The sequence below is a fragment of the Streptomyces sp. NPDC029044 genome, from assembly GCF_040637495.1.
Classification (GTDB): Bacteria; Actinomycetota; Actinomycetes; order Streptomycetales; family Streptomycetaceae; genus Streptomyces.
Map to the genome: position 1 here is coordinate 1 of NZ_JBEZWN010000029.1, position 54,001 is coordinate 54,001.

Consider the following 54,001-nt stretch of genomic DNA (forward strand, 5'->3'; position numbering starts at 1 on the left):
CTACCTGGGCCACTGCAGGACGCTGGCCGCCCAGCTCTTCCCCGACGAGGCCGAGGGCCCGCACGCCGCCGGAGACAACCCGGTGTCCTTCGAGGCTCCCACACCCCACGACCCCACAAGCCCCCACCCCGCCACACACCCGCGCAACCAACCCCGCAGCCCCCAGCCACCCCACCACCTCGCACACGACCAACGCCAACCCGGGAACCCTCCCACTCCCACACCCCACGACCCCACAAGCCCCCGCCCCGCCACACACCCGCGCAACCAGCCCGGCAGCCGCCCCCGGCCCCGGCGCCCTCCGCGGCACGACCGATACCGACGCGACCGCCGTGACCGGCGCGCAGCCACGGTCCGGCCGCGCGGGCGGCGTGACGCACCCTCGGTCCGACGGTCCCGCCCGCTCGGCCGCCCGGGCAGCAGCGCCGGGATTCCGCACCGGCGCAGGGAAACCGGCCCCCGAAGCCCGCCCATCGGCCGCGCAGGCCGCTTCCCACCCCGGGACCGGATGGGTCGCCGGCCCTGCCTCCGCCGTGACCGGCCTGCGGCCCGCTCCCCCGGACCCGCGCCTTCCCGCCGGGCGTCTCGGTGTCGGACCCGCCGTTCCGGTGCTGGAGTTGCCCCGGTCCTGGGCCGAGGCCCGGACCGCGCTGCGGTTCACCGCCGAGGGCACGCCGCAGGACCCCGGACCCCGGGTCGTGCACGCCGACGAGCTGGGCGGGATCGCCCTCCTCGCCGAACTCGTCGCGCCGGGATCCGAGCCGCCGCCCGACGTCCGTGCCCTGGAGGCCGCCGCGGCCGGCACCCCGTGGTTGCCGGCCACCCTGCACGCGGTCGCGTCGTCGGGGAGCCTGCGGGCGGCCGCCGCCGGGATCAACGTCCACCACTCCACACTCCAGGACCGGCTGACCCACGCCGAGCACCTGCTCGGCTGGGAGCTGCGCACCCCGCAGGGCCGGCTCCGGCTGCAACTGGCCCTGACGCTGCGCCGGCTGGCCCGGCCCTGAGCGCCGTACGCCCGACGTGATCCGGATCGCGCCGCCGGCCCGCCCCCCCCCGCCCGTCGACTGGGGCAGACTGTCCGGGCGCCCTCTCTACACGATCCGGGAGCTTGAGGCATGAGCGTGCAGCGGTATCCCCTGGCCGGGGTCACGGTGGTCAGTCTGGAGCAGGCCGTGGCGGCGCCCTACGCCACCCGGCAGCTCGCCGACCTCGGCGCCCGGGTGATCAAGGTGGAGCGGCCGGGCGGCGGCGACTTCGCCCGCCGGTACGACACGACGGTGCACGGCCACTCCAGCTACTTCGTCTGGCTCAACCGCTCCAAGGAGTCCCTCACCCTCGACCTGAAGGACCCCCGCGGCCACGAGATCCTGCACGATCTCCTCGACGGCGCCGACGTCTTCGTGCAGAACCTCGCCCCGGGCGCCGCCGCCCGCCTCGGGCTGGACGCCGCCACCGTCACCGGCCGGCGCCCGAACCTGATCCCGTGCACGATCTCCGGCTACGGCACGACCGGCCCCTGGTCCGACCGCAAGGCCTACGACCTGCTCGTGCAGTGCCAGACCGGGCTGGTGTCGCTGACCGGCACCCCCGAGGGAACCGCCCGGACCGGGATCTCCGTCGCCGACATCGCGGCCGGCATGTACGCCTACAGCGGCGTCCTCACCGCGCTGTACACCCGCGCCACCACCGGCGAGGCGCACCCCGTGGAGGTGTCCCTGTTCGAGGCGCTGGCGGAGTGGATGGGCCAGCCCGCCTACTACACCCGGCACGGTGGCACCCAGCCCCCGCGGCTCGGCACGCAGCACGCCACCATCGCGCCGTACGGGACGTACACCGCCGCCGACGGCCGGGAGGTGCTGTTCTCCATCCAGAACGAGCGGGAGTGGGTGGCGCTGTGCGCCGAGTTCCTCGGCCGTCCGGAGCTGGTGGACGATCCGCGGTTCGCCACCGGCTCCGACCGGGTCGCCCACCGCGAGGAGCTGAACGCCGTCGTCGCCGAGCGGTTCGCCCGCTCCGGCTCGGACGAGATCCTGAAGGACCTGGAGCGCATCGGCATCGCCTGTGCCGGGGTCAACGACGTCGCCGCCTTCCTGGACCACCCCGTGCTGGCCGCCCGTGGCCGCTGGAGCGAGGTCGAGGTGCCGGGCGCCACCGTGGAGGCGCTGCTCCCGCCCGCCGACCTCGCGGGCCTGCCCGCGCGCATGGACCCCGTGCCGGCCGTGGGCGAGCACACGGAGGCGATCCTGGCCGAACTGGGCCGCACCGCCGAAGAGGTGGCGGCCCTCCGCGCGGACGGCGTCGTCTGAGAGCAGGATCTAGCCGGCCTCGCCGGCCGGCCGGTCCGCCTCCTCCGCCCGCTCGGCCTCCTGCTTGCGCGACGCGCGCAGGCTCGTGAACGTCGTCACCGCCAGGACCAGCACGATGAAGCTCAGCGAGAACGGAATGCCGATCTCGGGGACGTGGACACCCGACTCGTGCAGCGCGTGCAGCACCAGCTTCACGCCGATGAAGCCCAGGATGATCGACAGTCCGTAGGACAGGTGGACCAGCTTCTTCAGCAGGCCGCCGATGAGGAAGTACAGCTGGCGCAGGCCCATCAGCGCGAAGGCGTTCGCGGTGAACACGATGTACGGGTCCTGCGTCAGGCCGTAGATGGCCGGGATGGAGTCGAGGGCGAACAGCACGTCGGTGGAGCCGATGGCGAGCATCACGACCAGCATCGGGGTCATGATGCGCTTGCCGTTCTCGGTGATGAACAGCTTCGTACCGTGGTAACGGTCGGCCACCCCGAAGCGCTGCTCCGCCATCTTCAGCAGCTTGTTCTCCTGGTACTCCTCCTCGTGGTCCTGCGTGCGGGCGTCCTGGACCAGCTTCCAGGCGGTCCAGATCAGGAAAGCGCCGAAGAGGTAGAAGACCCAGGAGAAGGTGGAGATGATCGCCGCGCCCGCCGCGATGAACACCGCCCTCAGCACCAGGGCCATCAGGACGCCGATCATCAGCACCCGCTGCTGGTACTGCGTGGGGACCGCGAACTTCCCCATGATCAGGACGAAGACGAAGAGGTTGTCGACGCTGAGCGACTTCTCGGTGATGTAGCCGGCGAAGAACTCACCCGTGGGCCCGCTCCCACCGAAGTACCACAGCCCCACCCCGAACAGGGCGGCCAGGACGACCCACACCACCGTCCACGTCCCGGCTTCCTTGATCGACACGTCGTGCGGCTTGCGGCCGACGAAGAAGTCGACGGCGACGAGCACGCACAGGGCTGCCACGGTCAGCAGCCACACGGACAGCGAGACGTTCACTTGTTGCTCCTGATGCAGGTGTGGGGAAGGGACATCCTCGTCCGGAGTGACTGATTCCCGCCACACCCGCCAGGTGAACAGTTGGTCAAAGCTGCACGTGCAGCGCCTCCAGGACGTCCTGGTCCGTCAGTTGGCCGAAGTCCTCGTACCAGAGGCCCACGGCCATGAACCCGGCCGGCCGGTGCAGGCAGATCACGTCGTCCGCCTCGGCGCGCATCAGGTCCGCCCCCTCCGGGGAGCAGACGGGCGCGGCCAGGATCACGCGTGCCGGTGCCTGCCGCCGTACGAAGCGCAGCGCGGCGCGGGCCGTGGAGCCGGTCGCCAGGCCGTCGTCCACGACGATCACGGTCCGTCCGCGCAGGTCCGGGGCGGGCCTGCCCTGCCGGTACAGCCGCTCGCGGCGCCGCAGTTCGGCGCGCTCGCGCTCGATGACGCCGGCGAGGGCGGCCTCCCCGATGCCGAGGTGGCGCAGGGCGTCCTCGTCGAGGAGCGGCACCTCGTCGCCGGCCATCGCGCCGACGCCGAGTTCCTCCTGGTGCGGAGCCCCGATCTTGCGTACGACGAGCACGTCGAGCGGGGCGCCCAGCGCCGTGGCGACCTCGCGTGCCACGGCGACGCCGCCGCGGGGCAGGGCGAGGACGAGGGGTTCGGGCAGGTCCCCCTCGCGCTGCCGGGCCCGCAGTGTTTCGGCCAGTTCCTCACCGGCCTGCCGACGATCACGGAACAGCATGACGGTCACCTCTGCTTCCGGCACGGAGAGGGCCCTCGGCCGGTCCGGCTCCCCGCGTACCCCGGCGTCCGCCGGACGATGCACACCGAGCGGTCACCGGCCTTCGGCGGTCGGTACCTGCTGGTCGCACCATTGCCGCGCGGCCTCGGTGACCTCGTCGAGCGCGCCGGGTTCCTCGAACAGGTGGGTGGCGCCGGGTACCACGTGGAGGGCGGGCGGCGTGGACAGCCGCCGTGCCGCCTCTTCGTTGAGCCGCAGCACGTGTGTGTCCCTGCCGCCGACGATCAGCAGCACCGGGGCCCGTACGGCGTCCAGGGCGTCCCCCGCCAGGTCGGGCCGTCCGCCGCGCGAGACGACCGCCCTCACCCGGTCGGGCCGTCGGGCGGCGGCGACCAGGGCCGCGCCGGCGCCGGTGCTGGCGCCGAACAGGACCACGGGCAGGCCCGAGGTGCCGGGTTCCCGCGCCAGCCAGTCGAGGGCGGCCACCAGTCGGCGACCCAGCAGGGGAATGTCGAAGCGGAGTTCGGCGGTGCGGGCGTCGAGCCGTTCCTCCTCCTCGGTGAGCAGGTCGATCAGCAGGGTGCCGAGTCCGGCGGTGCGCAGGCCGGCGGCGACCTCGCGGTTGCGGGGGCTGTGCCGGGAGCTGCCGCTGCCGTGGGCGAACAGCACGACGGCGCGGGCGTCCGGCGGCAGGGTCAGATCGCCGGTGAGGGCCGCGCCGTCGGCGGGCAGGGTGACCGTCCGGGAAGTCATCGTCAGCCTCCTCTCCCCCGGCTCCCGTGGTACCCATGCCGCGGCGTACGTCCCATGGCGCGATCTGTGGGATGCGTGTCGTTGACGCCGTCCGGCGGGCCGGTGGAGCGTGAGGGGCATGACCGAGCGCCGTATCGTCTTCGTCGTCTTCGACGGCTTCCAGCCACTCGACCTCACCGGTCCGCACGAGGTGTTCCACGGTGCGGGCGGGTACACCTGCGAGGTCGTGGCGCCCCGGGCGGGGCCGGTCCGGTCGGTGAGCGGGCTGCTCGTGCACGCGGGGCTCGGCGTCGCGGACCTCGATCCGGCCGGGACGGACACCCTCGTGGTCGTCGGCGGCCAGGGCGTCGCCCGGGCTCGCGAGGACGCGGAGCTGGTCGCGTGGGTCGCCGCCGCGGCGGCCGGTGCCCGGCGGGTGGCCTCGGTGTGCAGCGGGGTGTTCCTGCTGGCCGCCGCGGGGGTGCTGGACGGGCGGCGGGTCACCACGCACTGGGCCCGCGGGGAGCAGCTGGCCCGGGAGCATCCCGAGGTGCGGGTGGACTGCGACCCGATCTTCGTCCGGGACGGTCGGGTGTGGACGTCGGCCGGGGTGACGGCCGGGATGGATCTGGCGCTGGCCCTGGTCGAGGACGACCTGGGCCGGGACGTCGCGCACGAGGTGGCCCGCCGGCTGGTGCTGTTCCTGCGCCGGCCGGGCGGTCAGTCGCAGTTCAGTGTGGCGCTGTGGTCGCGGCAGCCGGCGACGGACCCGGTGCGGGCCGCGGTCACCGCGATCCACGCCGATCCCGGAGCCCGGCACGACATCGCCGGCCTCGCCGCGCACGCCGGGCTGAGTCCGCGTCATCTCCAGCGCCGTTTCACCGCCGAGATGGGCGCGCCGCCGGCGGCGTACGTGGAGCGGGTGCGCGTCGAGGCGGCGCAGCGCGCGCTCACGGACGGGGACGAGCCGGTGGAGGTCATCGCCCGCCGCTGCGGCTTCGCCACGGCCGAGACCCTGCGCCGCACCTTCCACCGCCGGCTCGGTGTGGCGCCGTCGGACTACCGCGCCCGGTTCCGCTCCACCGCGGGAGCCCGGGCAGATCTCGCAGAGAAGGGACGAACCGCATGACGACCTACGGCCTGCTGGTCTTCGAGGACGCCGAGGAACTCGACTTCGTGGGGCCCTGGGAGGTCTTCACCGTCTCGGCCCGGCTGCGGGAGGCCGGCGACACGGCGGTGCTGGTCTGCGAGCGCCCCGGGCCGGTGCGCTGCAACAAGGGCCTGCGCGTCCTGCCCGACCACACCTTCGACGACCATCCGCCGCTGGACGTGCTGCATGTGCCGGGCGGGCTGGGCGCGCGCGAGGGCCAGCTGCACAACCCGGCCGTGACCGACTGGATCGGGAGGACGGCGGAGCGGGCGGCGTGGGTCCACGGCGTGTGCACCGGCACGTTCCTGCTGCATGCCGCCGGGCCTGCCCGGGGCCGCCGGGTGGCCACGCACTGGAGCCAGGAGGATGCCCTGGAGGCGCGGGGGGAGGTGACGGTGGTCCGGGACGTCCGCTACGTCGTGGACGGGAACCTGGTCACGAGCCAGGGCGTCTCGGCGGGGATCGACAGTGCGTTGTGGCTGGTCGGGCGGTTGCACGGCCGGGAGCACGCGCGGGCCGTACGGCGGTACATACAGTACGACCCGGCGCCGCCGTACCTCGCTGACGAGCCCGTCTGATTCACGACGTGCGGGCCGGGGCCGCATGGGAGGGCCGGCCTCGGGCAGGCGATGTTCATGGGTGGTGACACGGGCGACGGCGGGCAAGGGCGGCAGCCGGGCGAGTGCGGGCACCGGGCGGTGCCGCATCCGGGCGACATCCGGATCGAGGCGTGGGCGGTGTGCAGAGAGCATTGTCTGGCGGAGGCCGTCCTGGCGATGGTGGAGTGCTTCGCGGACGTCTCCGGGGTGCGGCCCACCGCCGTGGACCGGGTGCGGCTGCCCGCGGCCAGCGACGACGACCTGCTCGCGGGGCTGCTGGACGAGGTCATCTTCCGGCTGGAGGCGTACGGTCAGGTCCCCGTGGACGTGGAGGCGGACGAGGCCGACGGCGGCCTGGACGTGCGGCTGGCCGTGACCGGCATCGCGGACGTGGAGATCACGGGGGCGGTTCCGGTGGCGGTGGCGTGGGACCGGCTGCGGATGGCGCCGGGCCCGTACGGCTGGTCGTGTGCGGCGACGGTGGACGCCTGACCTACCGTGGAGGGATGGGCGGCGACGTCGTGACGCTGTTCCTGTGCGGTGACGTGATGCTCGGGCGCGGTGTCGACCAGATCCTCCCGCATCCCGGCGATCCGGCACTGCGTGAGGCGTATACCGAGGATGCCCGGGCCTACGTCCGGCTGGCGGAGTCGGTGCACGGCCCGGTGCCGGCGCCCGTGGCACCGTCGTGGCCGTGGGGCGAGTCGCTGCGCGTGCTGGACGAGGCCGCCCCGGACGCCCGGATCGTGAACCTGGAGACGTCGGTGACCGGTGGCGGCACGTTCGCGGCCGGCAAGGAGATCCACTACCGGATGCACCCGTCGAACCTGCCGGCGCTGACCGTGGCCCGGCCCGACGTGACGGTCCTCGCCAACAACCACGTGCTCGACTTCGGCCGTCCGGGCCTGCTGGAGACCCTGGACGTGCTGTCCCGGGCCGGTCTGCGGACGGCGGGCGCGGGACGGAACGCAGAGGAGGCGTACGCACCCGCGGTGCTCCCGCTCCCGGGCGGCCGGCGGCTGCGGGTGTTCGCCCTCGGGGCGCGCTCCAGCGGCATCCCGTCCGAGTGGGCGGCGACCGCGGACCGGCCGGGTGTGGCCTATCTGCCCGGCTTCTCGGGAGCCGCCGCCGAGGCCGCGGTCCGGCGTCTCAAAGGGGCCGGTGGCCTCACCGTCGTGTCCGTGCACGGGGGATCGAACTGGGGGTACCGCGTCCCGCGGGAGCAGGTCCGTTTCGCGCACGCGCTGGTGGACGGTGGTGCCGACGTCGTCCACGGGCACTCCTCGCACCACCCCCGGCCACTGGAGGTGTACCGGGGCCGGCTGATCCTCTACGGCTGCGGCGACTTCGTCGACGACTACGAAGGCATCTCCGGATACGAGGAGTACCGCGACGACCTGCGGCTCGCCTTCCTCGTGTCGGTCGAGCCGGACAGCGGGCGGCTGGCCGGGCTGCGCATGGTGCCGTTCCGGGCGCGGCGGATGCGGCTGGAGCCCGCGCCCGGGGAGGACCGTGCCTGGCTGCGCGCCATGCTGGACCGGATCAGCGGTGGGGTGGGGGTGGAGCAGGCGGCCGACGGTTCGCTGGTCCTCGCCGCGCCGGCCGCGTGACGTGGGAGGCGTGGGAGGTCAGCCCGCCCACGCCACCAGCCGTTCGCGGCTTTCCGGCTCCCGCAGCCGGGCGAGTGACTCCTTCTCGAGCTGACGCACCCGCTCGCGGGTCAGACCGACGCGGCGGGCGACCTCGTTGAGCGTGCGGGTGTGCCCGTCGTGCAGGCCGTAGCGCAGGCTGAGGATCATGGCTTCGCGGGGCGCGAGCGTGCCGACGGCCTCGCGGAGTTCCTCGGCGAGCGCCCGGAACTCGGCCACCTCGGGGGCCTGGAGCACCTCGGTGTCGGCGATGAGGTCCCCGACGACGGTCTCGCCCTTGTCGTCCACCGGCGTGTCCAGGCTGACGGCGTCCCGTCCGACGTGGCGCAGCCAGCCGATCCTGTCCTCGGCGAGGCCGCTCTCCCGGGCCACCTCCGCGACGCTCGGCTCGCGCCCCAGGTCGAGGCGCAGCCGCCGTTCGACCTTGGCGATCTTCTGCAGCTGCTCCACGACGTGCATCGGGAGCCGGACGGAGCGCGCGTGCGCCGCGAGGCCCCGTTCGATCGCCTGGCGGATCCACCAGGTCGCGTACGTGGAGAACTTGAAGCCCTTGGTGTGGTCGAACTTCTCCACGGCCCGGATCAGCCCCAGGTTGCCTTCCTGGATGACGTCCAGCATGGGCAGACCGCGGTGGGCGTGCCGTTTGGCCATTGACACCACGAGCCGCAGGTTGGCCCGGACCATGTGGTCCTTGGCCGCCTGTCCGTCCCGGACGGCTTCCTCCAGCTCCCGGCGTTCGTGCGCCGTGAGGTCGTCCTCCCCTGCGTCGGCCCGGTCCAGCCTCTCCAACGCCCGCAGGCCGGTCTCCATCCGCCGGGCGAGCCGCACCTCGTCCTCCGCGGTGAGCAGCGGGGTGGCCGAGATCTGTGCGAGGTACTGGCCGAGGAGGTCCGGCTCCTCGTCGGGCTCGGGGATGCGGCTGCGCAGCCGGGCGGTGCGGGCCGGGGCACGCCGGTCCTCGCGCACACTCGCCGCGGGGTCATCTGCCAGCGGAGACATCGTCGGGTTCCTCTCTCCCCCGCCTCGATTCCGGCTCGCCCGGCGGGTACCCGGGGGAATGGGTCCGAACCGTGTGCCCCGGCGCCCCCGGGGGTACCCCGGGCCACATGACCGGCATCGAACTGAGCAGTAACGCGTTCAACGACCACTCCTTCATCGCGCGCCGGCACGCGTACGAGGGACCGAACGTCTCTCCGCCGCTGACCTGGAGCGGTGTGCCGGACGACGCTGCCGAACTGGTCCTGCTGTGCGAGGATCCCGACGCCCCGTCGGGCACCTTCGCGCACTGGGTCGTGGTCGGCATCGACCCGCACAGTGACGGCGTCGAGGCCGGGCAGAGTCCGCCGGGCGGCACGGAACTCGTCAACGGCTACGGGCAGCACGGCTGGGGCGGCCCCCACCCGCCGCCGGGTGACGACGCCCACCACTACTTCTTCCGGCTCTACGCGCTGTCCGAACCGTGCGTCCTGCCGGACGCGCCGCGCGCGGACCAGGTGCACGAGGAGGTCGAGAAGCACCGCCTCGCGGACGGGACGCTGGTGGGGCTGTACCAGCGATGAGCCGCCGGCCCGTGACCTCAACTCCACAACGCTTGGTTGTGGGGCCGGTGCTGGGTGGTTGTTTGCCCGGGCCGCTCACCCCTCGCTTGGATGGCTCCCGGACAACGCCGGGTTGTCCGGGAGGGCGGGGTGTCCGGGTATGGCGGGCAGACGGTCGCTGGGGCGGCGGTTCGGATGGCTGTGGGGCGCGTACGCGGTCAGCACGGCCGGCACCTGGCTCGCGTTCGACGCGTTCGCCCTGATCGCGGTCCTGGCCCTGGACGCCGGGCCGGCGCAGGTGTCGCTGCTGGCGGCGCTGGGACCGGCGGTCGGCGCTGCGGTGTCGGTGCCCCTCGGGCCGTGGGTGGAGGTCCGCCGCAAACGACCGGTGATGATGGCGACGGACCTGATCCGGTGCGCGGTGCTGCTGAGCATCCCCGTGGCGTTCGCGCTCGGCCGGCTTGGCTTCGGCCAGTTGCTGCTGGTGTCGGTGGCCGTCGCGGCGGCCGACATCACTTTCAACGCGGCGGCCGGCGCGTTCCTGAAGGACCTCCTGCCGCGGCAGGACCTGCTCGTGGCGAACGGACGGTTCGAGGCGACGACCTGGACCGCCAGCATGGTCGGTCCGCCGCTGGGCGGGGCCGCGATCAGCCTGTTCGGCCCGGTGACGACGGTGGTGGCCGACGCGGTGAGCTATCTGCTGTCGGCCGCCGGCATCCGGGCGATCGGCGACGCCGAACAGCACCCGGCCCGCCCGGGACCCGCGGTGACCCGGGCCCGCGACCTGCTGGAGGGCTGGCGCCACATCCTGGCCGATCCGGCCCTGCGCCCGCTGTTCTTCAACACGCTCCTGGTCAACTCCCTGATCATGGCGGCGTCGCCACCACTGCTGATCCTGATGGTCGACGACCTGCACTTCGCACCGTGGCAGTACGCCCTCGCCTTCGCGGTGCCCTGCACCGGCGGCCTGCTCGGCTCGCGCCTGGCCCCGCGCCTCGTCGCCCGCCACGGCCGGCACCGGGTCCTGGTCACGGCGGGCGCGCTGCGGGCCCTCTGGCCGATCGGCCTGGCCTTCACCGGCCCCGGCGCGCCCGGCCTGGCCCTGGTCATGCTGGTCGAGTTCGGCCTGATCACCTGCTGCGCGGTCTACAACCCGGTGCTCGCCACACACCGTCTCGACCGCACCCCCGCGGGCCGGGTCACGCGCACCCTGTCGGCCTGGTCGGCCACCGGCAAGGCCACCACCGCGGCCATGACCGCCCTGTGGGGCGTGCTGGCCGCCCGGACCGGTCCGCGCACGGCCATCGCGCTGGCCGGTGCCCTGCTCCTCGTCACCCCGCTGCTGCTCCCCCGCCGGGACGACGCCACGGAGGCCGGCGACGAACCGGCCTCCGTGACAGTGCGGTCGGACGGCGGCTGACCGACCGGGCCGGTCAGACCGCCCCGGGCACGTCCTCCGTGACCCCGTTCAGCTCGGAGGCCGGGTCGGTGCCGTACGGGCGGGTGATGATCTCCAGGCCGTGGCCCGCCGGGTCGGAGAAGTACACGCCCCGGCCGCCGTCGTGGCGGTTGATGCGGCCGGGGTGGTTGCCGTGCGGGTCGGCCTGGATGGGGACGCGGGCCTTGACGAGACGGTCCAGGGCCTCGTCGAACTCGTCCTCGGAGACGAGGAACGCGTAGTGCTGCATGGGGATGTCGGCGTCGACGGTGGCGAAGTCCAGCGTGACGCCGTTGGCGGTCGTCACGGGCAGGAACACGCCGGCCGGGGCACCGACCTCCAGTCCCAGGATGTCTGCGAGGAAGTGAGCGGACTTCTCCCGGTCTCGGGACAGGACGATGGTGTGGTTGAACTCGACTGACACGGTTGAATGCCTCCACGGGCATCTCCACGGCGCCTCCATGCCTCACCCGGACGGTGACCGGCACGCGATGCCGCGCGGTGATCGTAGGCAGGGGTCGCGTCGGCCGTCGAGCGGTTTTCGGCCGTCCTGACAGTCGTCGAGGGTCCCGGACTGCTGACGCTCCGTCACCTGAACGCGTCTGCGGCGGACCACCGCCACACCGGTGGTCCGCCGCGGGCGTGCGGCCCGGGGTGCGGCTCAGTACCAGGCGGTGTTCACCAGGTCGTGGCCCTCGCACGAGAGCACGGCGCGCGAGACCCGGCCGTTGAGGTTGTTGCCCATCTGCGTGTAGGCGTAGTTGATGCCGGAGTCCACCGTCTCGGAGACCCAGCCGTCGTTGCGGCCCGTGCCGTCGTTGGAGCGCTGAAGGACGGCCGCGCAGCCGGGCCGGGAGTTCTCGATGCGGGCGAACGAGCCGCACTTGTCGGAGTAGAAGTACTTCAGGGCCATGCCTTCGAAGTACTTGGTGGCTCCGATCTGCCGGAACGTACCCGAGCAGAAGGAGGTGGTGGGGTACTGGCCCTCCTGCCCGTAGAGCCCGTAGTTGCCGCCCGAGAAGGCCTGGGCCTGGGCGGAGGTGGGAAGGAGCGCCATCACCGCGGCGGCGCCCCCCGCGGCCAGCAGTGTCGTGAGTGATCGGCGGCTCATGAGCCCTCTTTCGTTTCGTGTGCCGAGGGGTGGTCAGGTCGAACGCGGCGACCGGCCCCCGAACCGGCCGCCGCTCGCCGTCGTGACCGTACGGGGCGTCACCCCGCCGCCGACACCTGACACCTGTCAGGGTCGAAGCCGCAGGTCGCCCGCTCCGCCGGAGCCCTGACATCCGTCAGGAGCGGCCGCCCCGCCGGGGCTCCTATCGTGGCGCCGCGGGCCGAGGTCCCGTCGGACAACCGGGCGATCCAGGAAGGGCAACCATGCGCATGCTCCTGCGCGGCGCCGCCGCGCTCGCGGCCGTCGTCACGGTCGCGTCACTCACGAGCGGTGCCGCGGCACAGCCCCGGACGGAGAGGGCGGCGGGGACCATCCAGAGCTCCGCAGCCGCGCAGATCCCGCCCGGTGTCACCGCCGGCGTCGCCGTCTTCGACCGGCAGACCGGCACGTTCACCGAACAGGTCAACGACAGCGCGCAGTTCCGGTCCGCGTCGGTCGTCAAGCTCCTGCTGGCGCTGGACTTCCTGTGGGACCGCGGTCCCGACTACGTCATCCCCGCGGCCGACCGCGCCCGGCTGGAGCCGATGCTGCGCGGCAGCGACGACGACGCCGCGAACCACTACTGGTCGACGTACGGCGGCTCGGCGATCATCAAGCGGATGCTCGACCGGCCCGAGGTCGGTCTGCGCGACACGACGGCACCGCCCGCCGAGTACGCGGGATTCTGGGGCTACACGGCCATGTCCGCCCGGGACACGGTGGCCGTCTACCGGTACATCCTGGAGAAGGCACCCGCGCCCGTCCGCACCTTCATCATGGACAACCTGCGCCGCTCCACCCGTTGTTCCGCCACCGACCACTTCGACCAGCACTTCGGCATCGCCGGGTCGTTCGACCGGCCCTGGGCGGTCAAGCAGGGCTGGTCCGGGAAGTTCGCCAAGGGCACGTGCGGCTCCCAGGCCGCGCCCGCGGCGACGTCTGCGGAGCCGGCCGCCGCTCCCCGTGCCGCCGCCGTCGACCTCACCCGCCCCGCGCTGCACACCACCGGCACCGTGGGCGCGAACGACCGCACGATCGTGGCCGTACTGACGCTGCACGCTGTCGGCACCACGTACGGCAAGGCGTACACCGACATCGGCCGGCTGACCCGGTCGCTGAACGTGCCGGGCGGGGTACGGCCCGCCGGGACCTGGTTCGGCACCTGGGGGGAGCTCGTGAACGTCCGCAGGGGACCGGCCACGGGAGACGAGCGGATCACCCGGCTCCCCGCCGGCGTCGAGGTGCTGGTCGGCTGCCAGACCCGCGGCGAGGTGGTCACTGTGCCGCCCTACACCAACGACTGGTGGGCCTATCTGCCCCAGTACGGGGGCTACATCTCCAACATCTACATCAGCTCGCCGGACAACCGGCTGCCGAACGTCCCGGAGTGCGGCTCGCCGCGGCCGTGACGGGAACGGGGGACGAGCGGTGGGCGGGGCTGCGGCTCCGCCCACCGCTCGCGTTCGTGCCGCTCAGCGCTCGTACTCGGCGAGGTAGCGCATCACCTTGTCGACGTGCGGCCGCACCCGCTCCGGCACACCCCGTTCCTCGATGACGGTGCGGTCACTGGTGCGGTAGCCGGCCGCGACGAGTGCGGGCAGGTCCTTCTTCGGCAACCCGGCCTGCTTGAAGCGCTGGTCGAGCCAGCACACGTACAGGCTCATGGTGGAGATCGCGTCCGGCGGCGACATGTGGTCCTTGTCGCCGTCGCCGTCCCCGTCGACGGCCCACGCCCGGAACACCGACGGCGTCCACATGGCGATGCCGTACTCCTCGCTCTCCGGACGGGAGGCCTTGGGGTCGAAGTCGCTCTCCGCCTTGATCAGCGCGGCGAGCAGGGCGGGCGTGATCTCCTCGTCGGTGCAGCGGTGGGCCGCGCGGGCGATGACGGGGCGCAGCGCCTCGGGTACGTCGGAGTTCTCGGGGATCTCACCGGCGAGCGGGCTGGGCGTACCGGTGACCGTGGGTGTGCCGCTGTCGCGTTCGTCGTCCTGGGTGAGGCCGCCTTCGCCTCCGCCACCGAGCAGCGCCGCCCCGGCGACCGCGGCGGCGGTCAGGACGACGAGCCCGGCTGCGAGGACGGGCATCCGTCTTCGGCGGCAGTGCGGACCGGCGGTGGCGGCCTCGACCCGGGCGGCGACGCTGCCGGCCGTGTGCGGGAGCCGGGCGGCGTGGGCCGGGGCGAGGCAGTCGGCGATCAGCCGGCGCAGGTCCTCGTCGAGGCCGGCGTCGAGCCGCAGGGGCGCGGTGCCGCGTGCGTAGGTCTGGGCGGCGAGCGAGCGGGCCCGGGCCGTCGCCCCGGGGAAGGGGTGGAGTCCGCCGGTGAGGACCTGGTGGGCGAGGACGCCGAAGGCCCAGATGTCGGCGGTGGGCCGGACGACGGCGCCCTGGGTTCCGGTGCGCTGGGACCACCATTCGGGCGGCAGGTGGTCGAGGGTGCCGAGCGGCGGCAAGTGGGCGTGGGTGCCGTCGAGTTCGGCGGCGAGACCGAAGTCCGCCAGCCACACCTCGCCACCGGGGCCCAGCAGCACGTTGGCGGGTTTGAGGTCGCCGTGCACCCAGCCGGCGTCGTGCATGTGGGCCAGTCCGGCGGCGACTCCGCGCAGGACGCGGCCGGCGTCCGCGATCGGCCCGCCCGCCGCGGCGGCGTCCAGCACGTCCTTCAGGCTGGCCTCGGCCCGGTCCATGACCAGCGCGATCGCACCGTCCAGGGCGGGCAGTTCCGGTGCCTCGACGGTGCACACGGCGTGGGTGCGGACGAGGTGGGGGTGGTCGGCCTCCGCGCTGAACCGGACCTCGCGCGCCACGAGTTCACCGAGCGCGGCGCGCTGCCCGGGCCCCAGTGCTCCGGTCGGGAGCACCTTCACCGCGACGGGCGTGCCGTCGGCGACCGTCCGGGCCTCGTAGACGGTTCCCCAGCCGCCCGAGCCGATGACCGCGCCCACCTCCCAGCCCTCGATGCGGAAGCCCTCCGGGAGCCCGGGCGGGCGGGGCGCCTCCAGCTCGTCGTCCCGTTCCTCGGACGTCGTCATGCGCGGGCCTCCTGCTGGTCGGTGAGGCGGCCCGCGCCGCGGGGCGGCAGCAGGCCGAGGTGCTCCTCGCCGACCAGACCGAAGCGCAGGGCGACGGAGGCGAGGCGGGTGCGCTTGGCACCGGTGCGGCCGCCGTCGGCCGCGGTCGTCGCTTCCTCGCCGAGGTCCAGGCGCAGTTTGGCGAAGGCCAGGTAGTCGATGTGGTAGTTGACCGCGGAGCGGGTCAGGTCCCGGCAGGACTCCAGGGGCCGCAGCCGCTCCACGATCTGGCCGACGCCGGGCAGTGCCGAGTCGGAGGGGTCGCGCAGGCGGGGCTCGCACAGGGCCACCAGGACGAGGAAGTACTTCGACGTCGGGTCCAGGGCGAAGGGGTGGACGGTCTGTTCACCGCCGCCGGGCACCGACTGCTCGCCGAGATAGGCGTGTTGGGGTGCGAACACCTTGAACGTGGCGGTGCCGGACAGGGCGGGCAGCACCACGCGGGAGAACTCGAAGGGCACGGGCGCCCCGAGCCGCCCGGGTGCGACGGTGAGGTACTCGCCCGCCCCTTCGAGGTTCTCCACCACGTACGACACGCTGCGGCTGAAGTTGGACAGCCGCCAGTAGTCGCCCGCCGCTTCCAGTTGCCCGGCCCGGCGGGAGATGCCGGGGTCGGTGAGCACGATGCGCACTCCCGTCCCGCCGCGTCCGAAGTCCGCGACGTCCCCCGGTCCCAGGTGGATCAGTTCGGGACTGCCCGTCTCCTCCGCACCCCACTGGGTGGTGCCGGGCAACTGCACGATGATCGTTTCCACGCGGACTCCCCCGCTGATGTCGCCCCCGATTTGGTCGCGAGGATTGTACGGTCGGCTTCCGCTTGTGGCGGAGGCGGCGGGGCCGCCTCAGCGGGCCCTTTCCGGGCGTCGCGCGACGAACACGAACTCCCGGCCCGGCCGGTCCGGTGCGCCACGTACGTCCTCCACCACATAGCCGTGCGCGGCGAGTGCCGCCTCGATCTCCTGCCGCTCGCGAAAGCGCAGCGTCGAGTCCGACGTCAGCACCTGCCCGTCCGCGGCGAACACATAGGTCCACCGGAACGTCACCAGCGGTCCGCTCACGTCCAGCAGGTCGACCCAGGACTCGACGACGCCGGCACCGGCGATCTCTGTCACGCCGTACGTGGCCTCGCGGTTCCACTCCTCCCACGCGCGACGGGCCGGTATCCGCGTCTCGAACACCAGGCGTCCGCCCGGCCGCAGCGCCGCACGAATCCCTCGCAGGGTCCGCCGCCAGTCCTCCGGTTCGGTGATTTCCTGGGCTGTGTTGCCCGTCATCGTCGCGAGATCAGCGGTGAGGGCCGGCAGGGCCGTCGCGTCGCCGTGGAGCCACCGCACCCGCTCACCGCCCGGCTTACCGCGTGCCACGTCCAGGGACGCCTCGGCGGGGTCGACGGCGACCACGTCGATGCCGCGTCCGGCCAGCAGCAGCGCGAACACCCCCGTCCCGCAGCCGATGTCGAGGGCCTGCCGTACCCCGCCCTCCTCCGCCATGCGCAGGTACGGGGCGAGGTCGCGACGGTCGGGGTCGAGCCGGTCGTACACCGCGGCGAGCCGTGGATGCCGGAAGCACTCGTCAGCCATACGGCCGACGGTACGAAGGGCGCCTGCGCGCGGCCACCGGTTCGCGGCGGCCGCGTGCGTCCCGCCGTGGGAGTTCCCGTCAGCCGAGGCAGATGACGAGCAGGCAGAGTTCCTTGGGCTTGGTGTCGGAGGGAGACGTCTCGGGCGGAGTGGTCGCCGCGGGCGGGGGTGTCGAGGGGGATGTCGGCTGCTGCGCGTCCGAGTCCGACCCGGCGGCCGGCGCCGTCGGCGGCTCGGTGGCGTCCGACGCGGTGGATGCGGCGTTGCCGGTGGCTGTTTCGACGGTGTCGGTGACGGTCTTGCGCCGGGGCGGCGTCGTCAGCGGCAGCTCGCGGGGCGCCGCGGCCGCGTCCGTCCGCGTGCCGGCCGGTGTGGTGCGGGGGTCGGCGGCCCGGGACTGCTGGTGGCGCGAGGCCCGGTCGGCGTGCGACGCGGTGGTGGGGGTGGCCTCGCGCTCGGAGCGCGGGGGGCCGGCCTGCCTCGACGTCGGTTCGGCGTACGTCGGCGCCTCCCCCACGGAGCCGCCCATGGTCGTGTCCTGCGGTGTCGTGGCCGCCTGCACGCCGGGCTTCGCGTTCCCGTTCATCGCGGCGACGGTCAGACCGCCTCCGACGAGCGCGACCGCCGTCGCGACCACGGCCCGGCGCTGGTTCTTCTTCCAGCGGGCCAGCTGGCGACGGCGGGCCGCCCGCCCCTGCGGCCGGGCTTCGAAGCCCTCGGTCGTGTCGGTGTCCGGGTCCGCTTCCGTGTCCGGGGAGTCGTACTCCTCGGGCGAGCCGGGGCCCTCGTACGAACGGGCGCGGGTCTCGTCCCACAGGGTGCCGTCGTGCCACGTGCCGGTGGCGGCCGGGTACTCCCAGGTGGCCGGTCCGCCCGGGGCCATGGCGGACGCGGGGGCCGGGCCGGGCCGGGCGTCGACGGCACGGGGGTCGATGTCCGGGGCGTAGGCGCCGCACCCCGGGCAGACCAGGGCGCCGTTGAGGTGCCGACGGCACGACGAGCAGTAGTCCATGTGTGGTTTTCCCGATCTGGCTGTTCCGGCGGCTCGCCGGCCGCGCCCTGGTCACGTTCGCACGTGGGATCGAGCCGTAACGCTAACGAGACTTTGGAAGGGCGGTGTGCAGTCCGTGTGACACCCCTGCACAGATCCTCTGGATCTCGCGTGTGCCATAAGTGACTCGCGAGTAAAAGAGACGAAGCCTGGGAACGCTGGGGCACCCGCGGTCACGACACGGGCCCTCCGCGCACAGCTATCCCCAACTCCCCCAATTTTCCTGCGAAATGGCGCACAACCCTTTGCATGCCCGACGGGTCACACCATGCAGGAGCAACCACCTCGAAGAGTTGCAAGGGGGAAATATGCGATTCACCCGTTCCGTTCTGGCCGTGTCCGCTGCGGCGGCACTGTCGGTGGGAACCATGACCGCCCTGGCGTCGCCGGCCTCGGCAGCGCCCAACACCACACCGCAGAAGGTCTGCGGGAGCGGCTACAAGACGGTCAACTCGGCGAAGGTCGGCTCGTTGGGGACCGTCTACCTGACCTACAACGCCGCCAACGGCCAGAACTGCGTCGCGACCATCCGCAACAACCCGGGCAAGGCCGTGAACATGTCCGCCTGGATCTACGTCCCGGACACCGAGGAGAGCCACTACGACGAGGGCCTGTTCACGTCGTACGCCGGACCGGTGTACGCCTACGGCAAGGGCCACTGCGTCGACTGGGGCGGCAGCATCGCCAACACGTACGTGCAGGTGTACGGCTCCAACTGCGGTTCCCTGAAGGAGCACCGGGTCACCTTCACCCGCTGACCCCCTCCAGCCGGGCCATCACATCCCCTGCCGCGCTTCGCGGGGGCCGTGGTGGCCCGGCCTCCTTCATGCCGCCGGTACGGCGGCATCAAGCCAAGACCGCGCCCAGCCTTCCGGGTCGACCCCCTCACCTCTATCCTCGTGCGCCGGTGTTACCGACGGTAAGGGGTAGTGATGAGCGGCACCACGCGCAGAAGATTCCTGGGCACCGCCGCGGCCACCGGCGGGCTCGCCCTCGGGACGGCCCAGCGGGCCTCGGCCGAGAACGGCGCGGTGGCACAGAGCGTGGCCGTACTGGGCGGGGGTGTGGCAGGGCTCACGGCCGCGCACGAACTCGCCGAGCGCGGCTTCCGGGTCACGGTCTACGAGCGCAAGGCGCTGGGCGGCAAGGCCCGCAGCATGGACGTACCGGGCAGCGGCACGGGCGGCCGCCGCCCCCTGCCCGGGGAGCACGGCTTCCGCTTCATCCCCGGCATCTATCACAACCTGCCCGACACCATGCGGCGCATCCCGTTCCCCGGCAACCCGGGCGGCGTCCACGACAACCTGGCCGCCCCCAAGGAGATGCTGTTCGCCCGGTCGGGCGGCCGTGAGGACATCCGGATCCCGCTCTCCTGGCCCGGCAGCACTCCTGCCGAACTCACCCCCGACGAGATCCGCCGGGCCCTCACCGCGCTCCTGGACACGGCCTTCAACCTCCCTCTCCACGAGGCCCTCTACTTCGCCAACCGCTTCCTGGTCTTCCTCACCAGCTGCGACGAGCGCCGTGACGACGTGTGGGAGCGGACGCCGTGGTGGGATTTCGTCCGGGCCGGGCGGATGTCCGACGACTACCGGCGGATCCTCGCCGTCGGCATCACCCGCAACATCGTGGCCACCAAGGCCGAGGAGGCCAGCACCCGTACGGTCGCCACCCTGATGGAAGCCTTCGTCTTCAACCTCCTCGGCCGGGGCGCGGACGGACCGCTGGACCGGATCCTCAACGCGCCCACCAACGAGGCCTGGATCGACCCCTGGGTGACGTACCTGACGTCACTCGGGGTCGAGTTCCGCGTCGGCTGGACCGTACGGGACCTGACCCTGGGCGGGGGCGCGATCACCGGAGCCGTCGTGGAGGAACCGGGAGGAGCGCGCCGGACGGTCACCGCCGACCACTACATCTCGGCGATGCCGGTCGAGCACGCCCGCCGCACCTGGAACTCCGCCGTACGCGCCGCAGACCCCCAACTGGCCGCGTGCGACCGGCTGGAGACGGACTGGATGACCGGCATCCAGTTCTATCTGACCGAACGGACGCCGACCCTGCACGGCCACCTCAACCTCATCGACTCCCCGTGGTCATTGACCGCGATCGCCCAGGCCCAGCACTGGCCGGGCCACGACTTCCCGGCCGACTTCGGTGACGGCACGGTCGCGGACTGCCTGTCCGTGGACGTCTCCGAGTGGGACCAGCCGGGCATCCTGTACGGGAAGACGGCCAAGCAGTGCACCCGCACCGAGGTTGCCCGCGAGGTGTGGGCGCAGTTGAAGGCGGCGCTCAACGACAGCGGCCGTACGGTCCTGAAGGACTCCGTGCTGCACTCCTGGTTCCTCGATCCGGCTGTGGACGGACTGGGCACTCCGCACCCGGTCAACGAGGAGCAGCTGCTGATTCATCCGGTGGGGACCTTCCACCACCGCCCGCGGTCGGCCACGCGGATCCCCAACTTCTTCCTGGCCGGCGACTACGTGGCCGTGCCCATCGATCTCGCCACCATGGAGGGCGCCAACACCTCGGCCCGGCAAGCCGTCAACGCCCTTCTGGAACAGACCGGTTCGACCGCCGAGCGGTGCACCGTGACGCCCTTGTACCGGGCCCCCGAGTTGGAGGCGGCCAAGCGGCACGACCGCACCCGGTACCGTCTCCGCCTGCCGAATGTCTTCGACGTCGGCTGAGACCCGTGGAATCGCTCAGCCCCAGGGCGTCACCGGCACGAACGAACTGTCCTGCCGGAACAGGTCCGTTCCGTCGGAGCGTTCCACGCGGAGCTGGTAGGCGTAGTGGCGCAGGTAGCGCCCCGGGTGGTTGTACGACTCGAAGCGGACGGACCCCGATGCCGTACCGGCCCGGAGGATGAACGTGGCGTCCTTGGCGAAGGTGCTCGTGCCGTCGTTCGGGTCGAAGCGGGCGCGGTAGTCCCAGTGGCGCAGGTAGTTGCCGGCGGCGTCGCGGAAGGAGCAGCCGCTGCCGTCGGCGAGTCCGGCGACCACCGTGAAGGTGGCGGCCTGCTTGTCGGCGGTGGTGCTGGAGGCGCCGACCACGGGCAGGTTGAGCAGTGAGGACTGCTGCTGCCAGTAGCGGGTGGAGTAGTTGGCCGAGCGGAAGGAGCGCGTGACGTTCCGGGCCAGGGCCGGGCCGCCCGTGACCGTCTCCTTGACGACCGTGAAGTGCCGTGCCGTGCCCGAGATTCCGGGCAGCGCGGCCGGGGCCGACCAGGTGGCGAAGATGTCGTAGCTGTCGCTGTAGTAATAGTTCCCGTCGCCGTAGCCGTCGAAGAAGATGCGCCAGCCGCCGTTGTCGAGCCGGACCAGGGCGGGGCCTTCGCGGTAGCTGCCCCAGCCCGCCCAGTCGCCGGTCCGGCGGATCGTGTACGGGCCGGTGAGGTTCGAGGCGGTGGCGTACTCGATGTACTTCGTCGTCTCGTTCTTCGGGAAGGCGTGGTACGTCGAGCCCGCCTTCACGATGAACGTGTCGATGTGGTTGGCGCCGATGCCCGAGAGGACGACGGGTGAACTCCACGCCGTCAGGGCCGAGTTCGTGGCCCGCAGCAGGTACGGGGTGAAGATCCACTCGTCGTTCGTGGTGGAGCAGGAGACGATGATGCTCACGCTGCCGTCGCTGTCGACGAACCACTCGGGTGCCCAGGCGCGGGAGAGGCCCGCGACGGGGACGGTGTAGTCGTACAGGAACGTCCAGTTGACGCGGTCGGAGCTGCGGGCGAATCCGATGGTCGTGCTGGGGTCCTGCCAGGTGTGGGTGGTGTAGGTGACGTAGTAGAAGCCGTCAGTGTGTCTGATGACGGAGGCGTCGCGGATCCGGTTCGCGGGCGGGGTGTACGCGGAGGAGCGCAGCAGCCGGAAGTCCGTGGCGTCGTCCGACTGGTAGACGTTGACCGTGCCGTCGTCGCTGTTGAGGAACGGCACGATGGTGTAGCGGGTGGCCGAGCCGTTCGGGGGTGCGGCGGCCAGGGCGGTGCCGAGGAGTCCGGGTGTCTCACCGAGCAGGATCGCCGAGGCGGGCAGGGCGGCCAGGGCGCGCAGCAGTGTGCGGCGGGACGGGGCGGCGAGGTGTGAGGTCACGGACGGCTCTCCCTGGGAACACCGAGATTCGATATATCGAACAAGGTTCGGGACATCGATCGAAAGGTGGGGCTCAGAACGTAAGGGCGACGGCACGGGCCGTCAATGGTTTGAGCAGGGGCCGATGCGCCCAGTGAGGAAGCCGTGGCCGGTGCGTGGACTTACACTCCAGTCGTCGGCATTCCGCCACCGGCCGCCGGACGTTACCGTTCGGTAGACAGCCGATTCCGGAGGTGTCCGTATGGCGCTCGACCGTTCCGAAGGCCTGGCGGAGACCGCCCGTGCGCTGGCCGCCGGGGAGGTGACGTCGCGGGCGCTGGTCGAGCGGACGCTGGCACGGATCGAGGCGTCCCAGGGGAGCCTCAACGCCTTCCGGATCGTCCGGGCCGAGGCCGCGCTCGCGGAGGCCGACGTCGCGGACCGCCGACTGGCTTCCCCGGGCGCACGGATGCCGCTGCTCGGCGTCCCCGTCGCCGTGAAGGACGACATGGACGTGGCCGGTGAGCCGACCGCGTTCGGCTGCTGCGGGGAGTTCCCGCCGGTCGCCGAGGACGGTGAGGCGGTACGGCGGCTGCGCGCGGCCGGGGCCGTGATCATCGGCAAGACCAACACCTGTGAGTTCGGGCAGTGGCCCTTCACCGAGGGGCCGGCCTTCGGCGCGACCCGCAACCCGTGGAGCACGGAACACACGCCCGGTGGTTCCTCGGGCGGGTCGGCCGCCGCGGTCGCCGCCGGCCTGGTGCCCGCCGCGCTCGGCTCGGACGGCGCCGGCTCGGTGCGGATCCCGGCCGCGTGGACGCATCTGGTCGGCATCAAGCCGCAGCGCGGCCGGGTCTCGACGTGGCCGCGCGGGGAGTCCTTCCAGGGCATCACCGTCAACGGCACCCTGGCCCGTACGGTCGCCGACGCGGCCCTGCTGCTGGACGCGGCGAGCGGCAACCACGCTCAGGACCCGCACCAGCCCCCGCCCCTCGACGTGTCCGGGGCCGTCGGCCGCGATCCGGGCCGGCTGCGCATCGCGCTCTCCCTCAAGCCGCCCTTCACGGCCGTGCCCGCCCGGCTCCTGCCCGAGGTGCGGACCCGCGTGGTCGAACTGGCCGAACGGCTCGCCGCCCTGGGGCACTTCGTCGAGGAGGCGGATCCGCCGTACGGGCAGATCGGGCTGACCTTCGTGCCGCGCGCCACGGCCGGGATCGCCGAGCGGGTGGGCGAGGCGCCCTTCCCGGCGCTGCTGGACCGGCGCACCCGGGACGCGGCCCGGCTGGGCCGGCTGCTCGGCGGTGCCCCGCTGCGGGCGGCCCGGCGTGCGGAGACCGCGCTGCACCGGCGCATCGGCTCCTTCTTCACCTCCTACGACGTCGTGCTCGCGCCGACGACCGCCGCTCCCCCACCGCGCATCGGCGCCCTGCTCGAACTCAGCGGGTTCGCCACCGACCGGGCGATGATCGCGGCCTGCCCGTACGCCTGGCCGTGGAACGTGCTGGGCTGGCCCGGGGTCAACGTGCCCGCCGGGTTCACGCCGGACGGACTGCCGGTCGGCGCGCAGTTGCTGGGCCCGGCCAACAGCGAGCCGCTGCTCGTGCAGGTGGCCGCCCAACTGGAGGCGGAGTTGCGCTGGGCCGAGAAGTGGCCGTCGCCGCCGGTCACGGCTCGTTCCGCCGCCGCCTGAGCGACCGTGCGCCGTCCTCATGGCGCGACCGTGCGCCGTCTCATGGCGCGACCATGCGCCGTCCTCATGGCGGCCGCATCGATGGTGACGGCTGGCCACGGAGGCCGAGCAGCGGTCGTTCGCCCGGATGGCGGAGGCGACCCGGGACAGCGAGATCCTCCAGGCCGGCCGCACGGGCAGACGCCGCAGGAGGACGTCCGCCCTCAACGGGGGGGAGCGGAAGGTGCCGTTGGACGACGAGTGACCCGGGCGGCGTGCTCATGGGAGCGGCCTCTAAGGTGCCCCCGTGAGCACGTTTGCCGACGAGAACGTCCCCGGCCGCCACGGCCCCTCCGCCACCGTCCAGACCGACCCCCGCGAAGTGGGCCGGGTGCGGACGGAGTACTCCCCCGCGCACGACGGCGACCCCGATCCCGGGGAGATCGTCTGGACCTGGGTGCCCTTCGAGGAGAACGACGGCCGGGGCAAGGACCGCCCGGTGCTGGTGGTCGCCCGCGAGCCGGGCGGCACCTTCCTGGCCGTGCAGTTGTCCAGCAAGCGGCACGACGGTGACCGCGAGTGGGTGCCGATCGGCGCCGGGCCGTGGGACCGGACGGGCCGGGACTCGTGGGTCGACGTGGACCGGGTGCTGCGCCTGCACGAGGACGGCATGCGCCGCGAGGCATGCGCACTGGACCGCATGCGGTTCAACCTGGTCAGACGCCGGCTCCAGGAGCGCTACGGCTGGAGCTGAACGTCTCCTCGAAGGCGCTCAGCACCGCACGGTCCCGTGTCCGGTCCAGGATCCCGAACGTCACGTGCTCGAAGGTCCCGGCGAACCGGCCGCCCGGCCCCAGCAGCGCCCGGAACGCCTCCGCCACCTGCGCGGGGTCGTTGCGGAAGACCCCGCAGCCCCAGGCGCCGAGGACGAGCCGGCGGTAGCCGTGGGCGCCGGCCGTCTCCAGGACGCGCTCGGCCCGCACCGCGAGGGCCCGGGGCAGGTCCGAGGCCCGTTCGGGCGCCGTGCGCAGCACCACGCCCGCGTTGGGCGCGGGCGAGGTGAGGAAACCGGCCGTGTACGGCTCTGCCAGCAGGGCGCCCCGGTCGTCGCGGAAGACGGGCACGGCCGGTGAGTGGATGACACGGTCCGTGTAGAACGGATCGCGGTGGGCCCGGTGGTGGTCGTAGAACGCGCGGGCCTCCAGGAGGCACGTGTACAGCGCGGAGGCGCGGCACAGGGCCTCCTCCTGGGCCTGGGCGCCGTTCAGATAGCCGCCGCCGGGGTTCCTGGCCGAGGCGAAGTTCAGCACGGCCACGCGCCCGCCGAGCCTGCGGGCGGCCGCCAGGCTGCTCTCGCCGGTGACCTCCACCAGCATCTCCCGCGCCCCGGTCACCCGATCGGCGGGCACCGGCACCGGTTCCGGTCCGTACAGGCGCGTGCCCTGGCGCGCCGCACGCAGCTCCGCCGCGATCGAGACCTCGCGCCCGTCCGGCGCGCGGTAGCGCCCGGCCTCGACGATCTGCTCGGTCTGCTGCGCGATACCGCGCAGGCGCGCGCTCACGGCGCCACCCCCGTAGCCGCCGTGACCGCGCGCCGCGCGGCCCTTCTTGTCGTGCTCACGCAGGCATGGTGGGTGATGCCGGATCTTCGGGGCAACAGAGTTTTCGCCAGCCGAGAACGTCCCGGGAAAGTCCCTGGAAACTCGGGGCCGGCCCGTATGACCGACCGGGAACGCCCCGGTTCGCCCCCTTGTGCCGAGCGACAGGAGCGTCTTGGGTGGGACGAGTGATCCCGGCCCGGGCCGCCGAAGAGCCCGGACCGGTGGCATGGTGGAATCTCAGGAGGATCCCGACATGTCCGATTCGGTAGGTGGCTGTACCCGGCCACGCACGTCATTGTCCGAAGCCGAGGTCGAGGCTCTGGTCCGCGGCATCTGCTTCAAGACCGGCCCTCCACGCCGCCTCGGTGTCGAGGTGGAATGGCTCGTCCACGAGTTGCGCGCACCGCAGCTCCCCGTCACACCCGAACGACTCGAAGCGGCCTACGCCGCACTGCGTACCGTGCCCCTGAGGTCGGCGCTCACCGTGGAACCCGGCGGCCAGCTGGAGCTGAGCTCGCCCCCCGCCGCCTCGCTGACCGAGGTCATCGGTACCGTCTCCGCCGACCTGGACGCCGTGCGCGCGGTTCTGCGCGACGACGGCCTCGCCCTCGTCGGCCTCGGCCACGATCCCTGGCACGAACCCCGCAGGTTCCTGCGTCAACCGCGCTACGACGCCATGGAGGCGTGCCTGGACCGCACGGGCCCCGCGGGCCGCGCCATGATGTGCACCTCCGCCTCCGTGCAGGTGTGCCTGGACGCCGGTCACGAGGAGCCCGGACCGCTCGGCCTCGTGCGGCGCTGGTGGCTGGCCCACCATCTGGGCGCGGTCCTGGTGGCCGCGTTCGCCAACTCGCCGCTCGCCGGGCACCGTCCGACCGGCTGGCTGTCCACCCGGCAGCTAGCGTGGACCCGGATCGGGGCCGGACGGGCGGGCGGACCGCGGTTGGACACCGATCCGCGCGGCGCCTGGGCCCGGCACGTGCTGGACGCCCCCGTGATGTGCGTACGCCGGGACCGCGGGCCCTGGGACGTTCCCGAGGGGCTCACCTTCCGGGACTGGATCCGCACGGGCGCTCCCCGGCCCCCCACCCGGGAGGACCTCGACTACCACATCACGACGCTGTTCCCGCCGGTCAGGCCGCGCGGCCACCTCGAACTGCGCATGATCGACGCGCAGCCCGGGGACGACGGCTGGATCGTGCCGCTCGCCGTGACGGCGGCGCTGTTCGACGACCCGGAGGCCACCGAGACCGCCTACCGGGCCGTGAAACCGCTGGCCGAGCGGACGCTGGGACTGCCCGCGCCGCACAACCCGCTGTGGCTCGACGCGGCCCGCGGCGGACTGGCCGACGCGGAACTGCGCGAGGTGGCCGTCACGTGCTTCACGACCGCGCTGGACGCCCTGCCCCGGCTGGGCGCCGCCCCCGAGGTCATCGAGGCCGTCACGGCCCATCTCGACCGCTATGTCGTCCTGGGCCGCTGCCCCGCCGACGACCTGCTCGACCGACAGCGCGGCACGGACGGTCGCGCCCACGGGAAGGACTTCCGCCCATGACCGACACCGATCCCGCCGTCGACGCCGGGGCCGTCGACCCCGAGGTGCTCCGTGAGCGGGCGGTCGCCTCACTGGTCGTCGCCCGGGACCGCACCACGCTGCTGACGAGCTGCGTGGAGGACCCCGACCTGACCGCGCAGCACTCGCCGCTGATGTCGCCGCTGGTGTGGGACCTCGCACACATCGGCAACCAGGAGGAGCAGTGGCTGCTGCGGGCCGTCGCCGGGCACGAGGCGATACGCCCCGAGATAGACGGCCTCTACGACGCCTTCGAGCATCCGCGTGCCGAGCGGCCGAAGCTGCCCCTGCTGTCGCCGGCCGAGGCCCGGACGTACGCGGCCGATGTGCGCGGCCGGGCGCTGGACGTGCTGGAGCGGCACGCGTTGCACGGGACGCGGCTGACGGAGGCCGGGTTCGCCTTCGGGATGATCGCCCAGCACGAGCAGCAGCACGACGAGACCATGCTGATCACCCATCAGCTGCGCAAGGGGCCCCAGGCGCTGACCGCCCCGGACCCGGAGCCGGTGCCGCTGTTCACCGGCCCCGCCGAAGTCCTCGTCCCGGGCGGGCCGTTCACCATGGGAACCACCGGTGAGCCGTGGGCGCTGGACAACGAACGCCCCGCGCACCGGCGGGAGGTGGCGCCCTTCCACATCGACACCACCCCGGTGACGAACGGCGCCTACCTGGCGTTCATCGAGGACGGCGGCTACGACGACCCGCGCTGGTGGGCACCCGAGGGCTGGGCGCACATCCGCAGGCACGGCATCGACGCCCCGCTGTTCTGGCGGCGCGACGGACAGCAGTTCCTCAGGCGCCGGTTCGGCGTCACCGAGGTCGTCCCGCCGGACGAGCCGGTGCTGCACGTGTGCTGGTACGAGGCCGACGCCTACGCCCGCTGGGCGGGACGCCGGCTGCCCACGGAGGCCGAGTGGGAGAAGGCGGCCCGGCACGACCCGGCCGGCGACCGCTCGATGCGCTACCCGTGGGGCGACGCCGACCCGGGCCCCGAGCACGCCAACCTCGGCCAGCGGCACCTGCGTCCGGCACCCGCCGGGAGCTACCCGGCCGGCGAGTCGCCGCTCGGCGTACGGCAGTTGATCGGTGACGTGTGGGAGTGGACGGCGAGCGACTTCCTGCCGTACCCGGGGTTCAAGGCGTTCCCGTACAAGGAGTACTCGGAGGTCTTCTTCGGGCCCGACCACAAGGTGCTGCGCGGCGGTTCGTTCGCGGTGGACGCGGTGGCCTGCCGGGGCACCTTCCGCAACTGGGACTACCCGATCCGGCGGCAGATCTTCGCCGGCTTCCGCACGGCCCGTTCGGAGGGCGTCTGATGTGCCGTCATGTGGCGTACGTGGGGCCCGGGGAACCGCTGGGCCGGTTCCTCGTGGAGCCCCCGCACGGGCTGTACCGGCAGTCGTGGGCGCCCCGGCACCAGAAGTACGGGACGGTGAACGCCGACGGTTTCGGCGTCGGCTGGTACGCGGAGGGCGACCCGGTGCCGGCCCGCTACCGCCGGGCCGGGCCCGTCTGGGCGGACCTGTCGTTCGCCGACCTCGCCCGGGTCGTACGGTCCACCGCACTGCTCGCCGCGGTGCGGGACGCGACGCTGTCGGGGGCCGACGCGGAGGCCGCGGCGGCCCCGTTCGCGGCGGGGACCTGGCTGTTCAGCCACAACGGGGCGGTGAGGGGCTGGCCCGGTTCACTGGCCACCGTGTCCCGGACGCTGCCGCACGAGGACCTGCTGTCGCTGGAGGCCCGCAACGACTCGGCGCTCGTGTGGGCGCTGGTGCTGGCGCGGCTGCGCAGCGGCGACACGGAGGGCCAGGCGCTGGCCGACACGGTCCTGGAGGTCGCCGCCGCCGCCCCCGGTTCCCGGCTCAACCTCCTCCTCACCAACGGCGACACCATCACCGCCACCGCCTGGGGCGACACCCTCTGGTACCTCACCCGGCCCGGCGGCGGCACCGTCGTGGCCTCCGAGCCCTACGACGACGATCCGCACTGGCGGGAGGTCCCCGACCGCACCCTGCTCGCGGCAAGCCGCACCGACGTGCTGCTCACGCCGCTGAAGGAACCGGCCGACACCACCGTGCCCTCCCCCTCGCCGAAGGAGCCCCGTACGTGAGTCCGTTCCATGTCACCCGCACCCTGCCCGAGGACGCCACGGACGCCGCGCTGCGCGCCGACGTCCACCGGGGTCTGACCGGCCGCCCCAAGACCCTGCCCCCGAAGTGGTTCTACGACGCGCACGGCAGCGACCTGTTCGAGCAGATCACCGAACTGCCGGAGTACTACCCGACGCGCGCGGAGCGGGAGATCCTCCTCGCCCGCGCCGGCGACGTCGCCGCGGCGACCGGGGCGCGGACCCTGGTCGAGCTCGGCTCCGGCTCCTCGGAGAAGACCCGGCACCTGATCGACGCACTCCCGGATCTGCACACCTACGTCCCGGTCGACGTCAGCGGGAGCGCCCTCAGCCAGGCCGGGCAGGCGCTCGCCGCCGAGCGGCCCGGGCTGGACGTGCACGCGCTGATCGCCGACTTCACCGCGGAACTGACCCTGCCGGACACGCCGGGGCCGCGACTGGTGGCGTTCCTCGGCGGCACGATCGGCAACCTGCTGCCTGCCGAACGCGCCGCGTTCCTGGCGTCCGTGCGGGCCCTGCTCGCCCCGGGCGACGCCCTGCTGCTGGGGACGGACCTGGTCAAGGACGAGGAGGTGCTGGTCAGGGCGTACGACGACGCGGCCGGGGTGACGGCCGCGTTCAACAAGAACGTCCTGACCGTGATCAACCGCGAGCTGGGCGCCGACTTCGAGCCCGCCGCGTTCGACCACGTGGCGCTGTGGGACCCCGGGCACGAGTGGATCGAGATGCGGCTGCGTTCCCGCACGGCGCAGACGGTGAAGGTGCCGGCGCTCGGCCTCGCCGTCGACTTCGCGGCGGGTGAGGAGATGCGAACGGAGGTGTCGGCGAAGTTCCGGCAGGAGGGCGTGCGCGCCGAACTGTCCGCGGCCGGGCTGGAACTGGCCCACTGGTGGACGGACGATGCTGGCCGGTTCGCGCTGTCGCTGAGCGTGGCGCACTGACCCCGCCGGGCCCCCGGCGGCGGCGAGGGCGGGAGACGACGTCTCGCGCTTCGCCGCCGCTTGGGGCACGGTGGAATGACGCGTGACACTCCCGTCACAGGAACGTCAGGGGAAGAGGAGCAGCGGCATGTCGAACCACACCTACCGGGTCACGGAGATCGTCGGCACCTCACCGGACGGCGTCGACCAGGCCATCCGCAACGGCATCGACCGGGCCTCGCAGACGCTGCGCAACCTGGACTGGTTCGAGGTGACGCAGGTGCGCGGCCAGCTGGAGGACGGGCAGATCGCGCACTGGCAGGTGGGCCTCAAGGTGGGCTTCCGCCTCGACGAGTCGGAGTAGGGCTCAGGGAGCCGGAGTGGACTCAGGGAGCCGGAGTAGGGCTCAGGTTCGCCCTTCGCGCTCCTGCGCCGCCTTCATCTCGGCGGACCGGGTCACCCAGTCGGCCCGTAGGACGGTGAATCCGGCGCGCCGGGCGTCCGCGCAGACCAGTTCGTCGTCGTCCACGAGGACGCGGATCTCGCGGGTGCGGGCGAGCCGCCGCAGGATCTCCAGCTTGGTGAACCGGGCGGGACGCCGGTCGGCGTCCCGCCGCATGTGCAGGTGCCCCTCGGGCAGCCCCTGGGCGGCGAGCCAGTCCAGCGTGTCGCGCCGGCAGCGCTCGGGCCGCCCGGTGAGGTAGACGATCTCGCACTCCCGCGCGCTCTGAAGGACCAGCGCGATGCCCTCCGGGACCGGCGGGTCCTGGGGCGCGGCCGAGAAGAACCCGTCCCAGTCCTTCGGCCTGCGTTGCAGGAACCCCTGCCGGTGCGTGGTGTCGGCGAGAGTGTTGTCCAGGTCGAACACGGCCAGTGGGGCCGTACCGCGGTCGTCGCTCACGCCGCCAGCGTAAGGGGTCCCTGCGCCCGGCGCATTTGAGACAGCCCGCGTGAACAAGCCATGTACACACGTCGATTCACCCTCACAGTTGATGGCTCAAGGACGGCACTGACATACTCCGCTCTCAGCCTCGCCACCACCCGCGGCCGAGGCTGACCGGGGATCTCCACACAGATCCCCGAGGCCGTCCGCGTGAATCCGAGCCGTGAGTTTTCCGGATTCACGACCCCCCACAGAGCCCGCACCCCCACCGCGCGTCCGGCACCCCTTCCCCCTGCCCGAAACCCGGACGTGTCCACTGATCCGACGGGGTCGAGTGCGGGGCACGATGCAGCGAAGAAGGTGCGCCTGTGCCCGAATATTCACCGCGGCGGGACGACACTCCCACATTCCCGCTTCCGCACATCGAACATACTCCGCCGTCTCGTATATCCGACCATCCCGAATTTCACTCCCTGCGTCGCGCGCAGCGCCGGTTCGGCATCCGCGCGACGGTCCTGTCCGTCGGTGGATTCCTGCTGTACGTACTGCTGTCGAGTTTTGTGCCCGCGGTGATGAACCAGCCGCTGTTCGGCCGTCTCACGGTCGGACTCACCCTCGGTCTCGGGCAGTTCGTCATCATGGGCGTGACCGCGTGGTGCTATGTCCGGCACATGCGCACCCGGGTCGATCCGCTCGCCCGCGGCCTGAAATCCCGGCTGTACGAGACCGGGAGCCGCCGTGCCCGTAGGACGGCGCCACCGCAGGGGGCCGGGCAGCCGCTGCGGCACGGAGCGAGGGGGTCCCGCACGTGGTGACCGCCGCCGCCATCGACGACAGCAGCCTTCAGCTGACGTTCGTCCTGTTCCTGACCGTGGTCGTGATCACCCTGTTCATGGCCCTGCTGACGGCTCCTCAGCGAGACGAGATCAGCGAGTTCTACCTCGGCAACCGGGCCATGTCGCCACTGCGCAACGGCCTGGCCATGTGCGGCGACTACCTGTCCGCCGCCACCCTGCTGGGCAGCACCGGGCTGGTCGCACTGACCGGGTACGACGGGCTGATGTACCTCGGCGGCACCACCGTCGCCTGGATGATGGTGCTGCTGCTGATCGCCGAACCCCTGCACCGCACGGGCAGGTTCACGCTCGGCGACACGGTGGCGCTGCGCCTGCCGCGACAGCAGCGGCCGGTCCGCGTGGCGCTGGCGGTCTGCATCCTGGCCATCGCCACGCTGTACCTGGTGGCCCAACTCGTGGGCAGCGTGGCCCTGCTGACCCAGTTCACCGGCGTGCCGAGCGGGACCACCCGGACGCTGTGCGTGGTCGTGATCGGCGTCTTCGTGATTCTGTACGCCTCCCTGGGCGGCATGCCGGGCGCGACGGTCATCCAGATCATCAAGGCCGTGATGCTGGTGGTGGGCGTGCTGTTCACCGCGGGCTGGGTGCTGCACCACTTCGACTGGAATCCCAACGCGCTGCTGGAGAGGGCGTCCGAGCGCAGCGGTTCGGGCCTGAGCTTCCTCGAACCGGGGTTGCGCTACGGCGGCACCGTCAGCAACAAGCTGGACTTCCTCAGCCTCGAACTGGCCATCGTGCTCGGCCTCGCCGCTCTGCCGCACGTGTTGATGCGGCTGCTCACCCCGCGCAACAGCGGCGTGCTGCGCTCCTCCGTGCTGTGGGCCGTCGGACTGGTCGGTGCCGTCTGCTTCGGGGCGGGCATCATGGGACTCGGCGCCACCGCGCTGCTCGGCCGGGAGACCATCGAGGCCACGGACCGCACCGGCAACGCCTCCGTCCTGCTGCTCGCCCACGAGCTGGGCGGCAGTGTCCTGACCGCGCTGCTGACCTGCCTGGCGTACCTGACGCTGCTGGCGGTGGCGGTCGGTCTCACCCTGGCCGCAGCCTCCTCCCTGGCGCACGACCTGTACAGCGAGGTGATCCGCAAGGGCCGGGCGACCGAGACGGAGGAGCTGACCGTCGCCCGGCTGTCCGGGGCGGTCATCGGGGTGCTCGGCATTCTGCTGGCCCTCGTCGCCTGGGGGGCGAACACCGCGACGCTCGCCTTCCTGGCCTTCGCCATCGCCGCGTCCGCCATCCTGCCGACGATCATCTACACCCTCTTCTGGCGGCGCTTCAGCGCGAAGGGCGCCCTGCTCAGCCTCTACGGCGGCCTGCTCTGCTCCGTCCTGCTGGCCGTCTTCTCCCCGGTCGTCTCCTCGGCCCCGGGCTCGTTCTACCCCGAAGCAGACTTCGCCTGGTTCCCGCTCCAGAACCCCGGCATCGTCTCCATCCCGGTGGGCTTCGCCCTGGGCTGGCTCGGCACGGTGCTGGACAAGGGGCCGGCCGAAGAGGCCTCCGCCCACGAGGAGTTCGAGGTGCGGATGCTCGTGGGCGCGGACGACTGACCCGCAATCCGGGCCGGCGGTGGCCGGGCGACGGGGACGCGCATTGTTAATGGGATCCATTTTCATGTAGCGTCCTCGGTGCCCGCCCACCGAGGAGGAACCCATGGCTGTCCCGAAGCGGAAGATGTCCCGCAGCAACACCCGTCACCGCCGTGCCCAGTGGAAGGCGGCCACGCCGACCCTGGTCCCCGTCACCGTCGACGGCGTGCGTCACCTCGTCCCGCAGAACCTGGTCAGGGCCTACGAGCGCGGGCTGCTACGCCCCGAGGGCTGAGTGCGCCGCCTCGGCGAGGAAGTGCGCGCGGACCCGGCGCAGCCAGGCTTCCACCGGCGCCTCGTCGGGCTCGTCCGGCAGCGCCGTGGGTCCCGCGTCGAAGGCTTCCTCGTAACGCCTGAGCAGGGGCAGGGCCTCCAAGGGGTCGGCGGCGACGCGCTCGCCGAAGGCGTGGTACCCGTCCGGGTCCTCGACACGGATCGTCAACCGCCCGGTGGTGTACAGCTCCAGGCCCTGCGCGCACAGCCGTTTCAAATGCCGGGCGTGCTTCGCGGTGCGCTTCCGGGTGTCGGCGGAGAACGAGCCGTCGCCGCGCGTCTCCAGCCGCCGGAACTGCTGGGTGGCGTAGCCGAGGTAGGCGTCCCTGACCCGCTTGGCGCTCAGGAACGCCGTACGGATGCCGATGAGCTCGTCGCCGAGCGGGGTGCGCACCTCGTACAGGTCGTCGGGGAGCCACACCAGCTCCATCGCGGTCGGATTGCCGCCGAGGGCCAGCCGGCACCATTTGGCGGCCTCGTGCAGGGTGCGGTCCGGCGCCGTACTGACGTGCGACTCCTTCGGCCGGCGCAGACCGTGCAGTTCCTCGGTGGGCGCGGCGAAGAGGCCGAGGCGGTCGATGTCCGAACCCGGGCGGGCGAGACCGTAGGCGGTCGATCCGACGATGCCGGAGAGCAGGATGTTGGGGACGGTCACGGTCGGCCGCCTTTCGCTTCTGGGTACCGGGACATTGTCCTGACGTGCGGGGACGCGGTCACGCGGTTTTCCGCCGGCGATCCCGCCGCCGCGGCGGCGGAATACGGGCGGCCCCGTCCGGCGTAGAACCCGGTATGGATCCCGTGCGCCTGTCCGTCCTCGACCGCTCCCGCACCCGCGAGGGGCACACCCACCCCGAGGCGCTGCGCGACACCGTGCGGCTGGCGCAGGAGCTGGAGCGGCTCGGCTACCACCGGGTCTGGGTCTCCGAGCACCACGGCGTGCCCGGCGTCGCCGGTTCCGCGCCGACCGTGCTGGCCGCCGCCGTCGCGGGCGCGACCCGGACGATCCGGGTCGGCACCGGCGGGGTGATGCTGCCCAACCACCGGCCTCTGGTCGTGGCCGAGCAGTTCGGGGTGCTGGAGTCGCTGTTCCCCGGGCGGATCGACATGGGCCTGGGCCGGTCCGTCGGCTTCACGGACGGGGTACGCCGGGCCCTGGGCCGCGACAAGGGCGACGCCGAGGACTTCGAGGGCCAGCTCGCGGAGCTGCTCGGCTGGTTCCGGGGCACCTCCCCCACCGGCGTGCACGCCCGCCCCGCCGAGGGCCTGACCGTGCCGCCGTTCGTCCTGGCCATGGGCGAGGGAGCCGGCATCGCCGCCCGCGCGGGCCTGCCCATGGTGATCGGCGACCTCAGGAACCGGGAGAAGATGCGGCGCGGCATCGACCAGTACCGCGACCGGTTCCGTCCCTCCGTCTGGGCCCCGGAACCGTACGTCGTCGTCTCGGGCACGATCGCCGTGGCCGGCACCCCCGAAGAGGCCCGGCGGCTGCTGATCCCCGAGGCCTGGTCGATGGCCCACTCCCGCACCCGCGGCACCTTCCCGCCGCTGCCGCCCGCCGAGCGCGTGGAGGCCCTCGCGATGACCGGCAAGGAGCGGGACCTCTACGAATCGGGCCTGACCGGTCACATCGCCGGGACCGAGGAGCAGGTGGCGCACGAACTGGAGACGGTGGTGAAGGAGACGGGCGCACAGGAGGTGCTGGTCACGACCAGCACGTACGACCGTGAGGCCCTGCTGGACTCCTACCGGCGGCTGGCCGCGATCGCCTCCGGTTAGATCCGGTTAGAGTCGTCTGCCATGCACGACCGCGACCCCCATGACCCGTACGTCCGTGTCCGCGGAGCCCGCGAGCACAACCTCCGGGGCATCGACGTGGACATTCCCCGGGACGTGCTGGCCGTCTTCACCGGCGTGTCCGGCTCGGGGAAGTCGTCGCTGGCGTTCGGCACGATCTACGCGGAGGCCCAGCGGCGCTACTTCGAGTCGGTGGCGCCGTACGCGCGCCGGCTGATCCACCAGGTCGGCGCGCCGAAGGTCGGGGAGATCACCGGCCTGCCCCCGGCCGTCTCGCTCCAGCAGCGCCGGGCGGCGCCCACCTCCCGCTCTTCCGTCGGCACGGTCACCAACCTCTCCAACTCCCTTCGGATGCTGTTCTCCCGGGCCGGCATCTACCCGCCGGGCGCCGAGCGGCTCGACTCCGACGCCTTCTCGCCCAACACGGCGGTGGGGGCCTGCCCGGAGTGCCACGGGCTCGGGCAGGTGCACCGTACGAGCGAGGAGCTGCTGGTCCCCGACCCGTCGCTGACGATCCGCGACGGGGCGATCGCCGCGTGGCCGGGCGCCTGGCAGGGCAAGAACCTCCGGGACATCCTGGACGCGCTCGGCCACGACGTCGACCGGCCGTGGCGGGAGCTGCCCGCCCGCGAGCGGGAGTGGATCCTGTTCACGGACGAGCAGCCGGTGGTCACGGTGCATCCCGTGCGGGACGCCGACCGCATCCAACGGCCGTACCAGGGCACCTATATGAGCGCCCACCGGTACGTGATGAAGACGTTCTCGGACTCGAAGAGTCCGGCCCTGCGGGCCAAGGCCGAGCGGTTCCTCACCAGTGCGCCCTGCCCGGCGTGCGGCGGCAGCCGGCTGCGCCCCGAGGCCCTGGCGGTGACGGTCGGCGGCCGGACCGTCGCCGAGCTGGCCGCACTCCCGCTGGTGGAACTGGCCGCCGGTCTCGACGGGACCTCGGAGGCCGCTCGGGTCCTCATCGACGACCTGCGGTCCCGGATCGCGCCGGTCGTCGAGCTGGGCCTCGGCTACCTCAGCCTCGACCGGCCCGCCCCCACCCTCTCCCCGGGCGAACTGCAGCGCCTGCGCCTCGCCACCCAGCTGCGTTCCGGTCTTTTCGGGGTCGTCTACGTCCTCGACGAGCCGTCGGCCGGACTGCACCCGGCGGACACCGAGGCGCTGCTCACGGTGCTGGAGCGGCTGAAGGCGTCCGGGAACTCGGTGTTCGTGGTGGAGCACCACCTCGACGTCGTGCGGGGCGCCGACTGGCTGGTCGACGTGGGGCCGGCGGCGGGCGAGCGCGGCGGGCGCGTGCTGCACAGCGGTCCCGTGGCCGGGCTGGCCGGTGTCGGGGAATCGGCGACGGCCCGCTACCTCTTCGGCCACTCCCCCGCTCCGGCCCGGGACGTGCGTGAGGCGACCGGGTGGCTGAAGACCGGCCCGGTCACCCGGCACAACCTGCGCGGTGTGACGGCTGAGTTCCCGCTCGGCGTGTTCACCGCGGTGACCGGGGTGTCCGGCTCCGGCAAGTCCACGCTCATCGGCGAGATCACGCAGGACTCGGCCGGCGTGGGCCGGCTGGTCGCGGTCGACCAGAAGCCGATCGGCCGCACGCCGCGCTCGAACCTCGCCACGTACACGGGCCTCTTCGACGTCGTACGCAAGGTGTTCGCGGCCACCGACGGGGCCCGCGAACGCGGCTTCGGCGTCGGGCGGTTCTCCTTCAACGTGGCGGGCGGGCGCTGCGAGACCTGCCAGGGCGAGGGGTTCGTCAGCGTGGAGCTGCTGTTCCTGCCCAGCACGTACGCGCCCTGCCCGGACTGCGGCGGGGCCCGCTACAACCCGTCGACGCTGGAGGTGGCGTACCGGGGGCGGAACATCGCACAGGTGCTGAATCTGACGGTGGAGAATGCGGCGGAGTTCTTCGCGGACACCCCGGCCGTGGCCCGCAGTCTGGCCTCCCTGCTCGACGTCGGCCTGGGCTACCTGCGCCTGGGCCAGCCCGCGACCGAGCTCTCGGGCGGCGAGGCCCAGCGCATCAAGCTGGCGAGCGAACTTCAGCGCGGCCGGCGCGGCCACACGCTCTACCTCCTCGACGAACCCACGACGGGCCTCCACCCGGCCGACGTGGACGTCCTGATGCACCAGTTGCACGGCCTCGTCGACGCCGGGCACACCGTGGTCGTCGTCGAGCACGACATGTCCGTCGTCGCGCGCGCGGACTGGGTGATCGACCTCGGCCCCGGCGGCGGCGACGCGGGCGGCCACATCGTGGCGGCGGGCCCACCGGGGGACGTGGCACGGTCACCGCACAGCCGGACGGCCCCCTACCTGGCACGCACACTGTCCGGGAGCGGCTGAGGCACGTGCGGTAAAGGCGCGGGGCTTGGGAGACAGCGGGCCGGGCCACCGCTGCCGGGGCCCCACCCGGCGACCACGGCGGGGCGGGGTGCTGCCGCAAGCCCGCAGGGGCATCCGTTCGGCGCACGGCGGTCTGCGGGCCGCGTCGGCCCGGGCTCGCCGCGCCGCCGGGCCGTGCCCACGGCGGGAGGGGGCGCCCGCGGTCAGTCCCGGCCGCGCCGCTACGCCACCAGCACCGTGTGTGTCCAGGCCGGCGCCGCCGTCTCCGGTGGCTGGGCCGCGCGGGCGAGGGTGCGGCGGTCGGGGCCGGCGTCCGGCGGGACAGGGGCCCGTACCTCGACCTCCGCCACCAGGCCGTGGGCCGTAGCCACCCGCCACAGGGACGCGAGCAGCGTGTCGTCGCCGACGTACGCGGGGGTCGTGGTGGCCCTGCCGCCGCTGAGCCGGTAGCCGATCCGTACCGGCTGGACCGGCACCCCGGCGTCCAGGGCCGCCTGGAAGACGGCTCTGCGGAAGGTGCCCTGGGCCCGGCCGCACCAGGTGCTGCCCTCGGGGAAGGCCGCGACCGCGGCGCCCTCGCGCAGGGCCCCGGCGATCCGGGCGACCGTGTCGGGCAGGGCCCGCAGCCGGTCCCTGTCGATGAACAGGGTGCCGCCGCGGGCGGCCAGCGCACCGGCGACCGGCCAGTGCCGTACCTCCCTCTTGGCCAGCATCCGGGCGGGGCGGACGGCGGCGAGCAGCGGGATGTCCAGCCAGGAGATGTGGTTGGCGACCAGCAGCAGTCCACCGGTGGGGGCGGCGGCGCCGGTGATGCGGACCCGGACGCCGGCGGCCCGCACGATCCACCGGCACCAGCGCCGGACCAGGGGCGGCGGGATCCGGGCACCGAAGAGCATCAGCGCGATCCCCGCGAGCAGGAGCAGCAGGACCGCGCCGAGCCGCAGCACGGCGCGCGGCACGGCCCGCGCCCGCACGGCCGGCGCCTCGACGCAGGTCTGCGGCGTGCAGGGCGCGGTGGGCAGCCAGGCGCTCATCAGGCCGGTACGAGGGAGAGGAAGTGACGCAGGTACCGGGCGTTGACGCGGCTCATCGGCAGCAGCACGTACAGGTCGGCCACGCCGAAGTCCGGGTCGTGGGCCGGCTCACCGCATACCCAGGCACCCAGGCGGAGGTAGCCGCGCAGCAGGGCGGGCAGTTCGACGCGGGCGGCGGGCGCGGGACCCGGCGTCCACGGCAGCAGCGGCCGCACCCGGAACTCGGCCGGCGAGAGGTGCTTCTCGCGCACCCGGTCCCAGGCGGCGGACGCGAGGGTGCCGCCGTCGGCGAGCGGGACGGAGCAGCAGCCGGCGAGCCATTCGTGGCCCCGGTCGACCATGTAGCGGGCGATGCCGGCCCAGATGAGGCTGATGACCGCCCCGTCGCGGTGGTCGGGGTGCACGCAGGAGCGGCCGACCTCGACGAGCTGCGGCCGGATCCCGTCGAGCGCGGCCAGGTCGAACTCGCCTTCGGAGTACAGCCGACCCGCGATCGCGGCGCGCTCGGGCGGCAGCAGCCGGTAGGTGCCGACGACCTGGCCGGTCGTCTCCTCCCGGACGAGAAGGTGGTCGCAGTACGCGTCGAACGCGTCGGCGTCGAGGCCCGGCTGCGGACCGGCCAGCAGGGCGCCCATCTCCACGGCGAAGACGTCGTGCCGCAGCCGCTGGGCGGCACGCACGTCCTCCTCGTTGCGGGCGAGGGCGACGGTGTAGCGGGTGGGGGCCGTGGGCTGTGCGGGGCGGTCGACGGTCAGTACGCCGGTCATGGCTCTCTCCTGGTCACGGGCCGGTTCGGCGAGGCGGGGGCGGGGCGCTGAGCGGTGTCGTACAGGTCCTGCTCCTCTGTTCTTCCGATGCCGACCGACCTGCGCGTGTCATGTGCAGAGAGAGCGGGTGTGAGGTTGTTGAACGGCTCGCGCGGCCGCGGACGCGGCTCGGATGGCGTAACTGCACACGCGCCCACCGGCTCCTGCGGCGAGAGTGAGCTGCATGACCGAACCCGGAGCCGGCGAGCGACGCAGGGGCTCGGCCTCGTCCACCAGGCGCCGACGCACCGTGGGCGGGGCCGGGGAGGCGGCACGGCGTGCCGCCGAGGCGCTGACGGAGCTGATCCGCCACCGGCTCGAAGGGGTTTCCGCGGTGTGCCGGGGCGAGGACGACGGCTGGATCGTCGACGTCGACGTGCTCGAACTGGCCCGCATCCCCGACACGACCAGTCTGCTGGCGACGTACCGGGTGGAACTGGACGCGGCGGGTGAGCTGGTGCAGTACCGCCGGGTCGCGCGCTTCCGGCGCGGCGCCCAGGACCAGTGACCGGACCGTCGCAACCGCCCACCGGAAGGACCGCCGCATGACCGTCCACAGCGACGAGATCGTCTGTGCGCCCCGCGCCGGAACCCTCTACGACGTGCTGGAGCTGATCCTCGACCGCGGCATGGTGATCGACGTCTTCGTGCGCGTCTCGCTGGTCGGGATCGAGATCCTCAAGGTCGACGCCCGCATCGTGGTGGCCAGCGTGGACACGTATCTGCGTTTCGCGGAAGCGTGCAACCGGCTGGACCTGGAGCACGACTCGCGCTCCAAGACCGTGCCCGAGCTGTTCGGCGGACCGGTCGCCAGGACGATCGGCAAGGCGGGCGCCAAACGCGCCGGCCGCTCCCTGACGGACAAGGTGCGCGACGTGCTCACGCCGGAGGACGACGCGGACGACGACGCCCCCACCGAGCCCGCCCCGCGGCCGGCCCGCAAGCGCCGCGGTGACGACGAACGCCCGCGGCCACGGCGCCGCAAGGCCGAGGAGGAATGACCGTGACGGCCACCGCCGCCCTCACCACCGCCGGCACACTCGGCACCTTGTACGTCTACGGCATCGCCCCGGCGGGTGTCCGGCCCCCGCGCGCACCCGGCGTGGCCGGTGCGGCGGTGCGGCTCCTGACCGAGGGCGGGCTGTGCGCGGCGGTCTCGGACGCGCCCGCGTCCGTCCGGGCCCGGCGACGCGACCTGATGGCCCACCAGGCGGTTCTCGGCGAACTCGCCGGACAGGGCCCGGTGCTGCCCATGCGGTTCGCCGTCCTCACTCCCGACGCGGCGGCGCTGCGCGATCAACTGCGCACCGGGAGCGCCCACTTGGCGGCACAGCTCGACGGGGTGCGGGGCTGTGTCGAGCTGAACGTGAAGGGCGCCGTCGTGCCCGGGTACTTCGCCGCCCTCGTGCACCGGGACGACACCCTGCGCGAACTCGCCCGCCGCACCCGGCGCCACCCGGGTTACGAGGCGAACGTGCGGCTGGGCGAGGCGCTCGCCAAGGGCGTGGCGCGCGAGGCTCGCGGCGCGGCGCGGGAGGTGCTGGCCCGGCTGGCCCCGCTGGCCGTGCGCACGGCGCCGGGGCCGGTCGACGACGAGCAGGTGCTCAGCACGTCGTTCCTGGTGCGTGACGCCGACGAAGAGCGCTTCCGGCAGGTCGTGGCCGCGCAGGCACGCGACGTCGGGGACAGGCTGGCGCTCAGTGTGACCGGTCCGCTGCCGTGCTACAGCTTCGTGGACGCGCCGTCCGCCCCGGCCGGCCGGTGACCCGGTGGGACTCGTGAGCGGGCTCCTGCTGCTGCCGCTGGCCCCGGTGCGCGGCACGCTCTGGGTCGCCGACCACCTGCTGCGGGAGGCCGAACGCCAGAGCGGCGACCCGCGGGCGGTGCAGGCGCGGCTGGCCGCGCTCAACCGGGCCCTGGAGGAGGGCGCCATCGACGAGGCGGCCTTCGAGGAAGAGGAGGAGCGGTTGCTCGCGCGCCTCGACAGTCCCGTGCGCTACACCGGTGGCCGGCCCTGCGGAGGTGCCTCGTGACCGACCTCGGCACCTGGCCCGCGGGCCCGGGGGCGCAGCCGGCCGGGCCGCCCTCCGGAAGCCTCGCGGACCTGCTCGAACGCGTCCTGGACAAGGGCATCGTCATCGCGGGCGACATCAAGATCGACCTGCTCGACATCGAACTGCTCACCATCCGGCTGCGCCTGTTCATCGCCTCGGTCGAGACGGCCAAGAAGGCGGGCATCGACTGGTGGGAGACGGACCCGGCGCTGTCCTCACGCGCCGCGCGTGACGCGCTCACCGAGGAGAACGCGCGTCTGCGGGCCCGTCTCGACGCCCTGGAGGAAGCCGGCGGCGACAGCACGGAGGCGGTCCGATGAGCACGGCCCGGGCCGGCGCGGGGGGAGCAGTCGTGCCGCGCCCCGCCGTCACCTGCGTGTTCGCCGTGACGGAAACCCCGCCGCCGGACGACGTGGTGACGGTGACGCCCGGCCATGACGGCGGCGGTCCGCTGCGGGTCCTGGCGGCGGGCCCGCTGCACCTGATCGTGCAGGACGTTCCCGCGGCGGACTTCGGTGAGGAGGCGCTCGCGCAGCGGCTCAACCGGCCGACGGAGCTGGAGCGCTGCGCCCGGGCCCACCACCGGGCCGTGGAGACGGCCGCGAGCGCGGGGCCCGTCGTTCCCCTGCCGATGGCGACGCTGTATCTGGACGACGGCAACGCCGTACGGGCGGTGGCTGCCCGGGAGGCGACCCTGCGTGCCCTGCTGGACCGGCTGCGCGACCGTTCCGAGTGGGCGGTGAAGGTGCACGGGCCGGGCAGCGGGCTCGCGTCCGCAGCCGCCGCGGACGGGCCGGCCGACGGGCGGTCCTATCTGCGCCGGGCGAGCGCCCGGCGGCGCTCCGAGCGCGAGGTGCGCGAGCGGAGCCTGGAGCAGGCCCACGCCGTCGACCGGGAGCTGCGGCGGTACGCCGTCGCCGCCACGCGGCACCGGCCGCAGAGCGAGCGGCTGACCGGCAGGAGCGTCCCGCAGCTGCTCAATGCGGCCTATCTGGTCGACGACGGACAGCGCGCCGAGTTCGTCCGGGTCGTCGACGAACAGGCGCGCGAAGCCCACCGTTGGAGCCTGGAGGTGACCGTGTCAGGCCCGTGGATCCCGTACTCCTTCGCCCGGTCGGGCGAGGTGGAGTGCGCAGCGCACGGGGAGGCCGGCGCATGACCGTGCCGGTCGTCGGCGGGGCAGGCCGCGACGGGGTGCCGTGGGACGGCCCGGAGCCGTACGCGCCGGTGGGCGTGCCGCTCGTCGACCTGCTCGACCGGGTGCTGGCGACCGGCGTCGTGGTCAGCGGCGACCTCGTGCTGGCCATCGCCGACGTGCCGTTGGTGCGGATCTCCCTGCACGCCCTGCTGGCGTCGGTCGGCGAACGGGTGCCCGCGCCCTGGCCGGACAGCGGGCCGCTGTGACCGGGCCGCGCACCCACGCGCTGGACCTCGATCCCGAGCGGGTCACGAACGATCTGGCGGCTCTGGTGCTGACCGTGGTGGAGCTCCTGCGGCAGCTCATGGAGCGTCAGGCCGTGCGCCGCTTCGACGAGGGGACGCTCAGCGCCGAGCAGGAGGACCGGCTCGGCACGGCCCTGATGCTGCTGGACGAGCGCATGGACGAGTTGTGCGAGCAGCACGGGCTGCGGCGCAGCGACCTCAACCTGGACCTCGGCCCGCTGGGCCCTTTGCTGGCCGACCCCGGCCCGTGACAGGCACATCGCGAGACGGGGCCGGGGATGAGCACCACTCCCGGCCCCGCCCGTCCGCACCTACCGGCGAACGTTACTGCGCTCCCCCCGGGGGCGCGGGGAACTGCGCGATCAACGACGGCCTACCCGCAGCTGCCGAAGCACCGAAGTCCCTGCGGCGTTACCGCTTGGCCTTCCGCGCGGCCCGCAGCCACTCCTTGTTCATGCTCGTGATGGACATCAGCGGGATGCCCTTCGGGCAGGCGGTGGCGCACTCGCCCGCGAGCGTGCACCCGCCGAACCCCTCCTCGTCCATCTGCTCCACCATGTCCAGCACCCGCGTCTCACGCTCGGGCGCCCCTTGCGGCAGGACGTTGAGGTGGTTGATCTTCGCCGAGGTGAACAGCATCGCCGCCCCGTTCGGGCAGGCCGCGACGCACGCCCCGCACCCGATGCACTCGGCGTGCTCGAAGGCGAAGTCGGCGTCCGGTTTCGGCACCGGCGTGGCGTGCGCCTCGGGAGCCGCTCCCGTCGGCGCGGTGATGTACCCGCCGGCCTGGATGATCCGGTCGAAGGCCGACCGGTCCACGACGAGGTCCTTGATCACCGGGAACGCCGACGCCCGCCACGGCTCGACGTCGATCGTGTCGCCGTCCTCGAACGACCGCATGTGCAGCTGGCAGGTCGTCGTCCGCTCGGGACCGTGCGCGTCGCCGTTGATGACGAGCGAGCACGCGCCGCAGATGCCCTCGCGGCAGTCGTGGTCGAAGGCGACCGGGTCGTCGCCCTTGACGATGAGTTCCTCGTTGAGCGTGTCGAGCATCTCCAGGAACGACATGTCGGGTGAGATCCCGTCCACCTCGTACGTGGACATCGTGCCGTCGGCGTCGGCGTTCGGCTGCCGCCAGACGCGCAGGGTGAGCTTCATGCGTAGCTCCGCTGGGTGGGGTGGACGTACTCGAAGACCAGGTCTTCCTTGTGCAGCACCGGGGCCTCGCCCGTGCCGGTGAACTCCCAGGCGGCGGCGTAGGCGAACCGCTCGTCCTCGCGGGCGGCCTCGCCGTCGGGCGTCTGGGACTCCTCGCGGAAGTGGCCGCCGCAGGACTCCTCGCGGTGCAGCGCGTCGAGGCACATCAGCTCGGCGAGCTCCAGGTAGTCGACGATGCGGTTGGCCTTCTCCAGCGACTGGTTGAACTCCTCACCGGTGCCGGGCACCTTGATGCGCCGCCAGAACTCCTCGCGGATCTGCGGGATGCGCTCCAGCGCCTTGCGCAGGCCCGCGTCGGTGCGTGCCATGCCGCAGAACTCCCACATGAGTTCGCCGAGCTCGCGGTGGAAGGAGTCGGGGGTGCGGTCGCCGTCGACGGACAGCAGCAGGTTGAGGCGGTCCTGGGTGCCGGCCAGCACCTCCTGGACGTCGGGGTGTTCGTCGGTCACCGTGTCGTGGTGGGGGTTGCGGGCCAGGTAGTCGTTGATGGTCGAGGGGAGGACGAAGTAGCCGTCCGCGAGTCCCTGCATCAGCGCGGAGGCGCCGAGGCGGTTGGCGCCGTGGTCGGAGAAGTTGGCCTCACCGACCGCGAACAGCCCGGGGACGGTGGTCTGGAGGTCGTAGTCGACCCACAGGCCGCCCATCGTGTAGTGCACGGCGGGGTAGATCCGCATCGGCACCTCGTACGGATCCTCGTCGGTGATCCGCTGGTACATGTCGAAGAGGTTGCCGTACTTGGCCTCGACGGCCCCCCGGCCCATGCGCTCGATGGCGTCGGCGAAGTCGAGGTAGACGCCCTGCCCGCCGGGGCCCACTCCCCTGCCCTCGTCGCACACGTTCTTCGCGGCGCGCGAGGCGATGTCCCGTGGGACGAGATTGCCGAAGGAAGGGTAGATGCGCTCCAGGTAGTAGTCGCGCTCGTCCTCGGGGATGTCGTTCGGGGGCCGCTGGTCGCCCTTGGCCTTCGGCACCCAGATGCGGCCGTCGTTGCGCAGCGACTCGCTCATCAGCGTCAGCTTGGACTGATGCTCGCCGGTGCGCGGGATGCAGGTGGGATGGATCTGGGTGAAGCAGGGGTTGGCGAACAGGGCGCCGCGCCGGTGGGCCCGCCAGATGGCGGTGGCGTTGGAGTTCATGGCGTTCGTCGACAGGTAGAAGACGTTGCCGTAGCCGCCGGAGGCGAGGACGACGGCGTCCGCGACGTACGTGTCGATGCGTCCGGTGACGAGGTCCCGCGCCACGATGCCGCGCGCCCGCCCGTCCACGACGATCAGGTCGAGCATCTCGGTGCGCGGGTGCATCTCGACGTTCCCGGCCGCGATCTGCCGGGACAGCGCCTGATAGGCGCCGAGGAGGAGCTGCTGGCCCGTCTGGCCGCGGGCGTAGAAGGTGCGCGACACCTGCACCCCGCCGAAGGAGCGGGTGTCGAGCAGGCCGCCGTACTCGCGGGCGAAGGGCACGCCCTGCGCCACGCACTGGTCGATGATCTCGACGGAGATCTGCGCGAGCCGGTGCACGTTGGACTCGCGGGCCCGGAAGTCGCCGCCCTTGACGGTGTCGTAGAACAGGCGGTGGACGGAGTCGCCGTCGTTGCGGTAGTTCTTCGCGGCGTTGATGCCGCCCTGTGCGGCGATGGAGTGCGCGCGGCGGGGCGAGTCCTGGTAGCAGAACTGGACGACGTGGTAGCCCTGTTCGGCGAGGGTGGCCCCGGCGGAGCCGCCGGCGAGGCCGGTGCCGACGACGATCACGGTGTGCTTGCGCCGGTTGGCGGGGTTGACCAGCTTGGCCTCGAAGCGGCGCTTGTCCCAGCGCTCGTTGACCGGCCCGGCGGGGGCCTTGGTGTCGGCGACCGGTTCCCCGGTCGTGTAGTCGGCGTAGGAAGTCATGTTCAGCTCACCACTCCGGTCATGACGCCCACGGGGACGGCGATGAAGCCGGCCGTGAGCAGCAGCGCGAGGACGTTCGCGATGGTCTTGAGGACGCGGTCGCGGGTGCGGCTGCCCGCGCCGAGGGTCTGGGCCGCGCTCCAGAAGCCGTGCCGGACGTGCAGGCCGAGGGCGAGCACCGCGACGATGTAGATGACGTTGCCGTACCAGGTGGAGAAGGTGTCCACGACGTTCTGGTACGGGTGGCCGGGCCGGAAGCCGGGGTGCACGGTGCCGGTCGTCAGGTCGAGGATGTGCCAGACGATGAACAGGCCGAGGATGATGCCGCCCCACCGCATGGTGCGCGTGGCGTAGGAGGCCCGTGCCTTCTTGTGCACGTACTTGCTCGGCCGTGCCCTGATGTCGCGCCGGCTGAGCTGGTACGCCGAGGTGGCGTGCGCGACGACGGCGACGACCAGCACGATCCGGACGAGCCAGAGCGTCCACTCGTAGTGCATGAACGGCTCGCCGACCGTGCGCAGCCAGTGCGCGTAATGGTTGAACTCGCCCGCCCCGAAGAAGATCTTCAGGTTTCCGATCATGTGGACGACCAGGTACAGCAGCATGATCAGACCACTGACCGCCATCACGGTCTTCTTGCCGACGGTGGAGTCCCACACGGTGCGTGCGAAGGACGGCCGTCGGTCCGTCCGCGTTGCCAGAGCCATGCGCAGCACGCTACGGACGCGCGACCGATCGGTCCAAGACATGGTCCGGCTTGAATTCATAGGCCGGGGCTATCGTAGGAGGATGCAGTTCCAGCAGCTCCAGTACTTCGTGGCCGTCGCCGAGACCCGGCACTTCACCCGGGCAGCCGATCTGGTCCATGTCGCGCAACCGTCGCTGTCGCAGCAGATCAAGGCGCTGGAGCGGGAGTTGGGAGCGGACCTCTTCCTGCGCGCCCGCGGCAACATCACGCTCACGGACGCCGGGGAGGCGCTCCTCCCGCTGGCCCGCCGCATCCTGGCCGACGCGGACACGGCGCGGCACGAGGTGCAGGAGCTGGTGCAGCTGCGCAGCGGCCGGGTACGGCTGGGGGCCACGCCGAGTGTGTGCACCGGTCTGCTGCCGGATGTGCTGCGGGCCTTTCACGACCGCTATCCGGGGATCCGCCTGCTGATCGAGGAGGGGGGCTCGCACGACCTGGTGCGGGAGCTGGCACGGGGCGCGCTGGATCTGGCCCTGGTCGTGCTGCCGCTGCCGACGCCGGCGCCGGCGCTGACCACGGTCGAGCTGCTGCGGGAGGATCTGGTCGTGGTCTCGTCCCCGGACGCGCCGAGGCCCGGACAGGGGCGGCGGACGGTGCGGATCTCCGACCTGGAGGGTGAACGGCTGGTGATGTTCCGGCACGGCTACGACCTGCGGGAGCTGACCGTGGCCGCCTGCCGCGCCGAGGGGTTCGAGCCCGACTTCGCCGTGGAGGGCGGGGAGATGGACGCGGTGCTGGGTTTTGTGCGGGCCGGGCTGGGGGTGGCCGTGGTGCCGCGGATGGTCGCGGCGAGGTCCGGGCGCGGGCTGCGGGTGACTCCGCTGGCCCGGCCCGGACTGCATCGCAGGATCGCGCTGGCTCATCGCAGTGATGTGGCCCCGCCCCGGGCCGCCCGGGAGTTGCAGCGGATGCTGCTGGAGCGGTGACGCGGCCCGCCCCGACAGGGAGTTTCCGGGCGGTCCCGCGCTGCTGCTGCGCGGGCTGGGCACTCGACCCGGCCGCACTCAGCGGCCAGGGGCGTCAGCCCGTCGCGTCCACCAGGGCCAGTTCGTGCAGCCTCTCCGGGGGACCCGGGCGGGCGTAGTACCAGCCCTGGGCCGTGTCGCAGCCGAGTATGCGCAGCTGTTCGGCCTGGGCCCCCGTCTCCACGCCCTCCACGGTCACCGCGAGGTCCAGGCTGTGGGCCAGGGAGACGATCCCCTCGACGATCTTGAGGTCGACGGGGTCGGCCGGGAACTGCTGCATGCTCTGGGTGAAGGACCGGTCGAGTTTCAGGACGCTGACCGGCAGCCGGCGCAGGTTGGCGAGGTTGGAGTAGCCCGTTCCGAAGTCGTCCAGGGCGATGTCGACGCCCATCTCCGCCAGACGCCGCAGCGGCTTGAGCAGGTCGTCGTCCGCGCCGATCAGCGCCGACTCCGTGACCTCCAGGCACAGCGCGTCTGGTGCCACGCCCGCGCGCTCCAGGATGTCGACCGTGTCCTGGACCAGACCGGGATGCGTCAGCTGGCACGGGGACAGATTGACGTTGATCCGCAGCGGCCCCGCCGCGTCGGCGCCGCCCTGGAGTTCCCGCCACTCGCGGGCCTGGCGCACCGACTGCTCCAGCACCCACCGGCCCAGCGGCACGATCAGGCCCGTGTGCTCCGCGAGCGGGATGAAGCGGTCCGGCCCGAGCACGCCGTGCTGCGGATGCAGCCAGCGCACCAGGGCCTCGGCGCCCCGGACGCTGCCGTCGCCGAGATGGACCAGCGGCTGGTACTCGATGAAGAACTCGCCGCGCTCCAGCGCCGTCGGCAGTGCCGTGGTCAGCCCGTGCCGGGTGATGGCCCGGGCATCGGCCTCCGGGTCGGCGAGCTCGAAGCGGTTGCCGCCCGCCGACTTGGCCCGGTACATGGTGATGTCCGCACTGCGCAGCACCTCCGCCGGGCTGCGCTCTCCGGCCGGGCCCTCGACGATGCCGATGCTGCCGCGCACGGTCAGCTCCCGGCCGTCGACGCTGATCGGCGCGAGCAGGGCGTTCATGATGCGCCCGGCCAGCTCGTCGACGTCGCCCTGGGTGTCGGGGCCGGTGGTCAGCGCCACGAACTCGTCGCCGCCCAGCCGGGCGACCATCTCGCCGGGCGCCGTGGCGCAGGACTGCAACCGGTCGGCGACCTCCACCAGCAGCCGGTCCCCGGCGGCGTGACCGAGGCTGTCGTTGATGGTCTTGAAACCGTCGAGGTCCAGGTAGCACAGCCCGAAGCGCTGGCCCTCCCCGGCGCCCAGTGCCTTCTCCAGGCGCTCGAAGAAGAACGTGCGGTTCGGCAGTCCGGTCAGCGCGTCGTGCGTGGCCTCGTAGCGCAGCCGCAGGTTGAGCAGCCGCCGCTCGGTGGTGTCCTCCATGAGGGCGAGCTGGTACTGGGGTTCACCGTCGGCGTCCCGCAGCAGGGAGACCGTCAGATTGGTCCACAGGACGGTTCCGTCGGGGCGGTAGAACGCCTTCTCCAGGTGGTAGTGCTCCCGGTCGCCGCGCACGAGTTCGTCGTAGAGCCGCCAGGTCTGCGGAGCGTCGTCGGGGTGGGTCCACTCGCGGACGTTGCGGCTGCGCAGCGTCTGGTCGGCGACCCCGAACATGCGCAGCAGCGCGCCGTTGACCTGAAGTATGTTGCCGTCGAGGTCGGCCATGCCGATGCCTATGGCCGCGCCCTCGAAGACGGCGCGGAACCGTGCCTCGCTCGCGTGCAGGGCCTGCGCCACCACGCCCTGGGCCTTGAGGGCGGCCTGTGCGATGGCCTCCTGCTCGGCCAGGGTCCGCTCGCGCAGCGCCCGGGCGAAGCCGGCGGCCATCGCGTGCTGGAGCCGCGCGCACCGGGCCCGCAGGTCCTCCTGGTCGCCGTCGCCGCCGCAGTACAGGACCAGGTAGGCGTCGACGCAGTCCAGGGTGCGGCTGAGCGCCTCCGGGTCGGTGCAGTGCGCGTCCACGAGGGCGGCGCCGACGGCCCTGCCCGCGTCGGAGTCGAAGGCCCGGGCCAGCAGTGCCTCGCTCAGCCGCCGGGCCAGGGGCAGCAGGTGCGCCTCGAACTCGGTACGGGTCGACGACGTCGAGGTCACCGGGAAGACGGCCCGGCTCCAGATCGTCGCGAATCTGCGCAGTCTGTCCTCCGGCCCGTCCGGTTCCGCGATCACGCGGTACGCCCCACGCCCGCGAACCCGGAGAACGCGTACGGATCCTCGTCCTCCGGTGAGGTGTCGGGGCGCCAGCGCGGCATCGCCACCAGTCCGGGTTCCACCATGTCGTACCCCTCGAAGAACCGCGCGATCTCGTCGCGCGAACGCATGATCAGCGGGTTGCGGATGCCCTCGTAGACGTCCACCGCGCCCCCGGCCCGCTCCGGCGGCAGCGGGATTCCCTCGTAGGAGGCGTGGGTGAGCACGAGCAGGCTGCCGGGCGCGAGCGCCTCACGCAGTTCCGCCACGGCCCCGTACGGGTCGTCCTCGTCTTCCACGAAGTGCAGTATGGCAACGAGGAGCAGCGTCACTGGCTGATTCAGGTCGATCAGCCGCTCCACCTCGCCGCTGCGCAGGATCTCCTGGGGCTTGCGCAGGTCCGCGGCGACGACGCCCGCGTCGTCGTTGGTCTCCAGGACCGCCTGGCTGTGCGCCACGGCCACCGGGTCGTGGTCGACGTACACCACGCGCGCGCCGGGGCAGGCGGCCTGCGCCACCTCGTGCACATTGCCGAAGGTGGGGATGCCGGAGCCGATGTCCAGGAACTGCGTGACGCCCTGGGAGGTCGCGTAGCGCACGGCGCGGCGCATGAACGCGCGGTTCGCCTGCATGATCTTGGGGAGGCCCGGCATGAACTCCATGGCCCTGCGGGCCGCTTCGCGGTCGACCTCGAAGTTGTGCGATCCGCCCAGGTAGTAGTCGTACATCCGGGAGACGCTGGGCACCGATATGTCGATGCTCCGTGGGGCCCAGGCGGGACGCTCCATCTATCTCTCCAAGGCGTAGGCGATCCGGTGTTCGAGCAGAGGCTACTGATCGCCCGCCAATGGAGCGACCCGAAACGGAAATTGACCATCCGTTCCCGGTCACTGCCTGCGGCACGTGCCGAATTGATACCCCTCCCCCCACCCTTCGAACATATGACGAACGGTGTTCGAGGCATTCCGGAGAGTTCCCTCCCGGAAGGGTAGAAGGGTAAAGGTGTTGGCAATTCGATGAGTTCAGGTGAAGAACGGCAAAACGGTCCGCCCCTCCGTGGGGCACGGAGGGGCGGACCGGGTCTGCGCTTCGGATGGACGAGCTGATCAACCCTGGGGAGGTTTCTCCACTACTCCGACGCGCCGACCAGCTTGCCGTCGGGCCGGACGGCGAACCAGGTGCCGCCGACGCCCTGGCCGTTGGTGTCGCCCGGAGCCTTGTCGCCGGCGAAGGTGTAGATGGGCGAGCAGTTGATCGTCTGCTGCTTGCCCTTGCCGTCGGTCCGGTCGAAGATCATGTAGCCCTTCTTCTGGATGCCCTTGGTGTCGGCGAAGTCGACGGGCTCCACGAGCGGCCACTTCTCCAGGCACTCACCGGAGCAGTTGGAGACCGGCTTGGGCCAGGCCTCGTCCTTCTTGAACCGGTAGACGGTCATGCCGTTCTTGTCGACGACGATCTCGCCGAGCTTGGCGTCGTTGCGCGTGGACAGCCCGGCCTGGACCGCTTCGCCGCCGCCCTCGGCATCGCCCTCCGCACCGCCCTGTGCCTTCTTGCCGTCGGGAGCGAGGGCGTACCACTTGCCGCCCACGCCCTGGCCCTTGACGTCACCGGCGTTGACGTCCTTGGCGTAGCGGTAGGCGGGCCAGCCGGCGACCGTGAGCTGCTTGGTGCCGTCGGCCCGGGTGACCGAGCCGAGCAGCGCCTTGTCGATGCCCTCGCCGGCCTCGGCGTCGTCCGCGGGCACCGGCGGCCAGGTCTTGGCGCAGTCGCCGTCGCAGTTCGACTTGGGCGGCTGCTCGGTGTCCTGGTCGAACCGGTACAGGGTGAGACCGAGGCTGTCGGTGACCACCTTGCCGACCTTCTCGGCGGTGGAGACGGACAGCTTGCCGGCGGGGTTGGACGGGCTGGAGGCGCTCGGCGCGGCCGGCTGGCCGGTCGCGGCGCCGCCCGCAGCGCCCGCGGTGCCCGAGCCGATGCTTCCGTAGTCCCCGGGCGCGGCCGTGGCGCCCACGTTCTGGCTGGCCGCCGGTGGGCTGTCCTGACCGCACGCCGTCGTCAGCGCCAGGACCGCCGCGGCGCTCGCCACGAGTGAGGCGCTCCGCCAGGAGGTCTTCATCGTCAACTCCCCATAATCGCAAGGGTGTTGCAGCGCCCTGCTGCGCCGCCGCACGGTCATGAGTACGCACGGGAGCAGCGATTGTGTTCAACCGTCGGCCAAATTTCTTTCCGGCACCCCCGGACGAGCCCCGCACGCAGTCGCACACGCGTACACGCCGAGCCCCCTGCGAGTGACCTCGGATCAAACCGGCGACACCGGAAGATCCCTCTTTCGGACCAATCCCCTTGCGTCCCGGCACGTCCTGGCGGCACAGGGCTCATGATCTTCGTCGTGCATGGACCCCTCTCGACTCAACCCGCCCTTGCGGCACGGGCCTTGGCGGCGGCGACGCTGACCTGGGCGCTCGTCGGCGCACCGGCCGGGGTCGCGGTGGCCGACGCCTGCGCGTACGCCTCGACGGGGCCGGACGGCACCGAGGCGGTGGCGTACGCCGGAAGCAAGAAGACCTGGCCGACCAAGCCGCCGTGCCCGGCACCCACGCCGAGCCCCTCCCCCACGCCGACCCCGCCCCCGTCTCCGCCACCGAAGCCGCCCCCGCCGAAGCCCACCCCCACGCCCGAGCCGCCGCCGCCACCGAAGCCGCCAGCACCGAAGCCACCGCCCCCGAAGCCGGCCCCCACGGCCAGACCCGCGCCACCGCCGCCGGAGCCGCCGCCCGCGCGACGACCGGCACCGGCCAAGCCCCGGCCGGCCCCGGAGCCCGTGCTGCCGGTGCCCGCTGCCCCGGCACCGGCTCCGCCGGCCACCCCCGCGCCGCGTCCGTCCGCGACGCCCGTGCACTACCCGCGTTATCGCGCCGCACCGCCCCGGCCACGGCCGGCGAACGGCACGCTGTCGCCGCTCACCTTCGTCCTGCTCGTCACGGTGCCCGCGGTGGTGGCCGTCGCCGCGCTGCGCGCGCGCTGATCCCTGAAGCCCTGGAGGTACCCCTTGCCGGAATGGCTTGTTCTCACCCTCGCGATGCTGGCCGCCTGTGCCGTGGTGGTCATCATCACCTTCGTACGCCACCGCGCGGCGCCCGAGGACGAGGACCCCAGCGAGACTCCGGACGTCATCGAGTACATGACGATGTGGATCGGTGTGGTCTACGCCATCGTCCTGGGCCTGGCGATCGCCGGTGTCTGGGAAGGGCGCAGCGCCGCCCAGGACCACGTCCAGGCCGAGGCGACCGCGCTGCACGAGATCTCGGAGCGGGTACGGGTCTATCCGGCGGAGGAACGCGACCTCATCCGGGACGACATCCGGACGTATGTGAGCCATGTCGTGACCACCGAGTGGGACACCATGGCCGACAAGGGTGAGGTCACCGAGCGCGGCGCCCGGCTCTTCGAGCGGATCCGCCAGGACGTCACCGACTACGAACCGGCGACGGACTTCGAGGCCCAGGCCTACCAGCCGTTGATGGACCAGGTGACCGCGGCGAGCCAGGCCCGGATCGCCCGGGCGGAGTCGACCGGGGAGACCATGCCGGGCGTGGTGTGGTTCGGGCTGATCGCCGGGGCCGTCGTCACCATCGGGATGATCTTCGCGCTGCAGATCCGCAGAACGACGCGCGAGCTGGTCCTGGCGGGGCTGTTCTCGGCCCTGATCGCCTTCCTGCTGTTCCTGATCTGGGACTTCGACTCTCCCTACAGCAGGGGTGTGACCGCCTCGGCCGACCCGTTCCTGAACCTCTTCCCGGGCGCCGGGGACTGAGGACGCCGCGCACCACATGTCCTGTCCGGGGGGCGCGCGACACACCGTCGCCGTCCCCCGGCCGCGTGGCGGGTGTTCCCCCGGGCGGCCCACGCCCGTGCCCCATT

At 72.7% G+C, this 54,001-nt stretch carries 56 protein-coding genes and 1 pseudogene; 34 read left to right on the forward strand and 23 right to left on the reverse strand.

Annotated elements, in window-relative coordinates:
• Positions 1 to 569: 569 nt before the first annotated feature.
• Both AB0E85_RS22640 and AB0E85_RS22645 read left to right on the forward strand, forming a co-directional pair.
• A pseudogene (locus AB0E85_RS22640) lies at positions 570 to 1,007 on the forward strand (helix-turn-helix domain-containing protein); the annotation flags it as partial.
• 111 nt (positions 1,008 to 1,118) lie between these two features.
• Positions 1,119 to 2,309 (forward strand): CaiB/BaiF CoA-transferase family protein, encoded by a 1,191-nt coding sequence (locus tag AB0E85_RS22645; RefSeq protein ID WP_361929990.1) that lies wholly within the window; start codon positions 1,119 to 1,121, stop codon positions 2,307 to 2,309.
• A gap of 9 nt (positions 2,310 to 2,318) precedes the next feature.
• On the opposite strand, the gene AB0E85_RS22650 is transcribed toward AB0E85_RS22645, so the two are convergent.
• The 3 genes from AB0E85_RS22650 to AB0E85_RS22660 all read right to left on the reverse strand — a co-directional run bounded on the left by AB0E85_RS22650 (position 2,319) and on the right by AB0E85_RS22660 (position 4,791).
• Positions 2,319 to 3,308 carry a TerC family protein gene (locus AB0E85_RS22650; RefSeq protein WP_361929993.1) on the reverse strand — a complete coding sequence of 330 codons (990 nt, stop codon included), beginning with the start codon at positions 3,306 to 3,308 and terminating at the stop codon, positions 2,319 to 2,321.
• 85 nt (positions 3,309 to 3,393) lie between these two features.
• On the reverse strand, positions 3,394 to 4,038 hold the full coding sequence (locus tag AB0E85_RS22655) for a phosphoribosyltransferase family protein (RefSeq protein WP_361929995.1): 645 nt from the start codon (positions 4,036 to 4,038) through the stop codon (positions 3,394 to 3,396).
• A 93-nt stretch (positions 4,039 to 4,131) separates the two neighbouring features.
• A complete protein-coding gene (locus tag AB0E85_RS22660; protein WP_361929997.1) occupies positions 4,132 to 4,791 on the reverse strand; it encodes an alpha/beta family hydrolase in 660 nt (219 codons plus the stop codon).
• Positions 4,792 to 4,909: 118 nt separating this feature from the next.
• On the opposite strand from AB0E85_RS22660, the gene AB0E85_RS22665 reads away from it, so the two are divergent.
• The 4 genes from AB0E85_RS22665 to AB0E85_RS22680 are packed head-to-tail and all read left to right on the forward strand — an operon-like array spanning position 4,910 to position 8,129.
• On the forward strand, positions 4,910 to 5,899 hold the full coding sequence (locus tag AB0E85_RS22665; RefSeq protein WP_361930000.1) for a DJ-1/PfpI family protein: 990 nt from the start codon (positions 4,910 to 4,912) through the stop codon (positions 5,897 to 5,899).
• Positions 5,896 to 6,498, forward strand: coding sequence for a DJ-1/PfpI family protein (locus AB0E85_RS22670; protein ID WP_361930002.1), 603 nt, complete (start codon positions 5,896 to 5,898; stop codon positions 6,496 to 6,498). The genes AB0E85_RS22665 and AB0E85_RS22670 overlap by 4 nt, the downstream gene beginning before the upstream one ends.
• A 57-nt stretch (positions 6,499 to 6,555) precedes the next feature.
• Positions 6,556 to 7,011 (forward strand): archease, encoded by a 456-nt coding sequence (locus tag AB0E85_RS22675; protein ID WP_361930004.1) that lies wholly within the window; start codon positions 6,556 to 6,558, stop codon positions 7,009 to 7,011.
• A 14-nt stretch (positions 7,012 to 7,025) separates the two neighbouring features.
• The gene (locus AB0E85_RS22680; RefSeq protein WP_361930007.1) at positions 7,026 to 8,129 is read left to right on the forward strand and encodes a CapA family protein; all 1,104 of its coding nucleotides are present in this window, start codon (positions 7,026 to 7,028) and stop codon (positions 8,127 to 8,129) included.
• An 18-nt stretch (positions 8,130 to 8,147) separates the two neighbouring features.
• Here the strand turns inward: AB0E85_RS22680 and AB0E85_RS22685 are convergent, their stop codons facing one another.
• Positions 8,148 to 9,167 carry a sigma-70 family RNA polymerase sigma factor gene (locus tag AB0E85_RS22685; RefSeq protein ID WP_361930009.1) on the reverse strand — a complete coding sequence of 340 codons (1,020 nt, stop codon included), beginning with the start codon at positions 9,165 to 9,167 and terminating at the stop codon, positions 8,148 to 8,150.
• A 107-nt stretch (positions 9,168 to 9,274) separates the two neighbouring features.
• Here AB0E85_RS22685 and AB0E85_RS22690 point away from each other — a divergent pair, with 107 nt between their 5' ends.
• Entirely contained in the window at positions 9,275 to 9,727 is a 453-nt protein-coding gene (locus AB0E85_RS22690; RefSeq protein ID WP_062930586.1) for a YbhB/YbcL family Raf kinase inhibitor-like protein, read from the forward strand.
• A 139-nt stretch (positions 9,728 to 9,866) separates the two neighbouring features.
• Positions 9,867 to 11,126: an MFS transporter gene (locus tag AB0E85_RS22695; RefSeq protein ID WP_361930012.1), complete on the forward strand. Its 1,260-nt coding sequence runs from the start codon at positions 9,867 to 9,869 to the stop codon at positions 11,124 to 11,126.
• Positions 11,127 to 11,139: 13 nt separating this feature from the next.
• Here AB0E85_RS22695 and AB0E85_RS22700 read toward each other — a convergent pair whose 3' ends face one another.
• Entirely contained in the window at positions 11,140 to 11,568 is a 429-nt protein-coding gene (locus AB0E85_RS22700; protein WP_361930015.1) for a VOC family protein, read from the reverse strand.
• A gap of 237 nt (positions 11,569 to 11,805) precedes the next feature.
• A complete protein-coding gene (locus AB0E85_RS22705; RefSeq protein ID WP_361930017.1) occupies positions 11,806 to 12,255 on the reverse strand; it encodes a hypothetical protein in 450 nt (149 codons plus the stop codon).
• A 263-nt stretch (positions 12,256 to 12,518) separates the two neighbouring features.
• Here AB0E85_RS22705 and AB0E85_RS22710 point away from each other — a divergent pair, with 263 nt between their 5' ends.
• Positions 12,519 to 13,703 carry a hypothetical protein gene (locus AB0E85_RS22710; protein ID WP_361930019.1) on the forward strand — a complete coding sequence of 395 codons (1,185 nt, stop codon included), beginning with the start codon at positions 12,519 to 12,521 and terminating at the stop codon, positions 13,701 to 13,703.
• Between the two features lie 63 nt (positions 13,704 to 13,766).
• On the opposite strand, the gene AB0E85_RS22715 is transcribed toward AB0E85_RS22710, so the two are convergent.
• The 4 genes from AB0E85_RS22715 to AB0E85_RS22730 all read right to left on the reverse strand — a co-directional run bounded on the left by AB0E85_RS22715 (position 13,767) and on the right by AB0E85_RS22730 (position 17,957).
• Entirely contained in the window at positions 13,767 to 15,326 is a 1,560-nt protein-coding gene (locus tag AB0E85_RS22715; RefSeq protein ID WP_361930022.1) for a protein kinase, read from the reverse strand.
• Positions 15,323 to 16,120: a serine/threonine protein kinase gene (locus AB0E85_RS22720; RefSeq protein WP_361930025.1), complete on the reverse strand. Its 798-nt coding sequence runs from the start codon at positions 16,118 to 16,120 to the stop codon at positions 15,323 to 15,325. The genes AB0E85_RS22715 and AB0E85_RS22720 overlap by 4 nt, the downstream gene beginning before the upstream one ends.
• A gap of 87 nt (positions 16,121 to 16,207) precedes the next feature.
• The gene (locus AB0E85_RS22725; protein WP_361930029.1) at positions 16,208 to 16,945 is read right to left on the reverse strand and encodes a class I SAM-dependent methyltransferase; all 738 of its coding nucleotides are present in this window, start codon (positions 16,943 to 16,945) and stop codon (positions 16,208 to 16,210) included.
• Positions 16,946 to 17,024: 79 nt separating this feature from the next.
• Complete coding sequence (locus tag AB0E85_RS22730) at positions 17,025 to 17,957, reverse strand: hypothetical protein (protein ID WP_361930031.1); 933 nt, start codon at positions 17,955 to 17,957, stop codon at positions 17,025 to 17,027.
• Positions 17,958 to 18,304: 347 nt separating this feature from the next.
• Between AB0E85_RS22730 and AB0E85_RS22735 the strand changes: the two genes are divergently transcribed.
• Positions 18,305 to 18,754 carry a spore-associated protein gene (locus AB0E85_RS22735; RefSeq protein WP_361930034.1) on the forward strand — a complete coding sequence of 150 codons (450 nt, stop codon included), beginning with the start codon at positions 18,305 to 18,307 and terminating at the stop codon, positions 18,752 to 18,754.
• Between the two features lie 174 nt (positions 18,755 to 18,928).
• On the forward strand, positions 18,929 to 20,689 hold the full coding sequence (locus AB0E85_RS22740) for an FAD-dependent oxidoreductase (protein WP_361930036.1): 1,761 nt from the start codon (positions 18,929 to 18,931) through the stop codon (positions 20,687 to 20,689).
• 15 nt (positions 20,690 to 20,704) lie between these two features.
• On the opposite strand, the gene AB0E85_RS22745 is transcribed toward AB0E85_RS22740, so the two are convergent.
• A complete protein-coding gene (locus AB0E85_RS22745) occupies positions 20,705 to 22,093 on the reverse strand; it encodes a glycoside hydrolase family 43 protein (protein WP_361930039.1) in 1,389 nt (462 codons plus the stop codon).
• Between the two features lie 241 nt (positions 22,094 to 22,334).
• On the opposite strand from AB0E85_RS22745, the gene AB0E85_RS22750 reads away from it, so the two are divergent.
• Together AB0E85_RS22750 and AB0E85_RS22755 are read left to right on the forward strand one after the other, a co-directional pair.
• Positions 22,335 to 23,762, forward strand: a complete 1,428-nt coding sequence (locus tag AB0E85_RS22750) for an amidase (RefSeq protein WP_361930042.1) — start codon at positions 22,335 to 22,337, stop codon at positions 23,760 to 23,762.
• Between the two features lie 286 nt (positions 23,763 to 24,048).
• The gene (locus tag AB0E85_RS22755; RefSeq protein ID WP_361930044.1) at positions 24,049 to 24,495 is read left to right on the forward strand and encodes a type II toxin-antitoxin system PemK/MazF family toxin; all 447 of its coding nucleotides are present in this window, start codon (positions 24,049 to 24,051) and stop codon (positions 24,493 to 24,495) included.
• Here AB0E85_RS22755 and AB0E85_RS22760 read toward each other — a convergent pair.
• The gene (locus AB0E85_RS22760) at positions 24,458 to 25,303 is read right to left on the reverse strand and encodes a TIGR02452 family protein (RefSeq protein WP_361930046.1); all 846 of its coding nucleotides are present in this window, start codon (positions 25,301 to 25,303) and stop codon (positions 24,458 to 24,460) included. The genes AB0E85_RS22755 and AB0E85_RS22760 overlap by 38 nt on opposite strands.
• Positions 25,304 to 25,595: 292 nt before the next feature.
• Here AB0E85_RS22760 and egtA point away from each other — a divergent pair, with 292 nt between their 5' ends.
• The 5 genes from egtA (at position 25,596) to AB0E85_RS22785 (ending at position 30,327) form a co-directional block, all read left to right on the forward strand.
• The gene (gene egtA, locus AB0E85_RS22765) at positions 25,596 to 26,897 is read left to right on the forward strand and encodes an ergothioneine biosynthesis glutamate--cysteine ligase EgtA (protein ID WP_361930049.1); all 1,302 of its coding nucleotides are present in this window, start codon (positions 25,596 to 25,598) and stop codon (positions 26,895 to 26,897) included.
• Positions 26,894 to 28,231, forward strand: a complete 1,338-nt coding sequence (gene egtB, locus AB0E85_RS22770; protein WP_361930052.1) for an ergothioneine biosynthesis protein EgtB — start codon at positions 26,894 to 26,896, stop codon at positions 28,229 to 28,231. Before egtA ends, egtB begins: the two co-directional genes overlap by 4 nt.
• Positions 28,231 to 29,025: an ergothioneine biosynthesis protein EgtC gene (gene egtC / locus AB0E85_RS22775; protein WP_361930054.1), complete on the forward strand. Its 795-nt coding sequence runs from the start codon at positions 28,231 to 28,233 to the stop codon at positions 29,023 to 29,025. Before egtB ends, egtC begins: the two co-directional genes overlap by 1 nt.
• Positions 29,022 to 29,984, forward strand: coding sequence for an L-histidine N(alpha)-methyltransferase (egtD, locus tag AB0E85_RS22780; RefSeq protein WP_361930057.1), 963 nt, complete (start codon positions 29,022 to 29,024; stop codon positions 29,982 to 29,984). The genes egtC and egtD overlap by 4 nt, the downstream gene beginning before the upstream one ends.
• A gap of 127 nt (positions 29,985 to 30,111) precedes the next feature.
• On the forward strand, positions 30,112 to 30,327 hold the full coding sequence (locus AB0E85_RS22785; protein ID WP_033307910.1) for a dodecin: 216 nt from the start codon (positions 30,112 to 30,114) through the stop codon (positions 30,325 to 30,327).
• Positions 30,328 to 30,369: 42 nt separating this feature from the next.
• Here AB0E85_RS22785 and AB0E85_RS22790 read toward each other — a convergent pair whose 3' ends face one another.
• Complete coding sequence (locus AB0E85_RS22790) at positions 30,370 to 30,864, reverse strand: hypothetical protein (RefSeq protein WP_361930061.1); 495 nt, start codon at positions 30,862 to 30,864, stop codon at positions 30,370 to 30,372.
• Between the two features lie 350 nt (positions 30,865 to 31,214).
• Here AB0E85_RS22790 and AB0E85_RS22795 point away from each other — a divergent pair, with 350 nt between their 5' ends.
• From AB0E85_RS22795 to rpmF, 3 genes are all read left to right on the forward strand, one after another.
• Positions 31,215 to 31,661 carry a DUF485 domain-containing protein gene (locus tag AB0E85_RS22795; protein WP_361930064.1) on the forward strand — a complete coding sequence of 149 codons (447 nt, stop codon included), beginning with the start codon at positions 31,215 to 31,217 and terminating at the stop codon, positions 31,659 to 31,661.
• Positions 31,655 to 33,250 (forward strand): cation acetate symporter, encoded by a 1,596-nt coding sequence (locus tag AB0E85_RS22800; RefSeq protein ID WP_361930066.1) that lies wholly within the window; start codon positions 31,655 to 31,657, stop codon positions 33,248 to 33,250. Before AB0E85_RS22795 ends, AB0E85_RS22800 begins: the two co-directional genes overlap by 7 nt.
• A gap of 103 nt (positions 33,251 to 33,353) precedes the next feature.
• Positions 33,354 to 33,524: a 50S ribosomal protein L32 gene (rpmF, locus tag AB0E85_RS22805; RefSeq protein WP_097258509.1), complete on the forward strand. Its 171-nt coding sequence runs from the start codon at positions 33,354 to 33,356 to the stop codon at positions 33,522 to 33,524.
• Here the strand turns inward: rpmF and AB0E85_RS22810 are convergent.
• Positions 33,507 to 34,217 (reverse strand): nucleotidyltransferase domain-containing protein, encoded by a 711-nt coding sequence (locus AB0E85_RS22810; RefSeq protein WP_361930069.1) that lies wholly within the window; start codon positions 34,215 to 34,217, stop codon positions 33,507 to 33,509. The two genes, rpmF and AB0E85_RS22810, sit on opposite strands and share 18 nt — an antisense overlap.
• A 134-nt stretch (positions 34,218 to 34,351) precedes the next feature.
• Between AB0E85_RS22810 and AB0E85_RS22815 the strand changes: the two genes are divergently transcribed.
• Both AB0E85_RS22815 and AB0E85_RS22820 read left to right on the forward strand, forming a co-directional pair.
• Positions 34,352 to 35,338 (forward strand): LLM class flavin-dependent oxidoreductase, encoded by a 987-nt coding sequence (locus AB0E85_RS22815; RefSeq protein WP_361930072.1) that lies wholly within the window; start codon positions 34,352 to 34,354, stop codon positions 35,336 to 35,338.
• A 21-nt stretch (positions 35,339 to 35,359) separates the two neighbouring features.
• Entirely contained in the window at positions 35,360 to 37,705 is a 2,346-nt protein-coding gene (locus tag AB0E85_RS22820) for an excinuclease ABC subunit UvrA (protein WP_361930074.1), read from the forward strand.
• 221 nt (positions 37,706 to 37,926) lie between these two features.
• Here AB0E85_RS22820 and AB0E85_RS22825 read toward each other — a convergent pair whose 3' ends face one another.
• Positions 37,927 to 38,739, reverse strand: a complete 813-nt coding sequence (locus tag AB0E85_RS22825; RefSeq protein ID WP_361930077.1) for a lysophospholipid acyltransferase family protein — start codon at positions 38,737 to 38,739, stop codon at positions 37,927 to 37,929.
• Positions 38,739 to 39,506: a GNAT family N-acyltransferase gene (locus AB0E85_RS22830; RefSeq protein WP_361930080.1), complete on the reverse strand. Its 768-nt coding sequence runs from the start codon at positions 39,504 to 39,506 to the stop codon at positions 38,739 to 38,741. The genes AB0E85_RS22825 and AB0E85_RS22830 overlap by 1 nt, the downstream gene beginning before the upstream one ends.
• Positions 39,507 to 39,729: 223 nt before the next feature.
• Between AB0E85_RS22830 and AB0E85_RS22835 the strand changes: the two genes are divergently transcribed.
• The 8 genes from AB0E85_RS22835 to AB0E85_RS22870 are packed head-to-tail and all read left to right on the forward strand — an operon-like array spanning position 39,730 to position 43,293.
• The gene (locus AB0E85_RS22835; RefSeq protein WP_361930083.1) at positions 39,730 to 40,053 is read left to right on the forward strand and encodes a gas vesicle protein; all 324 of its coding nucleotides are present in this window, start codon (positions 39,730 to 39,732) and stop codon (positions 40,051 to 40,053) included.
• Positions 40,054 to 40,090: 37 nt separating this feature from the next.
• Positions 40,091 to 40,546: a gas vesicle structural protein GvpA gene (locus tag AB0E85_RS22840; RefSeq protein WP_361930085.1), complete on the forward strand. Its 456-nt coding sequence runs from the start codon at positions 40,091 to 40,093 to the stop codon at positions 40,544 to 40,546.
• Complete coding sequence (locus AB0E85_RS22845) at positions 40,543 to 41,310, forward strand: GvpL/GvpF family gas vesicle protein (protein WP_361930087.1); 768 nt, start codon at positions 40,543 to 40,545, stop codon at positions 41,308 to 41,310. The genes AB0E85_RS22840 and AB0E85_RS22845 overlap by 4 nt, the downstream gene beginning before the upstream one ends.
• 4 nt (positions 41,311 to 41,314) lie before the next feature.
• A complete protein-coding gene (locus AB0E85_RS22850; protein ID WP_361930090.1) occupies positions 41,315 to 41,578 on the forward strand; it encodes a gas vesicle protein GvpG in 264 nt (87 codons plus the stop codon).
• Positions 41,575 to 41,919 (forward strand): gas vesicle protein, encoded by a 345-nt coding sequence (locus tag AB0E85_RS22855; RefSeq protein WP_361930093.1) that lies wholly within the window; start codon positions 41,575 to 41,577, stop codon positions 41,917 to 41,919. The genes AB0E85_RS22850 and AB0E85_RS22855 overlap by 4 nt, the downstream gene beginning before the upstream one ends.
• Positions 41,916 to 42,758, forward strand: coding sequence for a GvpL/GvpF family gas vesicle protein (locus tag AB0E85_RS22860; protein ID WP_361930095.1), 843 nt, complete (start codon positions 41,916 to 41,918; stop codon positions 42,756 to 42,758). Before AB0E85_RS22855 ends, AB0E85_RS22860 begins: the two co-directional genes overlap by 4 nt.
• Positions 42,755 to 43,003, forward strand: a complete 249-nt coding sequence (locus tag AB0E85_RS22865) for a gas vesicle protein (protein WP_361930098.1) — start codon at positions 42,755 to 42,757, stop codon at positions 43,001 to 43,003. Before AB0E85_RS22860 ends, AB0E85_RS22865 begins: the two co-directional genes overlap by 4 nt.
• A complete protein-coding gene (locus tag AB0E85_RS22870; RefSeq protein ID WP_361930101.1) occupies positions 43,000 to 43,293 on the forward strand; it encodes a gas vesicle protein K in 294 nt (97 codons plus the stop codon). The genes AB0E85_RS22865 and AB0E85_RS22870 overlap by 4 nt, the downstream gene beginning before the upstream one ends.
• A gap of 160 nt (positions 43,294 to 43,453) precedes the next feature.
• Here the strand turns inward: AB0E85_RS22870 and AB0E85_RS22875 are convergent, their stop codons facing one another.
• Genes AB0E85_RS22875 through AB0E85_RS22885 form a run of 3 tightly spaced genes read right to left on the reverse strand, consistent with a single transcriptional unit; the run spans position 43,454 to position 46,853 of the window.
• Positions 43,454 to 44,200 carry a succinate dehydrogenase/fumarate reductase iron-sulfur subunit gene (locus AB0E85_RS22875; RefSeq protein ID WP_361930103.1) on the reverse strand — a complete coding sequence of 249 codons (747 nt, stop codon included), beginning with the start codon at positions 44,198 to 44,200 and terminating at the stop codon, positions 43,454 to 43,456.
• Entirely contained in the window at positions 44,197 to 46,146 is a 1,950-nt protein-coding gene (locus AB0E85_RS22880) for a fumarate reductase/succinate dehydrogenase flavoprotein subunit (protein ID WP_361930106.1), read from the reverse strand. Before AB0E85_RS22880 ends, AB0E85_RS22875 begins: the two co-directional genes overlap by 4 nt.
• Positions 46,147 to 46,148: 2 nt before the next feature.
• Positions 46,149 to 46,853 (reverse strand): succinate dehydrogenase, encoded by a 705-nt coding sequence (locus AB0E85_RS22885; protein ID WP_361930109.1) that lies wholly within the window; start codon positions 46,851 to 46,853, stop codon positions 46,149 to 46,151.
• Between the two features lie 82 nt (positions 46,854 to 46,935).
• On the opposite strand from AB0E85_RS22885, the gene AB0E85_RS22890 reads away from it, so the two are divergent.
• The gene (locus AB0E85_RS22890) at positions 46,936 to 47,820 is read left to right on the forward strand and encodes a LysR substrate-binding domain-containing protein (RefSeq protein ID WP_361930112.1); all 885 of its coding nucleotides are present in this window, start codon (positions 46,936 to 46,938) and stop codon (positions 47,818 to 47,820) included.
• 94 nt (positions 47,821 to 47,914) lie between these two features.
• Here AB0E85_RS22890 and AB0E85_RS22895 read toward each other — a convergent pair whose 3' ends face one another.
• From AB0E85_RS22895 to AB0E85_RS22910, 4 genes are all read right to left on the reverse strand, one after another.
• Positions 47,915 to 50,059 carry an EAL domain-containing protein gene (locus AB0E85_RS22895; protein WP_361930115.1) on the reverse strand — a complete coding sequence of 715 codons (2,145 nt, stop codon included), beginning with the start codon at positions 50,057 to 50,059 and terminating at the stop codon, positions 47,915 to 47,917.
• On the reverse strand, positions 50,056 to 50,868 hold the full coding sequence (locus AB0E85_RS22900; RefSeq protein ID WP_361930118.1) for an SAM-dependent methyltransferase: 813 nt from the start codon (positions 50,866 to 50,868) through the stop codon (positions 50,056 to 50,058). The genes AB0E85_RS22895 and AB0E85_RS22900 overlap by 4 nt, the downstream gene beginning before the upstream one ends.
• Before the next feature lie 341 nt (positions 50,869 to 51,209).
• A complete protein-coding gene (locus AB0E85_RS22905; protein ID WP_361930121.1) occupies positions 51,210 to 52,196 on the reverse strand; it encodes an SCO0930 family lipoprotein in 987 nt (328 codons plus the stop codon).
• A gap of 293 nt (positions 52,197 to 52,489) precedes the next feature.
• Complete coding sequence (locus AB0E85_RS22910) at positions 52,490 to 52,945, reverse strand: hypothetical protein (protein WP_361930123.1); 456 nt, start codon at positions 52,943 to 52,945, stop codon at positions 52,490 to 52,492.
• A gap of 28 nt (positions 52,946 to 52,973) precedes the next feature.
• Between AB0E85_RS22910 and AB0E85_RS22915 the strand changes: the two genes are divergently transcribed.
• Complete coding sequence (locus tag AB0E85_RS22915) at positions 52,974 to 53,105, forward strand: hypothetical protein (RefSeq protein WP_033308025.1); 132 nt, start codon at positions 52,974 to 52,976, stop codon at positions 53,103 to 53,105.
• A gap of 54 nt (positions 53,106 to 53,159) precedes the next feature.
• On the forward strand, positions 53,160 to 53,894 hold the full coding sequence (locus tag AB0E85_RS22920; RefSeq protein WP_361930207.1) for a hypothetical protein: 735 nt from the start codon (positions 53,160 to 53,162) through the stop codon (positions 53,892 to 53,894).
• The last annotated feature ends 107 nt before the right edge of the window (positions 53,895 to 54,001 follow it).

What these genes read in the sequence shown, in the direction of transcription:
- AB0E85_RS22655 (WP_361929995.1), bottom strand. Translation starts at nt 4,038, where the DNA reads ATGCTGTTCCGTGATCGTCGGCAGGCCGGTGAGGAACTGGCCGAAACA.
- AB0E85_RS22890 (WP_361930112.1), top strand. Translation starts at nt 46,936, where the DNA reads ATGCAGTTCCAGCAGCTCCAGTACTTCGTGGCCGTCGCCGAGACCCGG.
- AB0E85_RS22645 (WP_361929990.1), top strand. Translation starts at nt 1,119, where the DNA reads ATGAGCGTGCAGCGGTATCCCCTGGCCGGGGTCACGGTGGTCAGTCTG.
- egtA (WP_361930049.1), top strand. Translation starts at nt 25,596, where the DNA reads ATGTCCGATTCGGTAGGTGGCTGTACCCGGCCACGCACGTCATTGTCC.
- AB0E85_RS22665 (WP_361930000.1), top strand. Translation starts at nt 4,910, where the DNA reads ATGACCGAGCGCCGTATCGTCTTCGTCGTCTTCGACGGCTTCCAGCCA.
- AB0E85_RS22695 (WP_361930012.1), top strand. Translation starts at nt 9,867, where the DNA reads ATGGCGGGCAGACGGTCGCTGGGGCGGCGGTTCGGATGGCTGTGGGGC.
- AB0E85_RS22705 (WP_361930017.1), bottom strand. Translation starts at nt 12,255, where the DNA reads ATGAGCCGCCGATCACTCACGACACTGCTGGCCGCGGGGGGCGCCGCC.
- AB0E85_RS22845 (WP_361930087.1), top strand. Translation starts at nt 40,543, where the DNA reads ATGACCGTGACGGCCACCGCCGCCCTCACCACCGCCGGCACACTCGGC.
- AB0E85_RS22865 (WP_361930098.1), top strand. Translation starts at nt 42,755, where the DNA reads ATGACCGTGCCGGTCGTCGGCGGGGCAGGCCGCGACGGGGTGCCGTGG.
- AB0E85_RS22820 (WP_361930074.1), top strand. Translation starts at nt 35,360, where the DNA reads ATGCACGACCGCGACCCCCATGACCCGTACGTCCGTGTCCGCGGAGCC.
- AB0E85_RS22835 (WP_361930083.1), top strand. Translation starts at nt 39,730, where the DNA reads ATGACCGAACCCGGAGCCGGCGAGCGACGCAGGGGCTCGGCCTCGTCC.
- AB0E85_RS22675 (WP_361930004.1), top strand. Translation starts at nt 6,556, where the DNA reads ATGGGTGGTGACACGGGCGACGGCGGGCAAGGGCGGCAGCCGGGCGAG.
- AB0E85_RS22840 (WP_361930085.1), top strand. Translation starts at nt 40,091, where the DNA reads ATGACCGTCCACAGCGACGAGATCGTCTGTGCGCCCCGCGCCGGAACC.
- AB0E85_RS22735 (WP_361930034.1), top strand. Translation starts at nt 18,305, where the DNA reads ATGCGATTCACCCGTTCCGTTCTGGCCGTGTCCGCTGCGGCGGCACTG.
- AB0E85_RS22875 (WP_361930103.1), bottom strand. Translation starts at nt 44,200, where the DNA reads ATGAAGCTCACCCTGCGCGTCTGGCGGCAGCCGAACGCCGACGCCGAC.
- AB0E85_RS22830 (WP_361930080.1), bottom strand. Translation starts at nt 39,506, where the DNA reads ATGACCGGCGTACTGACCGTCGACCGCCCCGCACAGCCCACGGCCCCC.
- AB0E85_RS22690 (WP_062930586.1), top strand. Translation starts at nt 9,275, where the DNA reads ATGACCGGCATCGAACTGAGCAGTAACGCGTTCAACGACCACTCCTTC.
- AB0E85_RS22740 (WP_361930036.1), top strand. Translation starts at nt 18,929, where the DNA reads ATGAGCGGCACCACGCGCAGAAGATTCCTGGGCACCGCCGCGGCCACC.
- AB0E85_RS22885 (WP_361930109.1), bottom strand. Translation starts at nt 46,853, where the DNA reads ATGGCTCTGGCAACGCGGACGGACCGACGGCCGTCCTTCGCACGCACC.
- AB0E85_RS22670 (WP_361930002.1), top strand. Translation starts at nt 5,896, where the DNA reads ATGACGACCTACGGCCTGCTGGTCTTCGAGGACGCCGAGGAACTCGAC.
- egtC (WP_361930054.1), top strand. Translation starts at nt 28,231, where the DNA reads ATGTGCCGTCATGTGGCGTACGTGGGGCCCGGGGAACCGCTGGGCCGG.
- AB0E85_RS22710 (WP_361930019.1), top strand. Translation starts at nt 12,519, where the DNA reads ATGCGCATGCTCCTGCGCGGCGCCGCCGCGCTCGCGGCCGTCGTCACG.
- AB0E85_RS22750 (WP_361930042.1), top strand. Translation starts at nt 22,335, where the DNA reads ATGGCGCTCGACCGTTCCGAAGGCCTGGCGGAGACCGCCCGTGCGCTG.
- AB0E85_RS22860 (WP_361930095.1), top strand. Translation starts at nt 41,916, where the DNA reads ATGAGCACGGCCCGGGCCGGCGCGGGGGGAGCAGTCGTGCCGCGCCCC.
- AB0E85_RS22715 (WP_361930022.1), bottom strand. Translation starts at nt 15,326, where the DNA reads ATGACGACGTCCGAGGAACGGGACGACGAGCTGGAGGCGCCCCGCCCG.
- AB0E85_RS22905 (WP_361930121.1), bottom strand. Translation starts at nt 52,196, where the DNA reads ATGAAGACCTCCTGGCGGAGCGCCTCACTCGTGGCGAGCGCCGCGGCG.
- AB0E85_RS22815 (WP_361930072.1), top strand. Translation starts at nt 34,352, where the DNA reads ATGGATCCCGTGCGCCTGTCCGTCCTCGACCGCTCCCGCACCCGCGAG.
- AB0E85_RS22685 (WP_361930009.1), bottom strand. Translation starts at nt 9,167, where the DNA reads ATGTCTCCGCTGGCAGATGACCCCGCGGCGAGTGTGCGCGAGGACCGG.
- AB0E85_RS22660 (WP_361929997.1), bottom strand. Translation starts at nt 4,791, where the DNA reads ATGACTTCCCGGACGGTCACCCTGCCCGCCGACGGCGCGGCCCTCACC.
- AB0E85_RS22920 (WP_361930207.1), top strand. Translation starts at nt 53,160, where the DNA reads ATGCTGGCCGCCTGTGCCGTGGTGGTCATCATCACCTTCGTACGCCAC.
- egtB (WP_361930052.1), top strand. Translation starts at nt 26,894, where the DNA reads ATGACCGACACCGATCCCGCCGTCGACGCCGGGGCCGTCGACCCCGAG.
- AB0E85_RS22680 (WP_361930007.1), top strand. Translation starts at nt 7,026, where the DNA reads ATGGGCGGCGACGTCGTGACGCTGTTCCTGTGCGGTGACGTGATGCTC.
- AB0E85_RS22730 (WP_361930031.1), bottom strand. Translation starts at nt 17,957, where the DNA reads ATGGACTACTGCTCGTCGTGCCGTCGGCACCTCAACGGCGCCCTGGTC.
- AB0E85_RS22785 (WP_033307910.1), top strand. Translation starts at nt 30,112, where the DNA reads ATGTCGAACCACACCTACCGGGTCACGGAGATCGTCGGCACCTCACCG.
- AB0E85_RS22900 (WP_361930118.1), bottom strand. Translation starts at nt 50,868, where the DNA reads ATGGAGCGTCCCGCCTGGGCCCCACGGAGCATCGACATATCGGTGCCC.
- rpmF (WP_097258509.1), top strand. Translation starts at nt 33,354, where the DNA reads ATGGCTGTCCCGAAGCGGAAGATGTCCCGCAGCAACACCCGTCACCGC.
- AB0E85_RS22725 (WP_361930029.1), bottom strand. Translation starts at nt 16,945, where the DNA reads ATGGCTGACGAGTGCTTCCGGCATCCACGGCTCGCCGCGGTGTACGAC.
- AB0E85_RS22880 (WP_361930106.1), bottom strand. Translation starts at nt 46,146, where the DNA reads ATGACTTCCTACGCCGACTACACGACCGGGGAACCGGTCGCCGACACC.
- AB0E85_RS22825 (WP_361930077.1), bottom strand. Translation starts at nt 38,739, where the DNA reads ATGAGCGCCTGGCTGCCCACCGCGCCCTGCACGCCGCAGACCTGCGTC.